We start from the raw sequence: 41221 nt of genomic DNA, 5'->3' as shown, positions 1-41221 counted from the left end.
GATACGGCTGGGATCGGTCAAACGGGATGAAGCGGCTCATCGCGACACTCTACAGCCTTACCCCTTCACAGGGTACCCCAACCCGACAGGCTGCTAGGAAAAATCATCATTTATCTGTGATGATACGGATCGCCGCCTGCCTGCGTTGAAGACGGACACCCTGACACGACACCGAAAGGAGAAGTCTCATGGCAAACGATACCACAACGCGGATGGGCAATGCGGCAGGCAAGGTCGCGGACGTCCTGACGGGCGCGAAAACCGATACGTCGGGCCTGATGAGCGCGATGATCGAATATATGGGCGCCCCGCGCAGCCCCGGCCGCCGCACCGTGCATGAACGCGCCCGCGACGCGGGGCTGGAGCCGATGGTGCGGAAGTGGGAGGACGCGACATCCCCCGCCACCCCGGTCGGCGGGGACGTGGTGACGCGGCTGCTGCCGGCGGATGTCATCGACCATTTCTCCCGCCAGACGGGGCTGTCGCGCACGGCGACCATCGCCGGGCTTGGCGATCTGCTGCCGCACATGTCGCGCCTTGATGGCTGAACGCCGCCCGGCGAACGCCACGGGGAACGCCATGGGGGAAGGTGGGATGCGCGCCGCCCCCTTGCGCGGGCGATGGATTGACGCGACCGTATGCGTCATCCGAAACCCCGACGCACGAAGGACGCGATCATGACCCCCGAGGAGACCCCCGCCAACGCCACAGGCAGCGTCATCGTCACGGGCGGCAGCCGTGGCATCGGCCACGCCATATGCCAGCTTCTGGCGCGCGAGGGGTACCGCGTGGCGATCAATTACAGCCACAGCGCCGCCCCGGCGGAGGACCTGGCCCGCCAGATCCGCGCGCGCGGCGGCCATGCGGTGGCCATCGCGGCAAACGTCGCCGACCCCGCGCAGATCGCCCCCCTGTTCGACCGCGCGGTGGCGGAACTCGGCCCCATAACGGGGGTGGTCAACAACGCGGGCGTCACCGGCACCAAGGTCCGGGTGGATGAACAGACGGCCGAAACCCTTGACGCGCTGTTCGACATCAACGTGCGTGGCAGCATGCTGGTGGCGGGCGAGGCCGTGCGCCGCATGTCCACCCGTCATGGCGGGCGCGGCGGCAGCATCGTCAACCTGTCCTCCGTCGCGGCGCGTCTGGGCGGGCTGCCGGGACTGGTACCCTATGCCGCGACCAAGGCGGCGATCGAGACATTTACCCGTGGCCTCGCCAACGAGGTCGCGCGCGAGGGCGTGCGCGTCAACGCCGTCGCCCCCGGCCTGACGGCCACCGACATGGTCCCCCCCGAAACCGAGGCGCTGGTGGACAGGGTCGTGCCGATGGGCCGCACGGGCCGCCCCGACGAAATCGCGCAGGCGGTGCTGTTCCTGCTTTCGCCCGCGTCATCCTACATGACCGGCAGCGTCATGACGGTTTCGGGCGGGCGCTGACAGCGCTGCCTGAAGGCAATTCCTTGATAAAAAACCATAAAATTTCCAAGGATCGCCTTTTTTCACAAAGGTGACGTTCCCTGAAGCTTTTTGCAAAAAGCTTCAGAAAAAACTTTTATGATTTCAGTATGTTATTTGGCATACCCATAACAGGAGATCAGCACCGCATGTATATCGCCATGAACCGTTTCCGCATTCCCCCCGAAAACGAGGACGCATTCCGCGAACGCTGGCTGGGGCGCGAGGTGCACCTGCATACGGTGCCCGGCTTCATCAGTTTCCAGCTGCTGGCCGGTCCGCGGCACGACGATCACATTCTTTATGCCTCCCACACGGTATGGCAGTCCCGCGCCGCGTTCGAAAACTGGACCCGGTCGGACGAATTCCGCGCAGCCCATGCCAGCGCCGGCACGAAAAAGCCGCTGATGCTTGGCCCGCCCGTCTTTGAAGGGTTCGACGTGGTGCAGAACATCGTCGCCCGCATGCCCGACGGCGAGGTCTGATCCCAACCGTCCGGCCCGTCACGTTTGCGCAGGCTGGACGGATTGTTACGTTTCCATGCCGGATGACATATTTTATGATCGCCCCGTTCGCGGGGCCACGGGCTCCACCTTTCATATGATGCCGGAGTCCGTTGCCATGCCCCCAGCCCCCCTTTCCCGTCGCGAAATCATCATGGGCGGCGTCATGGCGGGGGTCGGCATCGCAGCAACTGGCACACGCGCCCACGCCGCCGCCCCGCTGGCGCAGCCACCCAGCGTCGTCAGCATCCCGGCGCGCCAGTGGGGACCGGATGCGCCGCCCCCCTACCTGCCGGATCCGGACATCATCGCGATCGACCCGTCCTTCAGCAACCTTGTCTATGGCAACGCCAACCTGCGGCTTGCATGGCGCGGCGGCGACTGGCTGGAGGGGCCGGCATGGAGCACGGAGGGACGCTTTTTACTGCTGAGCGACACGATCCGCGCGCGGCAGTACCGCTATCTGTGGGAAACGGGCACGGTTTCGGTCTTCCGTCCCTATTCCTATAACAGCAACGGCAATACCTTCGACGCCGAAGGCCGCCTTATCAGTTGCGAACATGGCATGCGCCGGGTCGTGCGGTGGGAACATGACGGGTCGTGTTCCGTGCTGGCCGACCGGTACCATGACGCCCCGCTCAATTCCCCCAACGACGTGGTGGTCCATCCCGATGGCAGCATCTGGTTCACCGATCCCGGCTATGGCGACACCATTGTGGAGGGACATCCCGACGCGCCGGGTGGCCGGGCCAACCGCATGGGCCGCGAACGCTGGACTCAGGACGGGGAAATCGTGGCCCAGTACGCAGGCCACGCACGTCAGGACGACCATGTTTTCCGCATTGACCCACACAGCGGCGAACTGCGCGCCGTCCTGACGCAACAGCAGCTGGCGGGCCCGAACGGGCTGTGCTTTTCGCCCGACGGGACAATCCTTTACGTCATCTCCAGCGGGCCGGGACCGGGACAGGACGGTCCCGGCGGCGACCAGCGCATCCATGCCTTTGACCTGCATGACGGGGAACTGCGCAACGGACGGATATTCGCGGACATGATGCTGGACGGGCACCAGCTGGGGCCGGACGGCATGCGCGCCGATATCTTTGGCAACCTGTGGTGTGGGGCGGGCGGGCCGCTGGGCCTGTGCGGGGTTGTGACCTACAGCCCCGCGGGACGCATGATCGGGCGGCTGCGCCTGCCGCGCGGCGTGTCGAACCTGACCTTTGGCGGGCCAAAGCGCGACACGCTGTTCATGTGCGCCGCGGACGCACTGTTCACGCTGGTGGTCAATACGCAGGGCGCGGGCCTGTCCTGACCCCGCGCCCTGAAACCGTAAGGAAATCTTTGGTGAAGCTTTTTTAAAAGCTTTGGAAGAACGCCGCCTTTTTGAAAAAAGGCGGCACCCAAAAACTTTTGTTATTTTCAGAAAACGGTTTGCAAAGGGCAATGCCCTTTGCCGGGTTTCAGGACAGCGCCCTGACCTTCTGCCTATGCGCCCCCGACGCCATGTCCCACCATCGCCATCGGGTTGACCAGTCGGTCAAATGTCGGCCCGTCCACCAGTCCCGACGCCAGCGCGGCCTCGCGCAGGGTGATGTCCTGTTCCATCGCCCGATGCGCGATGGCGGAAGCATTGTCATAGCCGATTTCGGGGCTGAGCGCGGTGACCAGCATGACGGAGCCTTCGACATACTGGCGAATGCGCTTGAGGTTCAGGCGCGTCCCTTCCACCGAGAAGACGCGGAAATTGTGGCAGCCATCGGCAAGAATGCGGATCGCGTGGATCACGTTGGCAACGATCACCGGGCGCATCACGTTGAGGTCAAGCTGCCCCTGGCTACCGGCAAAGGCGACGGTGGCGTCATTGCCCATCACCTGCGTGCAGATCATGACCATTGCCTCGCACTGGGTCGGGTTGACCTTGCCCGGCATGATGGAGGAACCGGGTTCATTTTCCGGCAGATGAAGCTCACCCAGCCCGCAGCGCGGGCCGGAGCCGAGCCAGCGCATGTCATTGGCGATCTTCATCAGCGCGACCGCCACCCCGCGCAGGGCGGCGGACACGTGCACCATGGCGTCCAGGCCGCCAAGGGCGGCGAACTTGTTGGGCGCGGTGACGAATTTCCGTCCCGTCAGGGCGGCGATGCGTTCGGCGATGGCGCGGCTGAATCCCGGCGGCGCGTTCAGGCCCGTGCCGACTGCCGTCCCGCCCGCCGCCAGCTGCAGCACGCCGCCACGCGCGGCCTTGACCGCATCCAGCGCATCCTCCAGCTGACAGGCCCAGCCGGACCATTCCTGCCCCACCGTCAGCGGCACCGCGTCCTGCAGGTGGGTGCGCCCGATCTTGACCACGTCATGCCATTCCTCTGCCTTGGCACGCAGGGCGGCGATCAGTTCCTCCACGCGCGGCATCAGCCGGTCGTCGATTTCCAGCAGGGTCGCGACATGCATCGCGGTGGGAAAGGAATCGTTGCTCGACTGTCCCATGTTCACGTCATCATTGGGATGGACCGGCGTCTTGGACCCCAGCACACCCCCCAGAAGCTGGATCGCGCGGTTGGCGATCACCTCGTTGACGTTCATGTTGGTCTGCGTGCCCGAACCCGTCTGCCATACGAACAGGGGAAATTCGGAATCCAGCGCGCCGCTGGCGACCTCGTCCGCCGCGCGGCAGATGGCGTCGGCCTTCCATTGCGGCAGGCGTCCATCGGCGGCGTTCACCTGGGCCGCCGCCTTCTTGACGATGCCATAGGCATGGCAGACCTCGATGGGCATGTGGTCGCGGCCGATGGAAAAATGCACCAGGCTGCGCTGCGTCTGCGCGCCCCAGTAATGATCGGCGGGGACGTCGATGTCGCCCATCGAATCGCGTTCGCGACGCAGGCCGGTGGCCTTGATGCCGATGGGACAGTCGGTCAGTTTCGGCGGCTGGGTCATGGGTGGCGTTCCTTCCTGTGGTTTTCAGGAAATATGGGAACGCCCCATGCCGTATGCGCCCCCGCGCGCCATCACAAGCCGGTGCGCGGGGAAAAACAGCGGATCAGAAATCCGCTTCCAGCGTGAAGTGATAGGCACGCGGCATGCCGGCATAGGCGGCGCTGGTGCCCGCCGCCGTCACGGCCGTGCCTTCGGCCGTGCCGTTATAGACCGACGACCAGTACCGTTCATTCGCCACGTTGGTCACGCCGAAACGGGCCATCCACGGATGTTTCGCGGCACGGAACGGATAACGCACGCCCATGTCCAGCGTCACATAGGACCCGGCATAGGTGGAGTTGTAGACGTCCGCCGCGCGGCGGCCCGTGTAATGGACGTTCGCGTTGACCGCCAGCCCGTTCAGCGCGAAGCCCTGCGCGAAGGGGATGCGGTAATCCATCAGCATGTTGGCCTGCAGCGGGGCGACGCCCACGGCTTCCTTGTTGGAGGTCGCGGCCGTCCCGGTATTCAGCACCTCCGCATCGATCCACGTCATGCCGCCGATGACGGACAGGCGGGGCGTGATATGGCCCATCACCTGGAATTCGACACCATAGTTACGCTGGGTGCCATAGTTGCCATAGATATCCGTCTTGGGATCGATGAAGGAATAGCTGCGCGTCGCGCGGAAGCCCGCCACGTTGAACTGGACGTTGCGATACATGTATTTATAGCCGACCTCGAACTCCTCGCTGCGGACGGGGGAGGTGAACTGGTTGTCGTTCAGCGCGCCCGCCGACACCGACGTGCCCGCCTGCAGCGAACGGCCATAGGTGAAATAGGCCGTCTGGTTTTCCGTCGGCTTGTACACAAGGCTGGCGGTCGGGCTGAACGCCGCGTCCACGTCGGGCGCATGCTTGGTCGCGCCCTTGGTCAGGTGCGTGGTCGTGACGGTATAGCCATCGATGTCCGAAGTGGTCGGCTTGCCCGCGATCGTCCCCGTCGTATCCTCGTCCAGCCAGCTCCACGCCAGCGTGCCGCTTGCCGACCAGTGTCTGTTGAAATGCACCGTATCGCCCAGGATCATCGACTGGTAACGCACGTACTGCGACTCATACTTGCCGTGGTAATAGGGCTGCGGCACGTTGCGGCCCACCGGATTGTAGAGCGAGGCTGACGTGATGTCCGTATAGCTCTGCCCGCTCAGCGGGTTGTAGCCGCCTTCCATGTAGCCGTTGGTGCCGATCACGAGGTCATGCGCGATGAAGCCGGTATGCACATGCCCGTTGATATAGGCCATGTTACTGCCGACCTTGAAATCGTTGACCGTGGTGGCGGCCGACATGGCCTGCTTGTAATCGCCCTTGTTGTCGATCAGGGTATCCGCCGCCTCGAACACCTGACGGCCGGAATCCTGGTACAGCCCGCCGATGACGAAGCTCCAGTTATCGTTGATCCGGTGCTTCAGCTTGGCAAGGAACACGTTGTTTTCGGAATTGAAGCCCGCATTGTCCTGCCCCATGTGCGGCTTGCCCAGGTCGGGGGCCGTCGGCAGTGCGTGGCCGGCAAGGTTGATGCCCGCGGGCATGCCGCGTTCGTCGAACGTGTAATGGCTGGCGTCGATTTCCAGAACCGTGTCACGGTCGATATGGATGTCGAAATCCGCGCTGACGAGGTTACGGCGGATCCAGCTGTCCTGCACATATGACGTGCCGTCGCCATGCAGCAGGTTGATGCGGTAGCCGAACCAGCCATGCTTGCCGATGCGTCCCGACGAATCGACATTTTCCATCAGCGTGCCGATGGAATCCACGCCCACCGCCAGGCGGTTGATCCGTTCGTCGGTCGGGCGCTTCAGCCCGTATTCGAACGTGCCCGCCGGGTTCTGCGGTCCATACAGCGCGCCCGCCAGCCCGTTGAGGACCTGCACGTTGTCGAACTGTTCCGCGGCATAGGGGGTGACGGTAAAGGCGTTCAGCCCGTCGATGCGGCTGTTGGAGATGACGTCCGCCTCGAACCCGCGCGACTGCGGGCGGCTGGTGCCGGGATCGGCGCGGGTTTCAAGCTGGACCGACGGCATGTACTGCATCAGGTCGTTGACGTTGCGCGCCTGCTGGTTGACGATCACGTCGTGCGGGACGGTCATGATCGACATCGGCGTGTCAAGCGTGCGCCGCGTGCCCAGCGGGCCGAGGTTCGCCATCTTCTTGTTGTAATTGGCCGCGGCACCCGACGCCATGCGCCGGTGGCCGATCACCGTCATGTCCTCCGCATTGGTGGAGGCGACGGCGTTCTGCGTCGCGGCGGGCTGCGCGGGGGCATTGTCGTGTGCCGCCTTTGTCGTGGTGGCGGACGTATTTCCCTTGGACGACACGTCTGAAGTCCCCGACGCGGGGGTGGCTGCCATGGCGGTCACGCCCAGCGGCGACAGGCCCAGCCCTGCCGAAACAACATAAATCGCCGTCCTTTTAACCGGGCACATGCCGCTACCTTAAATTATGATTGAAAGATATTCATCCGTATATAATCGCGATTGCGAGATGTCTATGTCCGTTTGTATATACATGTCACTTTTCCGCACGGGGTGGATGATCGATCCTGCGGTGGGAAAATGAATTTCACCAGTTGTATCAAACGTTTCTTTCTATTGTTCGGTATTACCTTCCACCGGGCCCAGAACCACAAACCGTTGCAGTAAAGACACACGGTTTTCCGATCGGCCATCCGATCACAACTTCGCGCACAGGCGTGATTTTGCTTCCACATAATACAAAGCCGCCTTCATGGTTGACGAACACCCCGCCAAACAGTCAAAAGTGCCCGCAGGCGGCCCATTCATGTCGTTATAAGCCCCAAAAGGCGTTCTGTTTTACACCTGCAGTTCCATTTCCATTTGCCCGGTCATCATGACGCATGACCGTTCGATGATACCGGGGGTCATCATTTCATATGCATGCCACGCCAAAGCCTTTTCCATTTTTCCGTGACATGTTTCGCCACATATCCGCCCCCATCGCAAAGGGGACGGGTTCCAGACGCGATGTCGCCGCGCTGGGCCTGATATGCGCGGGCGCGATCGCCATGCCGTGGCCATCGGCAAAGGCGCGGGCCGGCACGGCGGGCAGCGTATGGGACGTGCCCCCCGCGGCCCAGATGCGGACGCCCGCCACCATCGCGCCCACCACCATGACGGCCGCCACGCCAGATGCCGCCACGTCCGACAGTCCGCCGCCACCCGGTGCGTCTGGCGGCGCGTCGGGCGGATATGATCCCGACGCATGGTGGGGACTGCGCCGGTATTTCCCCACCAGCTACCAGTCATGGATCCATCAGGACACCATGACGGGCGACTGGGGCGGGATCCGCAGCCGGCTTGCGGCCAAGGGTGTCGATATCTCGGGCCATTACCTTGAGGATTCGTCAGGAAACCCGGTTGGCGGCAAGGCGCAGGGCGTCCGGTACGCGCATGAATTCGGCATCGGCGTCGACATCAATTTCAAGAAGCTGACGGGCCACGACATCGGCACCCTGCACGGGCTGATTACCGAGCGCGCGGGCCTTGGCCTCAGTTCCTCCATCCTGCCGGCGCTGGATTCGGTGCAGCAGATTTTCGGTTCGGGCGAGACGGTGCGCCTGACGCGCCTGTCGCTGGAGCGGCATTTCACCCGGTATGTCGATATGGAAGCGGGCTGGGTGAACACCGAAAACGACTTTGCCCAGTCCACCAAGCACTGGGGCATGTCCATCTACTGCCAGTTCCAGACCAACGCCATCTGCGGCATGCCGCAGTCGCTGGCGATGAACTCCGGCTATGGCTGGTATCCCACGGCGCATCCGGGCGCGTACCTCAAGCTGTATCCGCTGGGGGATGAACGGCTGCTGGTATCGGCGGGGGTGTATAACGTCGACAACACCATTTCCAACACCCATAACGGGTTCAAGCTGGGCCTGGACGACAGCACCGGCACCTATCTGCCATGGCAGCTGGGCTGGCATAACGGCGGCACCGACGAACACGGCATCCTGCCGGGCAACATACAGATCGGCGGATACTGGGACACGTCGGAGGTCAAGAACGTCGTCGCCTCGCACATCGCCACGTTCGAACCCGCGAACGTCGTCCTGACGGACCTGCCGCAGGATTCCATCCGCGGCCGTTACGGCGGCTGGGTCGAGGCCGACCAGATGGTCCAGCGCGACGCGCCCGGCAGTTCATGCGGCACCGTCATCTTCGGCAGCTTCATCTGGGGCGACCCGCGCACGGCGTTCGCGCCGTATTTCGCGACCTGGGGCATCATCCGCAAGGGCACGTTCGCCAACCGCCCCAACGATACCGTCAGCGTCGGCGGCAAGTTCCTGGTGGTCAACCCCAAGCTGACGGACTATGCCCGCGAGCTTCAGTCGCAGGGGCAGGACGCCTACAAGCCGTCGCAGGAAAATGCCTTCGAACTCAACTATGGCTGGCGGGCGACGCCGTGGGCCACCATCCGTCCGGGCCTGCAGTACCTGTGGCATCCGGGGGGCACCAACCGTTACCGCAACGCCTTCATCCTCGATTTCGAAACCGCGCTCGTCTTCTGATAAAGCAGCCCTGTCCCGATGGCCCGTGGCCCGAGGGCGTCAGGGCAGGATGAAGCGGCCCCGCAACCCCGCGCATGTCCACACGTTCGGACGACAGGACCCTGCCGGAACAGGCCCCGCAACCGCCCCACGCCAGACGCGCCCCATGCGCAAGGAAGGAGGCCGGAAGGCCGCCATCCGCCCGTCTCGGGGCGCGGACATCGCGGCCACGCAACCAAGGAACAGCCATGCCTGCCCGTCGCCTCATGCTCTGCCTGCCATGCCTCGCCGTGCTGGCCGCATGCACGCAGCCTGACCCGCGCATTCCGCCCGACAGGGCGAATCCGTCCGCATCCCCCCTGTCGAACACGGGCCAGCAATCCACCCGGCAGGGCGGCCTGAGCGACGGCGGATATGATCAGGGCATGCCGAACTGACGCCATGTTCCGCCTGCCGGTCCGTGAGGAAGTGGTTGGGAACCAGATACTGGCGAGAAGTAACAGAAGTGTCCGGTGGCGACTTTTTCAGGAATGCTGCGTCTTTCGAAGCTTTTTGCAAAAAGCTTCACCAAAAACTTTTTCATGATTGCCAGATATTCCGGGGCGGCTTTTCAAACGGGTTTCCGGGGCGGGATGGCGGGTCGTGTGCGGGGAAGGCAGACCTGCATCCAGACGGGGGCTCCCATTCTAAAAAATGTCACGGGGTCTTGAGGTTATACAGTAGTGTTACAACATTGCATCCATTGGATGTCCGTATGCAATGACAAGGAAAAAACCTTTATGTCCGACCTGATTGTCATAGGCTTTGACGCGATTGACGAAGCCACCGCCGCCCTGACGGAATGCAAGGCGCTGGAAAAGGAATACCTGCTCGACCTCGAGGACGCCGTGGTGGTGATCCGTGACGCCGCAGGCAAGATCCACCTGCAGCAGAGCGTGAACCTGGAAAAGGTTGGCGCGTCCTATGGCCTGTTTTCCGGCGGGTTCTGGGGTGCGCTGGTGGGGCTTCTGTTCCTCAACCCGCTGGCGGGATTCGTCGCGGGCAGCGTCGTCGGCGCGGGCGCGGGTGCGCTGGCGGGATCGATGACGGATTACGGCATTGATGACAAGTTCATCAAGTCGCTGGGCGCCACGATCCCGGTCAATACCTCCGCCCTGTTCGTTCTGGTGCGCAAGTCGCAGCCCGAAAAGGTGCTGGCCGACCTGAAGCAGTTCAAGGGCCATGCCCGCGTGCTGCAGACCTCCCTGTCGCCCGAGGACGAGGCAAAGCTGCGCGCCGCCCTTGGCGATGCGGCCAAGACGGCCACGGCCTGATATCACGACCATCATGATGGCGGCCCCGGCGGGGTCGCCTGATGCCGCCGGGGCGCGCCTGTCACGCCCCGGCACCAATATCGGGCCCGTATCACCGTGACGTGATGGCCCTGCATGCGTCCGGCGGCCTTTCCCCGCACATCGTTGATGAAGACGTGGCGCACGGGATGATAGGATGTCTTGTGGTCCAGAACCCTTTGCATCCCGCCCGAGGAAACCGCATGCGCCTGTTCAGATCCCCGTTCCGATTTCCCCCCTTCGGTGGCCGTGCCCTTCTTCCCGCGCTTGCGGGCGCGTCGCTGTTCATCTCCGGCCTGGCGACGGCCGGGGCCGCGACGCCCCCGCTCCAGACCGCCTATACGTCGCAGCGCGTGATGAACGCGGTCAGCGTATCGGATGACGGACGCGTCTTTGTCTCGTTCCCCTACTGGGGCGGGGGCGACACGCCGGGTCCCACGGTGGCCGAACTGGACCATGATGGCTCCCCCCGCCCCTACCCGGATGAAAAGTGGAACGACTGGGCCCGCACGCATGACAGCGACCATGCCTTCGTCCGCGTCAACGCCATCAGGTTCGGCCCGGATGGCAGGCTGTGGGTCGTGGATTCAGGCGAGGCCAACGTGGGCGGCAGTCCCAACCCGCCAGAAGGCGCGAAGGCCAAGCTGGTGGTCATCAACATCGCAACGGGACAGGTGGAGCGCACCATCAGCCTTGCCGCCGCCAGCACGCCCCACACCTATATCGATGACCTGCGCTTTCACGGCTCTACCCTGTTCCTGACGGATGCGGGCGATCCGGGGCTGGTGGTGGTGGACATGAAGACCGGGCAGCAGCGTCGCGTGCTGGAACATGCGCGCTCCACCACCGATGAACGCCCGATGTACGCGGAAGGTCACCTGCTGATCAGCAACGGCAGGCCCGCGCGCGTCCATGCCGATCAGCTGGAGGTCTCCCCCGACGGCACGAAGCTGTATTTCCAGCCCAGTTCCGGGCCGATGTGGGTCGCCCCCACCGCGGCACTGGAGGATGCCAGCCTGTCGCCCGACGCGCTGGAAAAACAGGTCAGCTTCTTTTACGACACGCCGACTACCGGCGGCACGGCCATCGACGGGGATGGCAACCTGTATGTGTCCGATACCAACCGCCTGCGCATCCTGCGCATCACGCCCGCCGGACAGGCCACGACGCTGGTGGCGGACCGGCGGCTGGTCTGGGCCGACGCCATGTGGATCGCCCATGACGGGTCATTGTGGATCCCGGCGGTACAGCTGAACCGGACGGCAACATTCGAACGCGACGGAAAATCTCACCTGCACCTGCCGGTCGCAATCTATCGCATGGACCTGCACCTCAGACCCGTGCGCTAGGGGCGGGATTCCCCGTCGGGAGAGAAGATGAAGCCCGATCCCATTTTTATTTGATAACGTCAGATGAAATCCCTGGCGACTGTTTGAAAACAGGATTCCGGCAAAACACAGCAGGAGTTTGCGGGGGCAGACTTTTTTCTCAAGAAGGCAGCGTTCTTCGAAGCTTTTTGAAAAAAGCTTCACCAAAAACTTTCTTACGGTCCATGCCGTTCAGACTGCCTTATGGAGATGCGCGATGAATGCATAAGAAACATTGCTTCGTTCAGGTCATTGGATGACGCGAATATAAATATCCCTGTCATGTTCATATTTTCTTCTTTTGGGGCGCCCATCATGACCAGTCACCCCGACCGGACCTTCGGCCAGGAAAACGGCCACCCATAAAAGGCGGGCCAACAATATCCTGAAATCATAAAAGTTTTTGGTAAAGCTTTTTTCAAAAAGCTTTGAATAATGCAGCATTTCCAAAAAAAGGCCGCACCCTAAAAAAACTCCTGCTATTTTTTCAGAAGCCTGTTTTCAAACAGTCCCCACAACCCCGGACAGCACGAAACCGGACTGGCGGCCCGTTATGTGGGCATCATCGCCCCGATGCCGGGCGTCCCGTAAGACACCGCGCCGCCATTGGCGTTTCCTGCGGCGGCCCCGGCGATATCGGACAGGGAGTAATCGTTCAGCGCCGCCATGAAGGCAGCATGGGCAAGGTCGAACATTTCCGTAAATGCCGGCTGCTGGGCGGGCATGGGGCGCATGCGCACGGCCTCGATACTGCGGATGACGTCGCCCACCCTGACCCATGCGGGATCATGACGCAGCCGCAGCCCGTCACTTCCGTCGGGGGAACGCTCGATCAGGCCGCAACGGTCGAGGTCATGCACGATGTCCGCGACCTGGTCCGGGTTCAGGCCGCACATGTCCGATATGTCCCGCGCGGAGGCACAGCCACTGGAATGCTGCGTCATGCAGATAAGGAATTTCACGGCCTGATCGGTGTGTAGGGAAAGCTGCATCTACTTTTGCATCTCGCACGCAATGACTGAGCCCATGACGCATAACGTCTGAGGTTTCATTTTTACATAAAACCTGCAACCCGACAACACATTAGACCAGTCTCTTATGGCCCGTGCCGCCCCGTCGCGCCCAAGAATTAACAATGGTTAACGCCAGAACAGGGCAGGATTTGGGCAGGCGGAACCGGCCCGCGTGACGGCCACGCCGCATGGCGGCCGGATGATAAAATGCGCGTGACATGCCCCTGTCACGCCGGACCTGCCATGCCGTAGCGATAACGGCAATCCGGCAACGCCCCACGGGGCATGGGGGCGCATATCCTTTCCGGTCCCGCCCTTCCTGCCGGAAGCCACGGGAAGGGCGTGAAAACAGGACAACCATTGGTCAAAGCCCGCGCGCGATGGTAATGTCGCCGCCCGCATGTCGCCACCTGTCCCGTCAGAGATGGAAAGCCGCCGATGGAAGTCGCCCGATGAAAGTCGCTCTGGGCCAGTTCGCTGTCGTCCCACGATGGGAAGACAACCTGTCGCGCATCGTGGACCTGATGCGCGCGGCCGGGGAGGAGCAGGCAGCCCTGCTGGTCCTGCCCGAGGGCATGCTGGCGCATGACATCGCGGACCCCGACATCATCGCCCGCACGGCGCAGCCCCTGTCGGGGCCGTTCGTCTCCGCCCTGCTGGAGGCCAGCCGCACGTGGCCGGGGCTGGCCATCGCGGGGTGCCTGCATGTCCCCGACGGGGCGGGGCGCCACCACAACACGCTGCTGGTCATCAGCAATGGCGCGATCATCGCCCGATATCGCAAGCTGCACCTGTATGACGCATTTTCCATACAGGAATCGCGCAACGTCACGCCGGGGGCCGAAGTACCCCCCGTGATTGACATCGGCGGGTTCAGGGTGGGGCTGATGACCTGTTACGACGTGCGCTTTCCCGAACTGGCGCGCAGGCTGGTCCTTGACGGGGCGGAGGTCCTGGTCATGCCCGCCGCATGGGTGCGCGGACCGGCCAAGGAAGATCACTGGCGGGTGCTGGTCACGGCGCGGGCGCTGGAAAACACCTGCTACATGGTTGCGGTCAGCGAGTGCGGGCCACGCAACATCGGGTGCAGCATGGTGGTCGATCCCCTTGGCGTGCCGATCGTGCAGGCGGGGGAGGCACCGAACCTTGTCTTTGCCACCGTGTCGCGCGCGCGCCTCGAACATGCACGCAGGGTGCTGCCGGTCCTTGCCAACCGCCGCTTCGCCCGGCCGGAGCTTCAGGCCGACTGAGCGTCCGCGCCATTCCCGCACCAGTCCCGCCATGCCTTCCCCGCCCCTGGCGGGACAGGGACGCCATCACCCTACCTCCTGCTGACGGAAGACCAGCCTTTCATGAACGCCCCCCTCCAGTCCCTGAGCATTGAACCCATCACCGCGCCGCTGAAGGGGAAGGTGCTCCTGCCGGGCTCCAAATCCGTGACCAACCGCGTGCTGCTGCTTGCGGGGCTGGCGCGGGGGACGTCGCGGCTGACGGGCGCGCTGAAAAGCGACGATACGCTCTACATGGCGCAGGCCCTGCGGCAGATGGGCGTCAGCGTGGAACAGCCCGACGCAACCAGCTTCATCGTGCGTTCCACCGGGGCGCTGCTGGCCCCCGACGCGCCGCTGTTCCTGGGCAACGCGGGCACGGCGGTCCGTTTCCTGACCGCCGCCAGCGCGCTGGTGCGCGGCACCGTGGTGGTGGGTGGCGACGCCAACATGGCGCGGCGCCCCATCGCCCCGCTGGTGGCCGCCCTGCAACGGCTGGGGATCGACGCCACCGCGCCAAGCGGCTGCCCGCCCGTCACCATCCACGGCACCGGCCTGCTGGATGGCGGGGAAGTGGAAATCGACGCCAGCCTGTCGAGCCAGTACGTCTCCGCCCTGCTGATGATGGCGGCGTGCAGCCGCAGGCCCGTGCGCATCAGCCTGTCGGGTCCCCATATCGGGGCGCAGGGCTATATCGGCCTGACGATCGCGGCAATGAAGGCCTTTGGCGCCAGTGTCACCAGCACGGACGACACGTCATGGACCGTCGCGCCCGGCGGGTACACGGCCACCGATTTCCGGATCGAACCCGATGCCTCCGCCGCGACCTACCTGTGGGCGGCGCAGGTCCTGTCGGGCGGCGATATCGACATCGGCTTTCCCATCGCGGGCTTCACCCAGCCCGATGCCGCCGCATGGCGCGTGATCCGGTCCTTTCCCCACATGCCCGCCGTCATCGATGGCTCGCAGATGCAGGACGCCATTCCCACGCTGGCGGTCATGGCGATGTTCAACGCAACGCCCGTGCGCTTTGTCGGGATCGCCAACCTGCGGGTCAAGGAATGCGACCGCACGCACGCGCTGGCGACCCAGATGCAGCGCATCAACCCCGGATACGCGCGCGAAGAGGGCGATGACCTCCTTGTCTTTCCTGATCCAGATCCCTCCGCCACCGCGAAAAACGTGCGGATCGAAACCTATGACGATCACCGCATCGCCATGTCCTTCGCCCTTGCCGCGCTGAAAATCCCGGGCCTGTCGATCCTCAACCCCGGATGCGTGGCCAAGACCTTCCCGGCGTACTGGGACACGCTGCGGGCGCTGGGGGTGCGGATCCACCCCGGCGACTGAGGGGGAAAGGCGCGCTTCCTGAATATTTTTGAAAACTAACCCCGCACATTACCCTGAGAAATCATAAAAGTTTTTGGGTGCCGCCTTTTTTCAAAAAGGCGGCGTTCTTCGAAGCTTTTTGCAAAAAGCTTCACCAAAAACTTTCATTTGTCAGCAGGCCGTTTTCAAACAGCCTGTTGATGTGCCGCATCCGGCGGGGGCAGGAACGCCCGCGCCGCCGCGATGGCGGTATGAAGCTGCGCATGGATGTTGGCGGCCCCGACCACCGGGGTAATGCGATGACGGTCCATGTCGGCCCGCAGATAGGGGCTGACGCGGCCAAATATCACGGTGACATTGCGCGTCCGCAGCGCGCGGAACAGGTCGCGCAGGTCACTGGCAGCGGAAAAGTCGATGTCGGTAATGGCGCTGGCGTCGATGACGATGCAGGCCACCGGCACCGGCGCGCTGTCGACCATCAGGCGGACATCCGCCCCGAACCGCGCGGAATTGGCATAGAACAGGTCCGCGCAGAAGCGGTAGACGACCAGCCCCGGCAGGGTCTGCCGCCCGGCGGCGACATCATGCGGTTCCAGCAGGCCGGAATGGCCGTCGTACTGCAGGATCATCGTATGCGGTTCGTAACTGTGACGCACATGGCGAAACAGCGACAGCGCGATGGCAAGGAAGATCCCCTGTTCCACCCCGATGCCGACCACCGCGGCGGCCGTCACCAGCGCCAGCCCGCATTCGCCGGGGCTTTCGCGCCGGATGGCCCGGATGGCCCGCAGGTCGATCATCCCCACCGCCACCGTAAAGACGATGGAGGCCAGAACGCAGCGCGGCAGGTAGCGCAGCGGCCCCGTCAGGAACACCAGCACCACCATCGTCACCGCCGCGAATGTCAGCTGCGCCAGCTGGGTCCGCGCGCCCGCGCGCGCGGCCATCGCGGTCTGGGTCGGGCTGCCATTGACGGTAAAGGTCCCGCTGAGCCCCGCCACCGCATTGGCAGCGCACAGGCCCAGTATGTCCGCATTGTCATCGACAGGGTCATGGAACCGCACGGCAAAGGCGCGGGAGGTCGCGGCACTCTGCGCGATGATGACGAACACGCATGACGTGGCGACCGGCAGCAGCGCCAGCATGTCGTTCCATGACACATCCGGCAGGCGCAGGCGTGGCAGGCCGCTTTCGATCGGGCCGATCGTCGCGATCCCGAAACGCGAAAACCCCAGCGCCATGCTGGCGATGATCGATCCCACCACCGTCACCAGCCCCAGCGGCAGGCGCGGCGCCAGCCGGTCCCCCGTCAGGATCAGCCCGACGACGCAGACCGACAGCACGATGGTCGGCACGCTGGCCTGCGGCAGGCGCGACAGCATCTGCGCCAGTTGCAGCACGGAATTATGCGCGGTGGTGGCAATGCCCAGCATGTCGCGCATCATGGCCAGCGCCACCTGTATCCCCACCCCGGCCATGAACCCCACCAGCACGGTGCGCGACAGGAAATCCGCAAGGAAGCCAAGGCGGAACAGACGCGCGACCAGCAGGAAGCCGGCGCTGAGCAACGCGACCATGCTGACCAGCGCCATGTAATGCGCGCTTCCCGGCGGGGCCATCTTTTCCAGCGCGCTGGAAAAGATGGCGGCGGTCGCGGAATCCGCCGCCACGACCAGGTGCCGCGACGCCCCGAAACACGCGAACGCCACCAGCGGCAGCAGCACGGTGTACAGCCCCGTCACGGCAGGCATGGCGGCAATGCGGGTATAGCCAAGCACCTGCGGGATGTTCATCGACGCAAGCGACAGCCCGGCAAGGATATCGCGCATCCGCCCGCGCCATCCCGCCCCCCCACCACCCGGCCGCGCGCCGCCGGACGATCGTGCCCCGCCTGTCTGTGTCGCCATGATCCCGATACTGCCCATCATCCAGCCTGCCGGACCAGAAATCCGGGCCGCACCACCCGAAGGTGTCAGATGGCGCCGATCATATCGTAAAATATGAAGAAGATGACAATAGCACCGGCCCGCACCATCACGGCGTCGGAACATGGGCATGCGGGCACGCGACGCCACAGGCCCCGCCGCGTATCGCCGCCATCATGCACGCGGCCGCATATTCACCATTGCAATATCAGGCATACAATTTTGTAGCATAGGACACGAAACCACAAATATTGTTTTGAACATATAACCAAAAATAAAACAGATAACGTTTCAAATTTGTTTTATGCCCATAATTATTTTTGGTGTTTTTATATTAATGGAAATACATAAATATTTATAAATATTCCAATATATTGTTTTTATATTTAATATTTATATATAAACGCATATTTTCGAAGATCCGGTATGCGCTATGCGTATACTATGTGTATTGAACCATGATGCGGATATATAACATATAGATATATTCAGTATGGACAGCACGGAAGGGCTGCCTATCCTGTCTGACAATAGGATTACCACGAAAAAAACGTTCCCCCATCAGCCATAGATTCCGGTTATGTCTCTCAGCCACCCGAAACTTCTTATTATCCAGCCCTCCCATTACCGATCGAAAACGGATCGGACGATTTTCAAGACCCGACGACGACAGATGGTGCCCCTCGCGCTGCCGTACCTGGCGGCGCTGACCCCGCGGGAGTGGTCGGTCACCCTGCTGGACGAGCAGCTTGAAGACATCAATTTCGACACGCCGGTCGACGTGGTCGCGCTGACGGCGTGGACGCTGCATTCGCCGCGCGCCTATGACATCGCGACCGAATTCCGCCGTCGCGGCGTGACCGTCATCATGGGCGGGCCGCATGTCTTCTTCTATGCCGACGAAGCCGCCGAATACTGCGACGCCGTCGGCGTGGGCGAGGCGGAGCCCATCTGGAAAACCATGCTGGAGGACGCGGCCGCCGGCAGGCTGAAGAAGATCTACCGCGCAACGCCGCTCAAGGATCTCGACCATCTTCCGCCGCCACGCTACGACCTGCTGGACCTGAAGAAATTCGGGCCGTTCCGGACATTCGCGGTGCAGTCGTCGCGCGGATGCCCGTTCGTGTGCGATTTCTGTTCCGAACGCTTCTACCTTGGCGGGCGGTACCGCTGGCGGCCGGTCAATGAAATGGTCGACGAAATCAGGCGGATCCAGGACAAGGGGTCGCACTTCTTCTTTGGCGAAAGCAATTTCGGCGGCAAGAAAAGCCGCGCCATGGAACTGATGGAAGGGCTGGTCCCGCTCAAGATCCGCTGGTCCACGCTGTGGTCGTCCAACCTGTGCCTTGACACCGACTTCCTCGACCTTGCGCAGAAAAGCGGCGTCATGCACGTCAATATCGGCATCGAAAGCATCGATGCCGAGACGCTGGCCGACATGAAAAAGGGCTGGAACAAGACCACCCGCTATGGCGAAATGTTCGAGAACATGCGCCGCCGCGACATCAGCTACTCCCTCAACTTCATCTTCGGCTATGATGACGAGGACCCGGACGTCTATCGCAATACCCTGCGTTTCCTTGAGGAACACAAGGTGCCGGCGGCGTATTTCAACATCCTGACCCCGACCAAGGGGACGGCCCTGTTCAACAAGATGCTCAAGGCCGGGCGGATCATCGATCCGGAGGATATCGACCGCTGGCCGGGGCAGGTCTGCCACATCTGGCCGCGCGACTGCACCCCCGGACAGATGGAACAGCGCATCCAGCGGATGTACAAATCATTCTACAGCATGCGCTCGATCGTCCACCGCCTGCCTTTCCCCAAGTCGCGTTCCGACATGGCGTCGTGGATCCTGAACATGACCGAACGCCGGATGGCGTTTTCCTCCACCGGGAACAACGACTTCGATATCTACTGACGAAGGCGGCGCCGGGTCCCTGCCTGCCCGGACGCCACCACCGCGCGGCCGGGCAGACAGGGACCATGCCACGGCAGGCGCGTCCATCCCGGCCGTCCGCGATTTCCGGACAGGTCGTGATGGCACGCGTTTTCACGGTTTCGGGAAAACGCGTCGTCCACGCGTCGCGGGGTCGCATGGCGGACGGGCAGGCGATATGCTTGCCCCCGTCATCCGAAATCCAACCAGACCCGAAGGGCAATCATGTTTTCATGCGTAGGATACGCGGCCACGGCCGCCGATGCACGTCTTGGCCCCGTCAAGCTGGATCGTCGCGATCCCGGGCCTGACGATGTCCAGATCGACATCCTGTATTGCGGCGTCTGCCATTCCGACCTTCACCAGGCGCGCAACGAATGGCAGAACACCATCTTCCCCTGCGTCCCCGGCCATGAAATCGTGGGACGGGTGGCCAAGGTGGGCGCTTCCGTCACGCGCTTTCACGCAGGCGACCTGGTGGGGGTCGGCTGCATGGTCGATTCCTGCCGCGAATGTCCCAGCTGCCGCGAAGGGTTCGAACAGTATTGCGAGGTCGGCTTCGTCCCCACCTATAATGGCGAGGAACGCCAGGGCGGCGGCATCACCTTTGGCGGGTATTCGCGCGCCGTCGTCGTCGATCAGGCATTCGTGCTGAAGGTCCCTGAAAAGCTCGACCCCGCCGCCGTCGCCCCGCTGCTGTGCGCGGGCATCACCACCTATTCCCCGCTGCGCCACTGGAAGGTAGGACCGGGGCAGCGGGTCGGGATCGTGGGGCTGGGCGGTCTGGGCCACATGGGCGTGAAATTCGCCCGCGCCTTCGGGGCGGAGGTCGTGCTGTTCACCACATCCGCCAGCAAGGTCGCCGACGGGCTGCGCCTTGGCGCGCATGAGGTCGTCCTGTCGAAGGATGCCGGGGCCATGGCAAAGGAACGCGGGCGCTTTGACTTCATCCTCGACGCGGTCGCCGCCAATCATGACATCAATGCCTATCTCGACCTGCTGAAGCGCGATGGCACGCTGGTGCAGGTCGGCGCGCCGGAGACGCCGCTGCCGGTTTCGGTCTTCAGCCTGCTGATGAAGCGCCGCAATTTCAGCGGCTCGCTGATCGGGGGGATCCCCGAAACGCAGGAAATGCTGGATTTCTGCGGCGAACATGACATCACCGCCGATATCGAGATGATCCGCATGGACCAGATCGAGGACGCCTATGCCCGGATGCTGCGTTCGGACGTGAAATACCGCTTCGTCATCGACATGGCGACGATGCCGGAATCCGTCTGAAAACAGCCTGCTGATAAAAAACAAAAGTTTTTGGGTGCCGCCTTTTTTCAAAAAGGCGACGTTCTTTTGAAGCTTTTTGCAAAAAGCTTCACCAAAAAACCTTTATGATTTCAGGAAATCGCCGGGGATGTTTCGCGCACCGGCGGGACTGACACGATAAAAAATCATCCCGCGTCGAACCTTTCCCGGGCCGGCATGTTGGATAGGGGCACGCCATATCCGGGAACGAGCGTCGCGAGGTCCCGTCGGCCCATCAATGGCACGTACCCGGCCTCACGCGCATGGACGCTCGCTCCCCTTTTCAAGGGAGGCACCCATGGCTTACAAGACCGTAAATCCCTATACCAACGAACTGGTCGCGACATTCCCCGACCTGCGCGCGGACGAGCTGGAACAGGCCATCGCAACGGCGCAGGCGACCTATGCCACATGGTCGCAGACCGACTTTGCCCACCGTCGCGCCATCCTCCGCAAGGCTGCGGCGCAACTGCGTGATCGCACGGACCATTACGCGGAACTGCTGACGCTGGAAATGGGCAAGCTGTTTCGCGAAAGCCAGCAGGAAGTTACGCTGTGCGCCGACATCCTCGATTACTACGCCGACCGGGCGGAGGAATTCCTTGCCCCGCAACCCGTCCCGGACGAGGCGGGACGCGGCGACCGCGCCATGGTCATCAGCCAGCCCATGGGGGTGATCCTGGCGATCGAGCCGTGGAATTTCCCCTATTACCAGCTTGCCCGGGTCGTGGGGCCGCAGTTCATGGCGGGCAATGTGGTGATGGTCAAGCACGCGTCCAACGTGCCGCAGTCGGCGGCGGCCTTTGCGCGGCTGTTCCAGGATGCTGGCGCGCCGGAAGGGCTGTATACCAACATGTACGCCACGCACAGGCAGCTGGAGGATCTGATCGATGATCCGCGTATCGTCGGCGTCGCCCTGACGGGCAGCGAGGGCGCGGGCGCGCGCATCGCCGCGCGGGCGGGCCAGAACCTGAAGAAAACGACCATGGAGCTGGGCGGCAGCGACGCGTTCATCGTGCTGTCGGACGCGGACATGGAACATGCGGTCAGATGGGCGGTCTGGGGCCGCATGAACAACGGGGGACAGTGCTGCGTGGCCTCCAAGCGCATCATTGTCATGGACGACATCGCCGACGACTTCCTTGCCCGTTTTTCCGCGGCGCTGGGACAGCTCCGGCCGGGGGATCCCATGGACGCGGCGACGGGCCTGCCGCCCATGTCGTCGCAGGCGGCGGCGGACCAGCTGAATGAACAGGTGCGCGTCGCGGTCGAACACGGGGCAAAGGCGATCCGTGTCGGCCCGCCCCCGCCCGAACGCGGCGCGTTCGTCCAGACAACGATCCTGACGGACGTGACGCCGGACAACCCCGTCTATCACCAGGAACTGTTCGGCCCCGTCGCCATGTTCTTTCGCGCGCGTGACGAGGACGAGGCCATCCGCATCGCCAATGACAGCCCGTTCGGCCTTGGCGGTTCGGTCTTCACCCGCGACACCGACCACGGAACCGAGGTGGCGCGGCGGATCGAAACCGGCATGGTGTTCGTCAACCACCCGACATGGACCCGCGCCGACCTGCCGTTTGGCGGGATCAAGCGGTCGGGTTACGGGCGGGAGCTTTCGTCGCTTGGCATACAGGAATTCGTCAACAAGAAGCTGATCGACGTGGTGCCGATCGACGCCGCCGCCTGACGGAAGGCTGGCGGAACGATACGGGCCTGCGGGACCTCCGCAGGCCCGTATCCGTTTGAAGAACGTTTAAAAATTCGATGAAATAATAAAAGTTTTTGGGTGTTGCTTTTTTAAAAATGCAACGTCTTTCGAAGCTTTTTGCAAAAAGCTTCACCAAAAAACTTTTATTATTTTTATCCTCTGCCCATATCCACGCACCGGCGCAGGACCCGGCGGCAGCTTCCCCAAAGGACAGCCTTGCATCCATGCGATGGAACGCCCACTGTCCGAAAGACATGGCGGCACCCCCCGGATGTCACACCACCCAAGAGGCCGTATCATGGCGCGCTGGTCCTATCCCCGTCCTTCCCCCACGGAAATCACGTCCCATCAGGCATGGATGTCGCGACGCCGGTTCCTGGCGGCGTCATCCATCGCGATGGGGGGCATGATGGAACAGGCCGCCCGGCCCGCCATGGCGGAAGGGCTGCGGACCCGGCCCGGTCCCTTTCAGGCGGAAGAAAAGCCGACGCCGCTGGCGGACGTGACGCATTACAACAATTTCTATGAATTCGGGCTGGGGAAAAGCGACCCGTCCACCTCTGCCAGCGCTTTTAGGCCACGCCCGTGGACCCTGTCGGTGGAGGGGCTGGTGGCGCATCCGCGCGTGTGGGACATCGACCGGCTGATGGCCGCGATGACGCTGGAGGAAAGGCTGTATCGCATGCGCTGCGTGGAGGCATGGTCGATGGTCATTCCATGGGACGGTTTCGCGCTGGCGGACCTGCTGAAGCTGGCGGAACCGCTGGGCAATGCGCGTTACGTTGCGTTTGAATCCGTCCTGCGCCCCGAACAGATGCCCGGACAGCAACCGGGCCTTGATTCCCTGCCGTGGCCGTATGTGGAAGGGCTGCGCATTGACGAGGCCATGCACCCGCTGACCTTCCTTGCGGTGGGGCTGTATGGACAGACGCTGCCGAACCAGAATGGCGCGCCGGTGCGGCTGGTGGTGCCGTGGAAATACGGGTTCAAGGGGATCAAGTCGATCACGCGCATACGGCTGGTGGAACAGATGCCGCCGACGACATGGAACCGGATGAACGCGTCGGAATACGGCTTTTTCGCCAACGTCAACCCGGACGTCGATCACCCGCGATGGAGCCAGGCGACGGAACGCGTGATCGGCGGGGGCGGATTTTTTGGCGGCGGACGGAAAAGGACACTGATGTTCAACGGATATGGCGAACAGGTGGCCGGGCTGTACAGCCAGATGGACCTGCGGACCTATTTCTGACATGCCTTACCTGAGCGGGAACGGACGCAACCGGACGGTCGTGCCATGGCGGTTCGAGACATGGATTTTGACCATTGTCGGGCTGGTCCCGGCGGCGCTTTATTTCTGGTACGGCGCGCATGACCAGCTGGGGGCCGACCCGGTCAATGTCTTTGAACGCTGGCTGGGCCTGTGGGCCGTGCGCTTTCTGGTCCTGACATTGTGCATCACGCCCCTGCGCGTCATGACGGGCTACAGCCTGCTGCGCTATCGCCGCACGTTCGGGCTGCTGACATTCTGGTACGCGTGCATGCATGTCGCGGTTTATGTCGGGCTGGACCAGCGTTTTGACATGCCTGTCCTGTGGCGGGACATGACGCGACGTCCCTTCCTGATGATCGGGTTCTGCGCGTTCATCCTGCTGGTGCCGCTGGCGCTGACCTCCGCCACATGGGCGATACGCAGGCTGGGCCGGCGATGGCGGACGCTGCACCGTCTGGTTTATGTGGTGGCCGTGCTGGCGTCCGTCCATTTCCTGATGGCGTTCAAGACCTATACCCCCACCAGCGTCGGATATGCCGCCGCCCTGTGCGGGCTGGTCCTGTGGCGCGGCGGACATGCCCTGCGGCATGTCAGGAAGCGGGTCCGTCAGGATGGGACGCGTCAGGGGACCGTCTTAAAATAACAACAGTTTTTGGGTGTCGCCTTTTTTAAAAAGGTGACATCTTTTGAAGCTTTTTGGGAAAAGCTTCACCAAAAACTTTCCTGTTTTCAGGCATCATCAAAAAAAACGGGACCCGTTTCCGGGCCCCGTCCTTTTGGCGTCATGTCAGCTCATGACTTGTCATGGCTGTGCAGGCCGCCTTTGCGTCCGGCTTCGGCCGCGCGTTCCGGGTCGTTGGCAAAGTTGCCCGAACTGTGCTGCCCGCCCTTGTGGCCCGCCTCGGCCGCGCGTTTGGGATCATTGGCAAAGTTTCCGGAACTGTGCTGTCCGCCCTTGTGCCCTGCTTCGGCCGCGCGCTGCGGGTCGTTGGCAAAGTTGCCCGAACTGTGCTGCCCGCCCTTGTGGCCCGCTTCGGCCGCGCGCTTGGGATCATTGGCAAAATTACCGGGATTGTTCTGCGCGCCGCCACCGCCGTGACTGTCCGCGGGCGCCATGGCAGGAATTCCGGTATTACGGATACTGTAAGAACGATAGACCATAGTCATCTCCTTCAGAGATCGCAGCGGCTATTGGGGATCCTTGTTTTTCCCTGTTCCCGTCATGAAATCCGGGAAAAGGAAGCAATCCCGCCGGGGCCGCTGTGGACCATTCAACGACGCATCCCCATGGTGGTTCCTGATGCGCGAAAAGAATCACAAAAATAAAAATTCCACCACATGATTCCATACTTAAATATATATCGTATGAAAAACAAACTTCATAAGTAATAACACAAAAACATCCGCGCGAATTTCATACCCTGACGCCCGTCATACGCGCCGGGGCCTTCCACTGCATTGCGATTCCGAAACATCATGCTGCCATCAGTAATATTTCACACAATCTTCATGCGCAGGACGCCACATTGAAACCCGCATGGGTGGCGCGGGGGAACAGTCCGTGTATAGACAGGTCCCCATGTCGCACGTCAGATCCATATCCGAACCCTCCCCCCTGCGCCTTTCCCGTCAGGAGATGGCGCTTGTCGGCGTGACCATGATCTGGGGCACCACCTTCCTGATCGTGCATCTTGCGATGCGTTCATGCGGCCCCCTGTTCTTTGTCGCGATGCGGTTCCTCGCGGCCGGTGGCGTCAGCCTTGTGGTGTTCCACAGGACCATGCGCGCCCTTACCCTGCGCGAATGCGGGGCGGGGGCGGCCATCGGGGCCAGCATCTTCCTCGGCTACAGCCTCCAGACCTATGGATTGCAAAGCATCACCAGCAGCCAGTCCGCCTTCATCACCGCGATGTACGTGCCGATGGTGCCGCTGCTGCAATGGATCGTGCTGCGCCGCCTGCCCCATCTGATGAGCTGGCTTGGCATCGGCCTTGCCTTCGTGGGACTGATCCTGCTGGCGGGGCCCGATGCCGGAACGGGGACGTTCAACGGTGGTGAAATCGCGACCCTGCTGGGGACGGTCGCAATCGCAAGCGAGATCATCCTCATCAGCCGCTTTGCCACGCAGGTGGACAGCAGGCGCGTGACCGTGGTTCAGCTTGTGGTGGCGGGCGTGCTGGCCCTGATGGCCATGCCGCTGGATGGGGAAAGCCTGCCGCGCTTTTCATGGATATGGGCGGTGTCAGCCGGGGGCTTGGGCATCGCCAGCGCGCTGATCCAGCTGACGATGAACTGGGCGCAGAAGGCAGTTTCGCCGACGCGCGCCACCGTCATTTACGCGGGTGAGCCGGTATGGGCGGGCATTATCGGGCGCATCGCGGGCGAACGCCTGCCCCCGCTGGCGCTGGTGGGCGCGCTGTTCATCATCGCGGGCGTCATCGTTGGCGAATGGCGGCCCCGGCGCCGGGTGGCGGATACGGCGACCGGGCGGTAAGCCCGCGCCATTTGGGGCTGCTGAAAATGGCAGGAGTTTCCGGGTGCCGCCTTTCATCTGAAAAGGTGGCGTCTTTCGAAGCTTTTTGGGAAAAGCTTCACCAAAAACTTTTGAAATTTCAGTCTTATGATACGCCGGATGTCTCACCCCCGTGATTGCGCCGCGCGTTCAGCAGCGTCAGGGTCAGGACCACGACGGCCCCGCCTCCCACCGTCAGCATGAGCGCGGGCGCCAGCCCGGTTCCCAGAAACGACGCCACGGACGCCTGCAGCAGTGCGTTGCTGGCGGCAATCAGGTTGCCGCACTGGTACGCCAGCCCCGGAAACGTCGCGCGCACCGAAGGCGGCGAAAGTTCGCTTAGATACGCCGGGACGACGCCCCACGCGCCCTGGATGCAGAACTGGATGCACACCGCGCCCACCGTCAGCCACACGGTGGAATGCGGCAACGTCCATAACGGCAGCAGCGGCAGCGTCAGCAACGCCGCCAGCGCGATGCTGTACTGGCGGCCGATCCGTTGCGACAGCATGCCAAAGAACAGCCCCCCCACGATGGCCGCGATATTGTACAGCACGACGATCAGCGTGATCGAGGGATGGGACAGCCTGCGTTCAAGCCCCAGGAACACCTTGGGATACAGATCCTGGGAGCCGTGGCTCATGAAATTGAACGCCGCCATCAGGGTCACGGCGAAAACACACAGCGCCACATTGCCCCGGATGACAGGCCACAGGCCCGCCGTCGCGGGGGCCGTCGCCCCGCCATGGCGTTGCCGCGCCAGCCATTCCGGGCTTTCGGGCACCCGTATCCAGATATACAGCGCGGAAAACAGCGCGCTGCCGCCAAGGATGAACAGGCCGCGCCACCCCAGCACCGGCAGCAGCAGAAAGACCAGCGACGCCAGAAGATATCCCGCCGGGTATCCCGCCTGCAGGATGCCCGACGCCATGCCCCGCCATGATACCGGCACGCTTTCCATGATAAGCGACGTCCCCACCCCCCATTCCCCGCCCAGCGCGATGCCGAACAGCGTCCGCAGGAACAGGAAGGTCGCAAGGGTGGGGGCAAAGGCCGACAGGACCTCGATCACGGAATAGACGATGATCGTGGTGATCATCACCGGCTTTCGGCCATACCGGTCCGCCGCGCGCCCGCAGATGAACGCCCCGATGGGACGCGTCAGCAGCGTCAGCGTCGGCGCCAGAAGCACGCTTTCGAGTGAAACGCCAAAACTGCGCGCGACATCGTCCAGCGTGAACAGCACGATGAAAAAGTCACAGGCATCAAGCATCCATGCCAGCAGCGACGCCACAACCACATGACGCGCGGTGGCCACGTCATGACCCGGCAGCATCTGCGGCGATCGCGCCGCGAAAGCATCCGTCGTATTGTCCATGCCCTGTACCACCCGTTCCTGGCCGTTTTTGGGGAAATGTCGCATGAAGGGGAAATCCCGGCCATGCCGCCCCCCCATCACGAAACGGATATGCCTTAAAATATTGCGTGAGATACCCGGCGGAAATTACAGGTTCGCGATGACCTTCAGCCCCACCAGCATGGCGTTGGGAATGACCGAGTTTTCGCCCGGGCGCATCATGTATTCGAACTCTGGCGTCAGTACCAGGCCGGGTGTCACGGGAATGCCGTAATACGCCTCCAGCACGGCGGAATGGGTCTGCGGCGCCGTGACGAAATCCCCCATCGGCAGGCCCGCCATCTGCCGCAGGGCCTGTCCATAGGTCAGCCGCGGACTCATCTGGTAATAGGAATACATCACGCCGAAACGGTCATAGGGACGGTGCGGGATCAGCCCCAGAAGCGAGGCGCCGAAATAGAATTCGTCCGCAAAGGTGGAGATGCTGGGCGTATTGTGGATGAACCCCGCCAGGAGATAGCCACCCGCCATCTGATGTTCGCCATGCTTGCGATACACCATCTGGTCCGCCTCGATATAGAACGTGTCGCGCGGCTTTTGCCGATGCGCATGCACGATGGCGCGATAGGCCGGCGGAATGTCGCCGATCAGGTCGGGATAGGCCGACGTGTCATGCCCGAAGCCGAGCTTGTAATGACCGGCGAGCTTGCGCGGGCCGAAAAACGGTTCCCACGTCAGTTCGATCGGGGTCTGGATGCCGGTCGTGGTCTCGCTTCCCCATGCCCAGCCCGTATTGTCCTGTGCCTTTGGCCCGATCTTATAGATGCCGGTCCGCAATGTCAGGTCGCGCGTGGGACGGAAGCGCACGGTCCCCCCCCACGAGGTCTTGGGATAGACGCTCCATCCCGGCGGTTCGCGAATGGCCATCGGCGCGGAACACTGCATCATGAACGTACACAGCAGGACCGACGTGCCATAGGTATGCGTCAGCGCGATGCGGCCGATATTGATGTTGACGCGGTGATGGAAAAACGACTTTTCCGCATACAGATCGGCAAGGCGCGCGGCGGCGGGGCCGTGGATGCTCCATACCTCCGTCAGCAGGACATTGCGCTCGCCCACATGGTCCCAGCCCACCTGCCGTCCCTCGCGGTTCATGACGATGCCATGCACGAACCAGCCATCAAGGCCAAACAGCTTTCCCAGATCGAACAGCATGCTGACCCGCAGGTCGTGGACGTAATCGACCCCCTTGGAAAGGCCACCGCCGACATTGGCCATGCTTTCCCCCTTGTAGGTCAGCTCAAAGGTAAAGCCACGGTTGCCCAGCCATTCCCGCCATGGCCTGAGCTGCGGCACCAGATTGCCGAAAGACTGTTCCGCCACGAAATATCCCGCGCTCAGGTCGCTTTTGCGCAGCGCGTCGTCATTGTGGTTCAGCAATGCGGAAATGCTTTCCGTATTGAACAGGGATTCGAGCCGTTCTTCCGCGATGGGGCGCTTGTGCCTTTTCGCCACACCGGCGGCGGGTGCGGGGATCATGTCGGGGGCCGCGACAGGGGCCGCGCGCAGCTTCTGCGCGGCCGCGCGACACGGGGCGGACGCCACGCAGGACAGGAACAGCATCCACCATGTCGCCACGAAAAAACCCAGCGCGACACGCGGGCAGGCGGGACGCGGGCGGCCATCACGGGCGCGATACGGGCCGGGAACGGGAAAACGCGGTGGACTGGCATACAGGATATGCATCGGGACATCGCATGCGCTACAGGGGGCTGCCTCCCCTCCTTGCATGGAGAAGCATTACCTTTGACAGTTCAGAAATACCGGACGCAGGGACGGATCATCACTCCGCCCACGGTCGGTTCATCCAGTGGCGACAGGACTTCGGAAAAGCATGTCTGTTCTGTAAGAAATTATTTCCATGACGTATTCTTCTTTATTATTGCGTCTTTGCCAGCAGCGTATGGGATACGGAAATATTTTTCAATCTCTATATTCCAGCAGGAATGGATGATGAATATTTTATATGTTTTTCGTATATATCAATTTCTTCACCTGAAAGCTGTCCTGCGGGAAAAACACCGGTCCTGTCACCATGGCATTCCTGCGGATGGGGTCATGATGACGTGACGCCACCGGCGGACACGCGCATCATTGAGGCGCCTTGAGAATCAGGATTTTATGGAAATAATTTTCAAAAATTAAGCGCCCGGAAACCTTCGTCAGGAACCATTGGAAAATGGCAGTCCTGGCCACACGCTGAAATCATGAAAAGTTTTTGGTAAAGCTTTTTTCAAAAAGCTTTGAAGGAATGTCACCTTTTTAAAAAAGGCGACACCCAAAAACTTTTATTACTTTTCCATCAATATATTATTTCCAGACAGTCCCTGACCCGTGGATGGCCAGCACAGGTTGTCCAGCTGCTGCCGGAAATCTATTTCCAGCGCCACTTTCCAGACCCGGGCGACAAAATCTGACGGGGGATGTCCGCTCAGCCTGACCAGCCCGATCGAGCCGGGTGAAAATCCGGCAAGCCGCCGCATCTGCAGCCGCCCCATCGGTGGCACCCGCAGGGGAAAGGACGAAATCGGCAATATGGTCGCAAGGGCGCCGCACATGATTTCCGCATGGATCAGTTCCAGCGACGTGGTTTCAAGACGGATGACAGGTTCGACGCCTGCCGTCTGGAACCCGATATCCACCAGCTGCCGGCAGCGCATCCCCTGCCCCAGAAGGGCCAGCGGGAATCGCGCGGCCTCCTCCCAGCTGACTTCACGTGTGTCGGGAAAGTCATAGGCCGGCGACCCCGCCAGCACCTGTTCTTCCTCATAAAGGGAGCGCACCACGAACGCCTGCGCCTGTGGGCACTGATCATAATACATGATCCCGATATCCAGCTGTTTCGTGACCAGCTTTTCAATGATTTCCACGTTGGGAAACACTGAGACATCGGCCGAAAACGCGCCGATCCTGTCCTTTATGGCATGCAGAAGGACAGGCACGATATGAACCGCCGTCGGGATGACGCCGATCCTGATCGTGCCGATCAGTTCCTGCCTGGACAGGGAGACCTCGTTACGCATCTCCGTCACGCTTCGCAGGATGTCATGCGCCCATTTGAGAACCCGCGCCCCTTCCGGCGTCAGGCCAAAGACCTTTTTCTTGCGGTCGACGATCACGATCCCCAGCTCGTCCTCCAGCTGCCGGATCGCACGCGAAAGGGCGGGCTGCGACACGTTGCAGGCCGCCGCCGCCTTTGAAAAACTCCTGAGCCTGTCTATCTCGCGCAGATAATGAAGCTGTTTCAGAAACACATGTCACTCCGGAAATGATTGCCGCGTGTCCGGGGATTGCAAAACCGCCCTTGCGAAAGCCTGTAAATTACAAAGAAGTTTTTGGTGAAGCTTTTTCAAAAAGCTTTGAAGAAATGTCACCTTTTAAAAAAGGCGACACCCAAAAACTTTTATTTTCATCACTGCATCGTTTTCAAACGGTTCCTTATAACATGGTTTCACGTGACAAGCCGCTCCCCACCACAGAACAGCATCTGTCCATCGCGTCGCGCAATGGCGATCAGGGTCTGCTTGCCCATCCGCGCAAGGCGACAGGCGCGATAGGTGGGCGCTGACACCGCCACGACGATCGCGATCCCGGCCCGTAATGTCTTGAGCGCCATTTCGTAGGAATACCGGCTTGTCAGCACGCACAACCCCGCCTGCATCCCGCCATCGCGCACGCGCGCGCCAATCAGCTTGTCCAGCGCGTTATGCCGTCCCATATCCTCGCGGATCATGCGGATACGACCGGTACAATCCGCCCAGGCCGCCGCATGCACCATCCGCGTCACGGCGTTCAGCGCCTGCCATTCCCCCAGTTCGTTGAGCGCGCGCCGCACCGCGTCCGCCGAAATGAACGGCCCCGCGCCCAAGGGGGCAACGCCCACGCCCTCGGGCGATGGCACCTCGTCACTGCCACAGATGCCGCAGCTTGAATGGCCTGTCCGGGCGCGGGGGCTGCGGCGGATCAGCGCGCTCAGCGCCGCGCCCGTAATCGAGATATCGAGCAGCAGTCCGTCATCCTCCCGGCTCACCACGACAGAGCGTATCTGTCCGGCGGAATCCACGATCTGTTCCGTCAGGCAGTATCCGTACGCAAAATCCTCCAGTCCGTCTGGCGTCATCATCATGATGCCATGCGAGAACATGCCGTTGAACACCAGCCTGACGGGCACCTCATCGGCAATGTTCAGCTCGAACACGCGCTCCGGCTGGTCCAGCCGCGTGACGGGAACCTGGTGAAACAGGGGGAACATTTCAAAAAACCTTATGCAATTTCCACGCCGGGGCCGTGGGCAGGGCATGACGTTCCGCCCTGCGTCCGCGCGGGCCGTGTCCCCGCCTGCGATGCCGGGATGGCGGACAGCCGCTGCATCGCGGCCACCTGTTCGGCCGGCAGGTTCACGTTATCCAGCGCCCCTGCCCTGTCGAGCCGCACGAAGCGGCCGCCATGGGTGCGCAGCATCCCGCGCATCCGCACTTTCCCCGTCGCCGCCTGTTGCCGCAGGGCCCGCAGCATCGCGGGTTCCCAGATCGTGCATAACGGTTCGGGATCCCCGTCATGCTCGCTCAGATAGGCTGTCGCACCACGGGCTGCATCGCGCGCGTCAATCAGGGCGGACAGCGTCAGCGCATCAAGCATCGGCAGGTCGCACGCGACCACCAGCCACGCCGCGTCCGGGTACGCCGCATGCGCCGACAGCAGCCCCACCGCCGGACCACCGCCCAGCGCCCCTTTCACATCCGCCCGGTCGGGAATCCGTGGATAGGCCGCGCGCAGGGGATCGGTCAGCTGATCGGGCCGGACGGAGACGAAACATCGCGGCAGGCATGCGGCCAGCAGGTCAAAGGCCCGCGCAAGCTGCGGCCGCCCGGCATAGGACAGCGCCGCCTTGTCCCGCCCCATGCGCCGGCTGGCCCCACCGGCAAGGACCAGGCCGTAAAGTGGCGCGGTCATGGGCCGCCTATCCGGCGATCCGCAGCGGCGGGGCCGAGGCGACGCTTTCGACCACCCGGACCGGAATGGACTTGGCGGCTGGCGTGCCGCTGATTTCGTCAAAATAATCCAGCGGCAGAAGGGGGTTGAGTTCGGGATAATATCCCGCGATGGCGCCGCGCGGCATCGGATAGTCAATGACGCTCAGCCCATCGACATAACGGCGCACCCCGTCGTCGCTACAGGTTTCAAGGGCGATGACGGCGCCGTTTTCCAGCCCGCGTTCCGCCATGTCCTCCCTGTTCATGAAAACCACGAGACGGGTATTGTACACCCCGCGATACCGGTCATTGTTGCTGTAGATGGTGGTATTGTACTGATCGTGCGACCGGATCGTCGCCAGACGCAGCATCGTGTTATCAGCGACCGGCGCATCCACCTCCAGCCCCGGCATGACAAGGAAATTCGCCTTGCCATTGGGCGTCTTCCACACGCGCCGGCGCGGCGGGATGTCGAGGTGGAATCCCCTGGGGTTTTTGATCCTTTCCGAAAAATCGGCATAGATTTCGGGATAGACCTCTGCGATCTTGTCGCGGATCAGGCTGTAATCCACCATGTAGCGCGCCCACGGCGTGCGTGAATGCGGCAGCGTGGCCATGGCCATGCGGCAGACGATTTCCGTTTCCGGCAGGACATGTTCGCTGACCGGTGCGAAAACCCCGCGTGAGGCGGTCACGTTCGCCATCGCGTCCTCGATGGTCACGAACTGCTCCCCCGCATCGGTGCGGATGATTTCCGAACGCGCGACCACCGGCAGGATCAGCGCGTCGCGGCCATGGACCAGATGCCCCCGGTTCAGTTTCGTCGCGATGCCAACCGTCAGGTCAAGGTTGCGCATCGCGGCATAGGAACGTTCGGTATCGGGCACCGCGCGGATGAAGTTCCCGCCCATCCCGATGAAGACGCGCGCGCTTCCCGCCTCCATCGCCGCGATGGCGTCAAGGACATGGTGGCCATGTTCGCGCGGCGGTTCGAACCCGAAGGCATCGCGCACGCGGTCCAGATAGGCCTGCGTGGGCTTTTCATCTATGCCGACCGTGCGGTCCCCCTGCACGTTCGAATGCCCCCGGATCGGCGCGATGCCCGCGCCGGGCCTGCCGAAGTTCCCACGCAGCAGAAGCACGTTCGCGACCTGCTGCAGCAGGCGGGATCCTTCCTGATGCTGCGTCAGGCCCATTCCGTAACAGATGATCGTCGCCCGCGACTTCTTGTAAATCTCGGCCACGCGACGGATCTGCGCCTCGGACACGCCGGATATGCGGGTGATGTCCTCCCACCCGCAGCCCATGATGTCGGCGCGCAACGCGTCAATGCCCGCCGTATGCTGCGCGATGAAATCGCGGTCCAGCACGTCCTCGCCCTGTTCCTCCGCCTCGAACAGGACCTTCATCATGCCCTTGAATATCGCAAGGTCGCCGCCGATGCGGACATGGACGAATTCGGAAGAAATCGGCGTGGACCCGAACGTCGCCATCTGCAGCACGTCCTGCGGTTCGGTAAAGCGGATCAGCGCGCGTTCGGGCATGGGATTGATCAGGACGATCGGCACGCCGCGCTTCCTTGCCTCCACAAGGTTGGTCATCATGCGCGGCGAATTGGTGCCCGTATTCTGGCCCACCACGAAGATCGCCTCGGCATGTTCGAAATCGGACATGACGATCGTGCCCTTGCCGATCCCGATGGAAGGCGGCAGCCCACGGCTGGTCGGTTCATGGCACATGTTGGAACAGTCGGGGAAATTGTTGGTCCCGAATTCGCGCACGAAAATCGAATAGAGGAAGGCCGTTTCGTTCGCGGTACGCCCCGATGTATAGAACTCCGCCTGATGCGGGCTGTCGAGGGCCTGAAGGTGACGGCCGATCATCGCGAACGCGTCGTCCCACGTCACCGGCACGTACCGGTCCGTCGCGGGGTCATAGCGCATCGGCTCCGTCAGGCGGCCCTGCATCTCCAGCCAGTAATCGCTTCTGAGCATCAGTTCCGTGACGGTATGTTTTTCAAAAAACTCCCGCGTGATACGCGCCTTTGTCGCCTCATGCGCCAGTGCCTTCGCGCCGTTTTCACAGAACTCCAGCGTCTTGCGCTGGTCGGGATCGGGAAAGGCGCAGCTGGGGCATTTGAATCCCCCCGGCTGGTTCATCGACAGAAGGCCGCGCGAACCCTTTACAAGGACGCTCTGCTCCATCAGCACCTTCGCGGTCGCGCCCGCGGCCCCCCATCCCCCGGCGGGATGGTGATATGGCTTGTATTCGGATTCTTTTTCGTTGCTCATGACAGGGACCTTACAGGCTTGGGCCGGGCTTTAGAAATCAATCGTTTCCGATGTGTTCGGCAGGTTTTACAAGGCAGCCATGTTTTCGCGCTGCCTGTCATCGTGGCGCAGGATCCCGAATTCCTTCATCGCGGGCACGAAATTTTCATTTTCATGCCGTGAACGCGCAAGCTTGATCAGGGCGAACCGCTGCAACGGGGTCAATGCCGCCCATTCCCGCGCCGTCGGCGGCGCAATGCCGTCCGCATGCGCCTGCGCGCGCACGGCCTGCGGCATGTGCCCCGGATCGCGCCAGTCCTCCACCCCGCGTTCCGCCAGGGGGCGCAGGGGCTCGTCACTGCGGGTTGCGATCAGGTGGGCGACAAGATCGCGATAGGCGGCCTGTTCTCCGTCACTTACGCAGGGCAGATCCGCAAGCTGTGCCCGCTCCTCACGCGAAAACCGGCTCCATTGCCGCAGGCTGAGCTTTATGCCGACGATATCGAGCTTCTGTCGCGCAATCATCGGAATGCACCGCAGGGAACCGGCAAAATCACGTTCAAATTCAAAAAGCATCGAACCTTGTCCTGAACTGGTGATATGGACGTCCGCGTGACGGGGCCGCCGCCCGCTCATCTCGGGACAATCAGGTGGATCAGGCCTGCCACCCCGAAAAACACCGCCGTGCTGCATGACCAGATGGCGACAAACCACCCGATCCGCACGCCCGCATGCCTTGGCGCGTCATTCCCGTTTCCCCTGACAATATCAGTGATAGCCATCGGCTTTTGTAACCTTTCCGCGAAACACGTGATAGGAATACAGGGTGTAGGTCAGGATGATCGGCAACAGGATCGCCGTGCCGACCAGCTGGAAAAACTGGCTCGACGGGGGGGAGGACACATCCCACAGCGTCAGGGACGGCGGCACGGCATAGGGCCAGATCGTGATCCCGAGGCCGGACAGGCACAAAAAGAACCAGCCAAGGGCGCACAGGAAGGGACCGCGCGCATGGCTTTTGCGCAATCCGCGCGCAAGGGCCAGCCCCAGCACGACCACCAGGATGGGCACCGGCGCGACAAACAGGATATTGGGCCAGTCCGTCCAGCGGCGCAGGTACGGCGCATGCAGCAGCGGCGTCCAGATACTGACGATCACGATGGCCGCGAACAGCCCGATGGCAAGCCGCTGCGCCCACCTGCGGCACGAGGCCTCCAGCGCGTCGGTTGTCCGCCATATGAGCCACGTCGCCCCCAGCAGGGCGTACCCGCACATGACCGACAGCCCGCACATGACGCTGAAGGGCGTCAGCCAGTCGAACGACCCGCCGTCAAAGGAACCGTCAACCACGCGGATCCCCTGCACCACGCCGCCAAGGATCGCGCCCTGACAGAACGCGGCGATGCCCGATCCCGCCATGAACCCGATATCCCACATTCCGCCGCGCGCGGTGCCTTTCGTCATGACGCGGAATTCGAACGCCACGCCACGAAAGATCAGCGCCAGCAGCATGAGGATGACCGGCAGGTAGAAGGCGGGCAGCAACGTGGCGTAGGCGCCGGGAAAGACGCCGTAAAGCACCGCGCCCCCCAGCACCATCCACGTCTCGTTCCCGTCCCAGACCGGCGCGATGGTATTGATCATCACGTCACGGTGGTCGGGGTCGCGTTCCAGCGTGAACAGCATGCCGATGCCAAGGTCAAACCCGTCAAGGATGACATAGATCGTGATGGCGGCGACAAGGATCACGGCCCACACGATCGGCAGCCAGTATGAAAAGTCCATCATGCCTCAGGCTCCTTCGCCAGAAGATGGGTCGATAACGGCCGGATGCATACGCGCGCCCAGGATGTCGGATGCATGGGCGGCGCTGGCGTCATGCTCGCCCTCGTGCGGTGGATGGGCCAGCAGACGCACGAGAATCCCCAGGCCCGAGCCGAACACGATCACGTACACGACCACGAAGGCCGTCATCGAGAACGCCATGCTCGACAGGGCGACGGGGGAAATGCTGTCGGATGTGCGCAAGAGGCCATAGACGGTCCAGGGCTGGCGCCCCACCTCTGTCGTGACCCAGCCACACAGCAGCGCAAGGAAGCCCGCCGGCGCCATGCACAGCGCCACGCGATGAAAGGCGGGCGTGGTGAACAGGGCGCTGGTGCGCCGCAGCCACAGCGACCACAGCCCGACCAGCACCATCAGCATCCCCATCGCCACCATGATCCGGAACGAGAAGAAGATGACAGGCGATGGCGGCCGCTGGTCGCGGGGGAAATCCTTCATGCCCGGCACCTTGCCATCAAGGCTGTGGGTCAGGATCAGCGAACCCAGCAGCGGCACGCGCACGGCGTAATCGGTATGTTCCGTCTTCATGTTGGGAATGCCGAACAGCAGTTCCGGCGCGCGTCCTTCGCTTTCCCAGTCCCCTTCCATCGCGGCGATCTTCACCGGCTGATGCTTCAGGGTGTTCAGGCCGTGCGCATCGCCAGCAAGGATCTGGATGGGGGCCACGATCGCGGCCATCCACATGGCCATGGAAAACATCACGCGCACCGGCTCGCTGGCGATGTCGCCCCTGCGCCGCGCGCCCAGCAGATGCCATGCGCCGGTCGCGCCCACCACGAACGCCACCGACAGGAATGCCGCCAGCCCCATATGCACAAGCCGGAAGGGAAAGGACGGATTGAAGATGATGGCAAGCCAGTCGGCAGGCATGAAACGCCCCGTGGCGGGATCGATCGTGTAGCCGCGCGGCGTCTGCATCCATGAGTTGGAGGCAAGGATCCACGTCATCGAAATCAGCGTGCCCACCGAAACGCAGCATGTCGCGGCGAAATGCAGCCCACGCCCGACCTTGTTCATCCCGAACAGCATGACGCCAAGGAAGCCTGCCTCCAGGAAAAAGGCGGTCATGACTTCGTAAGACAGGAGCACGCCGGTAATCGGGCCGGCCTTTTTGGAAAAGACGGACCAGTTGGTGCCGAATTCATACGACATGACCAGTCCCGAGACGACGCCCATGCCAAAGACGATCGAAAAGACCTTGATCCAGTATCGGTACAGGTCAAGGAAGACCGCGCGCCCCGTCTTCAGCCAGAGTCCTTCCAGCACGGCCAGATAGGCCGCAAGCCCGATCGAAAAGGCCGGAAAGATGATATGGACGCCTACGGTAAAGGCGAACTGGAAGCGCGCCAGAAGGAGCGCGAAATCATGTGCATTGTACATCGATACTTTCCAACAATCGTGGCCGTGACATCTCCACCTGAAAACAGGCCCACGGATCGGTCGCGATCGATATTCCCGTCAGGATGTCCCCTGCGCATGTGCTAGATCAGGCCGATCGCGGGCGTCCAAGACCTTTTAGTCATATCATTATGCGTACTGGTTATAATGATGAGGCGTTTGTGATTATTATGGTTATTTTGTTGCGACCCCTCCCTTGTCACAAATCACCACCTGCCTATGCTGGGTGCCCGTTCTCGCAACGCGAGCCTCAGCAGCAGGGAGATCCAGAGCGTTGGCCACACCTCAACCCGTTGATACAGAACTGACCCAGGCGGCCGTTTTCCTGGTCATGACGTTGAACAGCGACACATCGGTCAACGCTCAGGTCCGGGAACTTCTGGGTGATCTCTCCTCCCTTGTCCGTGCCGTCGGATTCCGAATTCCTGACGGCAGGCTGAGTTGCATCACAGGAATCGGGTCCGGGGCATGGGACCGCATTTTTGGCATGCCACGTCCGCGCGAACTGCATCCGTTTCGTGAAATCCATGGCGTGCATCACGCCCCGTCGACGCCGGGGGACCTGCTGTTCCATATCCGCGCGACGCGCATGGACCTGTGCTTCGAACTCGCCACGGCTATCGTCTCCCGCCTCGAAGGAGCGGGCAAGGTCGTCGATGAGGTACACGGCTTCAAGTATTTCGACGCGCGCGACCTGCTCGGCTTCGTGGACGGAACCGAGAACCCGTCGGGACAGGCGGCGCGGGATTCCACAGTCATCGGGGACGAGGACCCGGACTTTACGGGCGGCAGCTATGTCATCATCCAGAAATACCTGCATGACCTGAAAAAATGGGACGCCATCCCGACCGAGGTCCAGGAACACATCATCGGGCGCAGGAAAGTCTCGGACATCGAGCTCCCCGACGCGGACAAGCCCAGCTATGCCCACAATGTGCTGACCACGCTTGAGGAAAACGGCAAGCAGCTGCAGATCGTGCGCGACAACATGCCCTTTGGCGAAGTCGGCAAGGGGGAGTTCGGCACCTATTTCATCGGCTATGCCCGCACCCCGTCCCGGGTTGAACAGATGCTGGAAAACATGTTCGTGGGAAAACCGCCGGGCAATTACGACAGGCTCCTCGATGTCAGCACGGCCGTCACGGGCGCGCTGTTCTTCATCCCCAGCAGCGATTTCCTCGACAGCGCGCCGGACCTGCAGACGGATGCACCGGCCGCCGCCCCCGAAACCCCGGCCGGGCAACAGGGCACGCAGCCACGTGACGGCACCCTTGGCATCGGATCATTGAAATAAGGAAACGTGACATGAACAACCTGCACAGACACCTTGCCCCCGTTTCCAGCGCGGCATGGGCACAGATCGAAGAAGAAGCGGCCCGCACCATCCGGCGGCATCTGGCGGGACGTCGCGTTGTCGATACGTCCGAGCCCAGGGGAACGGCCTTTGCCGGCGTCGGGACCGGGCGCGGTCAGCAGATCGCGCCACTGGCCGAAGGTGTCCGCGCGATACGGCGCGAAGTCCTGTCGCCGGTCGAACTGCGCGTGCCCTTTACCCTGTCGCGCGAGGAAATCGACGCGGTGGAGCGCGGTTCCCTCGATTCCGACTGGCAGTCGGTCAAGGACGCGGCCCTGAAAATCGCCTTTGCCGAGGACCGCGCCATCTTTGACGGATATGCCGCCGCCGGCATTCCGGGCATCCGCAAGGCCACGTCGAATGAGCACCTGAAACTTCCCGCGCTGGCGAAGGATTATCCCCACGCCATTGCCGCGGCCCTCAGCACGCTGCGCCTGGCGGGCGTGAATGGTCCCTATTCCATCGTTCTGGGCGCCAGGGCCTATCAGGCGCTCAGCGGCGGGGATGATGACGGCTATCCCGTGCGCAAGCATATCGAAAGCATGATCGACGGAAAGCTGATCTGGGCGCCCGCCATCGAAGGCGCCTTCGTCGTGTCCATGCGCGGCGGTGATCTCGTGCTGGATATCGGGCAGGATTTTTCGATCGGCTATCTGGCGCATACGGCAGAGACGGTCGAACTCTACCTGCAGGAAAGCTTTGTATTCCGTGTTCTGACAAGCGAGGCCACGGTCGCCCTTGACCCCGCGTCCGACGGGACGGATAGCAGCAAAAAAACTGCCTGATCCCTTACCTCACATGATACAGCCCTGTCAGTTACCCATGCCCTGACAGGGCCATAATGGATTACGAGGACGAAAATGGACAATCCGCTGCAAGATACCCCCCAGAAGGAAGCGCGTATCCTTGCGAAAGCAAAGGAACTGTGGACCGCCGATGGCAAGCCCGGATGCGGGCCGGAAGCCTATAAGGAAGCGGCATCCGAACTGATCGGGATGGAAAGCAACCCCGACGCCGGCCAGATTCCGGTCGAATCGCCCGTTCCCCTTGATGCGAACGGACAGCCGATCGAGCAGGCATGGCTGGAAGAAAACCTCGGCAACGAGGGCGGCAGCATGAACGAACTTGATGACAAACAGGAAGTGCCTTTCGCCACGCGCAAGGAAGAGGCGGAAGCGTTGAAGGACCAAGACTGAAAAGTCGGGTTTTCCGGGAAACTGGGCCTTGGCGCGAACTGTCTTTCGATGAAGATAAACGGGGCGTCGCCTTTTTTCATAAAGGGCGGCGTTTCCTGAAGCTTTTTGAAAAAAGCTTCACCAAAAACTTTTGATAATTACAGGACATTATTGGGGCTGCCTTTTCAGGCAGCCTTCTGACGTTGGCGTTCATGATCGACAGGAACCCCCAACGTAAAAAGCCCCCTTCTGCGAGTTACGCAAAAGGGGGCTTTTTCAAAGAACTGTCTGGAAGATCTGGCGGCGACCGACTTTCCCGTGCCTTGAGGCACAGTATCATGGGCGCTGGGGTTTTTCACGTCCGAGTTCGGGATGGGATCGGG

The 41221-nt window shown here is 62.2% G+C and carries 35 protein-coding genes and 1 rRNA gene; 19 read left to right on the top strand and 17 right to left on the bottom strand.

All coding sequences use genetic code 11. The features are described 5' to 3' along the window. The first annotated feature begins 188 nt into the window (after window positions 1-188). The 4 genes from CFR71_RS12460 (at window position 189) to CFR71_RS12445 (ending at window position 3275) form a co-directional block, all read left to right on the top strand. On the top strand, window positions 189-548 hold the full coding sequence (locus CFR71_RS12460; RefSeq protein WP_110531600.1) for a YidB family protein: 360 nt from the start codon (window positions 189-191) through the stop codon (window positions 546-548). A 129-nt stretch (window positions 549-677) separates the two neighbouring features. Continuing rightward, entirely contained in the window at window positions 678-1439 is a 762-nt protein-coding gene (locus CFR71_RS12455; protein ID WP_110531598.1) for an SDR family NAD(P)-dependent oxidoreductase, read from the top strand. A gap of 167 nt (window positions 1440-1606) precedes the next feature. Beyond that, on the top strand, window positions 1607-1942 hold the full coding sequence (locus CFR71_RS12450; protein WP_110531596.1) for an antibiotic biosynthesis monooxygenase family protein: 336 nt from the start codon (window positions 1607-1609) through the stop codon (window positions 1940-1942). A 115-nt stretch (window positions 1943-2057) separates the two neighbouring features. After that, window positions 2058-3275, top strand: a complete 1218-nt coding sequence (locus tag CFR71_RS12445; protein WP_110531618.1) for an SMP-30/gluconolactonase/LRE family protein — start codon at window positions 2058-2060, stop codon at window positions 3273-3275. Window positions 3276-3448: 173 nt separating this feature from the next. On the opposite strand, the gene fumC is transcribed toward CFR71_RS12445, so the two are convergent. Further along, on the bottom strand, window positions 3449-4897 hold the full coding sequence (gene fumC / locus CFR71_RS12440) for a class II fumarate hydratase (protein WP_110531594.1): 1449 nt from the start codon (window positions 4895-4897) through the stop codon (window positions 3449-3451). 103 nt (window positions 4898-5000) lie between these two features. Further along, window positions 5001-7358: a TonB-dependent receptor gene (locus tag CFR71_RS12435; protein WP_110531592.1), complete on the bottom strand. Its 2358-nt coding sequence runs from the start codon at window positions 7356-7358 to the stop codon at window positions 5001-5003. A gap of 506 nt (window positions 7359-7864) precedes the next feature. Here CFR71_RS12435 and CFR71_RS12430 point away from each other — a divergent pair. From CFR71_RS12430 to CFR71_RS12420, 4 genes are all read left to right on the top strand, one after another. Beyond that, window positions 7865-9457 (top strand): carbohydrate porin, encoded by a 1593-nt coding sequence (locus CFR71_RS12430; protein WP_239020405.1) that lies wholly within the window; start codon window positions 7865-7867, stop codon window positions 9455-9457. A gap of 227 nt (window positions 9458-9684) precedes the next feature. After that, complete coding sequence (locus CFR71_RS16220; protein WP_133250220.1) at window positions 9685-9873, top strand: hypothetical protein; 189 nt, start codon at window positions 9685-9687, stop codon at window positions 9871-9873. A gap of 342 nt (window positions 9874-10215) precedes the next feature. Continuing rightward, window positions 10216-10749, top strand: a complete 534-nt coding sequence (locus CFR71_RS12425; RefSeq protein WP_110531614.1) for a DUF1269 domain-containing protein — start codon at window positions 10216-10218, stop codon at window positions 10747-10749. Between the two features lie 221 nt (window positions 10750-10970). Further along, window positions 10971-12116 carry an SMP-30/gluconolactonase/LRE family protein gene (locus tag CFR71_RS12420; protein WP_110531612.1) on the top strand — a complete coding sequence of 382 codons (1146 nt, stop codon included), beginning with the start codon at window positions 10971-10973 and terminating at the stop codon, window positions 12114-12116. Window positions 12117-12383: 267 nt separating this feature from the next. On the opposite strand, the gene CFR71_RS12415 is transcribed toward CFR71_RS12420, so the two are convergent. Then, the gene (locus CFR71_RS12415; RefSeq protein ID WP_133251152.1) at window positions 12384-12584 is read right to left on the bottom strand and encodes a hypothetical protein; all 201 of its coding nucleotides are present in this window, start codon (window positions 12582-12584) and stop codon (window positions 12384-12386) included. A gap of 101 nt (window positions 12585-12685) precedes the next feature. Beyond that, the gene (locus CFR71_RS12410; RefSeq protein WP_110531588.1) at window positions 12686-13126 is read right to left on the bottom strand and encodes an RrF2 family transcriptional regulator; all 441 of its coding nucleotides are present in this window, start codon (window positions 13124-13126) and stop codon (window positions 12686-12688) included. A 473-nt stretch (window positions 13127-13599) separates the two neighbouring features. Here CFR71_RS12410 and CFR71_RS12405 point away from each other — a divergent pair, with 473 nt between their 5' ends. Both CFR71_RS12405 and CFR71_RS12400 read left to right on the top strand, forming a co-directional pair. Next, the gene (locus CFR71_RS12405; protein WP_110531610.1) at window positions 13600-14397 is read left to right on the top strand and encodes a deaminated glutathione amidase; all 798 of its coding nucleotides are present in this window, start codon (window positions 13600-13602) and stop codon (window positions 14395-14397) included. 102 nt (window positions 14398-14499) lie between these two features. Next, window positions 14500-15765: a 3-phosphoshikimate 1-carboxyvinyltransferase gene (locus CFR71_RS12400; protein ID WP_110531586.1), complete on the top strand. Its 1266-nt coding sequence runs from the start codon at window positions 14500-14502 to the stop codon at window positions 15763-15765. A 164-nt stretch (window positions 15766-15929) separates the two neighbouring features. Here the strand turns inward: CFR71_RS12400 and CFR71_RS12395 are convergent, their stop codons facing one another. Continuing rightward, on the bottom strand, window positions 15930-17672 hold the full coding sequence (locus tag CFR71_RS12395) for a SulP family inorganic anion transporter (RefSeq protein WP_408891852.1): 1743 nt from the start codon (window positions 17670-17672) through the stop codon (window positions 15930-15932). Between the two features lie 577 nt (window positions 17673-18249). On the opposite strand from CFR71_RS12395, the gene CFR71_RS12390 reads away from it, so the two are divergent. The 5 genes from CFR71_RS12390 to msrQ all read left to right on the top strand — a co-directional run bounded on the left by CFR71_RS12390 (window position 18250) and on the right by msrQ (window position 24534). Then, window positions 18250-19590, top strand: coding sequence for a B12-binding domain-containing radical SAM protein (locus CFR71_RS12390; protein WP_110531583.1), 1341 nt, complete (start codon window positions 18250-18252; stop codon window positions 19588-19590). Between the two features lie 243 nt (window positions 19591-19833). Further along, window positions 19834-20889, top strand: a complete 1056-nt coding sequence (locus CFR71_RS12385) for an NAD(P)-dependent alcohol dehydrogenase (RefSeq protein WP_110531581.1) — start codon at window positions 19834-19836, stop codon at window positions 20887-20889. A 316-nt stretch (window positions 20890-21205) separates the two neighbouring features. After that, a complete protein-coding gene (locus CFR71_RS12380) occupies window positions 21206-22597 on the top strand; it encodes an NAD-dependent succinate-semialdehyde dehydrogenase (protein ID WP_110531578.1) in 1392 nt (463 codons plus the stop codon). Between the two features lie 319 nt (window positions 22598-22916). Next, window positions 22917-23870, top strand: coding sequence for a protein-methionine-sulfoxide reductase catalytic subunit MsrP (gene msrP, locus CFR71_RS12375; RefSeq protein ID WP_110531576.1), 954 nt, complete (start codon window positions 22917-22919; stop codon window positions 23868-23870). A gap of 1 nt (window position 23871) precedes the next feature. Continuing rightward, on the top strand, window positions 23872-24534 hold the full coding sequence (msrQ, locus tag CFR71_RS12370) for a protein-methionine-sulfoxide reductase heme-binding subunit MsrQ (protein WP_110531574.1): 663 nt from the start codon (window positions 23872-23874) through the stop codon (window positions 24532-24534). Between the two features lie 149 nt (window positions 24535-24683). Here the strand turns inward: msrQ and CFR71_RS17255 are convergent, their stop codons facing one another. Next, window positions 24684-25007 (bottom strand): con-10 family general stress protein, encoded by a 324-nt coding sequence (locus tag CFR71_RS17255; protein WP_408889391.1) that lies wholly within the window; start codon window positions 25005-25007, stop codon window positions 24684-24686. A 463-nt stretch (window positions 25008-25470) separates the two neighbouring features. Between CFR71_RS17255 and CFR71_RS12360 the strand changes: the two genes are divergently transcribed. Then, window positions 25471-26385, top strand: a complete 915-nt coding sequence (locus tag CFR71_RS12360; RefSeq protein ID WP_110531606.1) for a DMT family transporter — start codon at window positions 25471-25473, stop codon at window positions 26383-26385. A gap of 124 nt (window positions 26386-26509) precedes the next feature. Here the strand turns inward: CFR71_RS12360 and CFR71_RS12355 are convergent, their stop codons facing one another. The 10 genes from CFR71_RS12355 to CFR71_RS12310 form a co-directional block, all read right to left on the bottom strand. Next, entirely contained in the window at window positions 26510-27739 is a 1230-nt protein-coding gene (locus CFR71_RS12355) for an MFS transporter (RefSeq protein WP_239020406.1), read from the bottom strand. Window positions 27740-27907: 168 nt separating this feature from the next. Continuing rightward, a complete protein-coding gene (locus CFR71_RS12350) occupies window positions 27908-29302 on the bottom strand; it encodes a carbohydrate porin (RefSeq protein WP_110531602.1) in 1395 nt (464 codons plus the stop codon). Window positions 29303-30114: 812 nt separating this feature from the next. Then, a complete protein-coding gene (locus CFR71_RS12345) occupies window positions 30115-31077 on the bottom strand; it encodes a LysR family transcriptional regulator (RefSeq protein ID WP_110531570.1) in 963 nt (320 codons plus the stop codon). Between the two features lie 197 nt (window positions 31078-31274). Continuing rightward, window positions 31275-32075 carry a formate dehydrogenase accessory sulfurtransferase FdhD gene (fdhD, locus tag CFR71_RS12340; RefSeq protein ID WP_110531568.1) on the bottom strand — a complete coding sequence of 267 codons (801 nt, stop codon included), beginning with the start codon at window positions 32073-32075 and terminating at the stop codon, window positions 31275-31277. 11 nt (window positions 32076-32086) lie between these two features. Further along, entirely contained in the window at window positions 32087-32776 is a 690-nt protein-coding gene (locus tag CFR71_RS12335; RefSeq protein ID WP_110531566.1) for an NTP transferase domain-containing protein, read from the bottom strand. A 7-nt stretch (window positions 32777-32783) separates the two neighbouring features. Beyond that, window positions 32784-35087: an FdhF/YdeP family oxidoreductase gene (locus tag CFR71_RS12330; protein ID WP_110531564.1), complete on the bottom strand. Its 2304-nt coding sequence runs from the start codon at window positions 35085-35087 to the stop codon at window positions 32784-32786. Between the two features lie 66 nt (window positions 35088-35153). After that, window positions 35154-35642 (bottom strand): nitrate reductase associated protein, encoded by a 489-nt coding sequence (locus CFR71_RS12325; protein WP_110531562.1) that lies wholly within the window; start codon window positions 35640-35642, stop codon window positions 35154-35156. A gap of 56 nt (window positions 35643-35698) precedes the next feature. Beyond that, the gene (locus CFR71_RS12320; protein ID WP_110531560.1) at window positions 35699-35848 is read right to left on the bottom strand and encodes a DUF2474 domain-containing protein; all 150 of its coding nucleotides are present in this window, start codon (window positions 35846-35848) and stop codon (window positions 35699-35701) included. Continuing rightward, complete coding sequence (gene cydB, locus CFR71_RS12315; protein WP_110531558.1) at window positions 35835-36854, bottom strand: cytochrome d ubiquinol oxidase subunit II; 1020 nt, start codon at window positions 36852-36854, stop codon at window positions 35835-35837. The genes CFR71_RS12320 and cydB overlap by 14 nt, the downstream gene beginning before the upstream one ends. Before the next feature lie 3 nt (window positions 36855-36857). After that, the gene (locus tag CFR71_RS12310; RefSeq protein ID WP_110531556.1) at window positions 36858-38291 is read right to left on the bottom strand and encodes a cytochrome ubiquinol oxidase subunit I; all 1434 of its coding nucleotides are present in this window, start codon (window positions 38289-38291) and stop codon (window positions 36858-36860) included. A 292-nt stretch (window positions 38292-38583) separates the two neighbouring features. Here CFR71_RS12310 and CFR71_RS12305 point away from each other — a divergent pair, with 292 nt between their 5' ends. From CFR71_RS12305 to CFR71_RS12295, 3 genes are all read left to right on the top strand, one after another. Continuing rightward, window positions 38584-39603 carry a Dyp-type peroxidase gene (locus CFR71_RS12305; RefSeq protein WP_110531555.1) on the top strand — a complete coding sequence of 340 codons (1020 nt, stop codon included), beginning with the start codon at window positions 38584-38586 and terminating at the stop codon, window positions 39601-39603. 11 nt (window positions 39604-39614) lie between these two features. Continuing rightward, window positions 39615-40448: a family 1 encapsulin nanocompartment shell protein gene (locus tag CFR71_RS12300; protein WP_110531553.1), complete on the top strand. Its 834-nt coding sequence runs from the start codon at window positions 39615-39617 to the stop codon at window positions 40446-40448. A 75-nt stretch (window positions 40449-40523) separates the two neighbouring features. Next, entirely contained in the window at window positions 40524-40859 is a 336-nt protein-coding gene (locus CFR71_RS12295) for a hypothetical protein (RefSeq protein ID WP_110531551.1), read from the top strand. Window positions 40860-41133: 274 nt separating this feature from the next. On the opposite strand, the gene rrf is transcribed toward CFR71_RS12295, so the two are convergent. Beyond that, window positions 41134-41221 (bottom strand): 5S ribosomal RNA (rrf, locus tag CFR71_RS12290); the annotation flags it as partial.

Source organism: Novacetimonas pomaceti, from assembly GCF_003207955.1.
In the GTDB taxonomy this organism is placed as follows: domain Bacteria; phylum Pseudomonadota; class Alphaproteobacteria; order Acetobacterales; family Acetobacteraceae; genus Novacetimonas; species Novacetimonas pomaceti.
This window is presented reverse-complemented; position numbering and strand designations above follow the sequence as displayed.

Coding starts and splice junctions, on each gene's coding strand:
- CFR71_RS12460 (WP_110531600.1), top strand. CDS start 189: ATGGCAAACGATACCACAACGCGGATGGGCAATGCGGCAGGCAAGGTC.
- CFR71_RS12455 (WP_110531598.1), top strand. CDS start 678: ATGACCCCCGAGGAGACCCCCGCCAACGCCACAGGCAGCGTCATCGTC.
- CFR71_RS12450 (WP_110531596.1), top strand. CDS start 1,607: ATGTATATCGCCATGAACCGTTTCCGCATTCCCCCCGAAAACGAGGAC.
- CFR71_RS12445 (WP_110531618.1), top strand. CDS start 2,058: ATGATGCCGGAGTCCGTTGCCATGCCCCCAGCCCCCCTTTCCCGTCGC.
- fumC (WP_110531594.1), bottom strand. CDS start 4,897: ATGACCCAGCCGCCGAAACTGACCGACTGTCCCATCGGCATCAAGGCC.
- CFR71_RS12435 (WP_110531592.1), bottom strand. CDS start 7,358: ATGTGCCCGGTTAAAAGGACGGCGATTTATGTTGTTTCGGCAGGGCTG.
- CFR71_RS12430 (WP_239020405.1), top strand. CDS start 7,865: ATGTTTCGCCACATATCCGCCCCCATCGCAAAGGGGACGGGTTCCAGA.
- CFR71_RS16220 (WP_133250220.1), top strand. CDS start 9,685: ATGCCTGCCCGTCGCCTCATGCTCTGCCTGCCATGCCTCGCCGTGCTG.
- CFR71_RS12425 (WP_110531614.1), top strand. CDS start 10,216: ATGTCCGACCTGATTGTCATAGGCTTTGACGCGATTGACGAAGCCACC.
- CFR71_RS12420 (WP_110531612.1), top strand. CDS start 10,971: ATGCGCCTGTTCAGATCCCCGTTCCGATTTCCCCCCTTCGGTGGCCGT.
- CFR71_RS12410 (WP_110531588.1), bottom strand. CDS start 13,126: ATGCAGCTTTCCCTACACACCGATCAGGCCGTGAAATTCCTTATCTGC.
- CFR71_RS12405 (WP_110531610.1), top strand. CDS start 13,600: ATGAAAGTCGCTCTGGGCCAGTTCGCTGTCGTCCCACGATGGGAAGAC.
- CFR71_RS12400 (WP_110531586.1), top strand. CDS start 14,500: ATGAACGCCCCCCTCCAGTCCCTGAGCATTGAACCCATCACCGCGCCG.
- CFR71_RS12395 (WP_408891852.1), bottom strand. CDS start 17,672: ATGATGGGCAGTATCGGGATCATGGCGACACAGACAGGCGGGGCACGA.
- CFR71_RS12390 (WP_110531583.1), top strand. CDS start 18,250: ATGTCTCTCAGCCACCCGAAACTTCTTATTATCCAGCCCTCCCATTAC.
- CFR71_RS12385 (WP_110531581.1), top strand. CDS start 19,834: ATGTTTTCATGCGTAGGATACGCGGCCACGGCCGCCGATGCACGTCTT.
- CFR71_RS12380 (WP_110531578.1), top strand. CDS start 21,206: ATGGCTTACAAGACCGTAAATCCCTATACCAACGAACTGGTCGCGACA.
- msrP (WP_110531576.1), top strand. CDS start 22,917: ATGGCGCGCTGGTCCTATCCCCGTCCTTCCCCCACGGAAATCACGTCC.
- msrQ (WP_110531574.1), top strand. CDS start 23,872: ATGCCTTACCTGAGCGGGAACGGACGCAACCGGACGGTCGTGCCATGG.
- CFR71_RS17255 (WP_408889391.1), bottom strand. CDS start 25,007: ATGGCGCCCGCGGACAGTCACGGCGGTGGCGGCGCGCAGAACAATCCC.
- CFR71_RS12360 (WP_110531606.1), top strand. CDS start 25,471: ATGTCGCACGTCAGATCCATATCCGAACCCTCCCCCCTGCGCCTTTCC.
- CFR71_RS12355 (WP_239020406.1), bottom strand. CDS start 27,739: ATGCTGCCGGGTCATGACGTGGCCACCGCGCGTCATGTGGTTGTGGCG.
- CFR71_RS12350 (WP_110531602.1), bottom strand. CDS start 29,302: ATGATCCCCGCACCCGCCGCCGGTGTGGCGAAAAGGCACAAGCGCCCC.
- fdhD (WP_110531568.1), bottom strand. CDS start 32,075: ATGTTCCCCCTGTTTCACCAGGTTCCCGTCACGCGGCTGGACCAGCCG.
- CFR71_RS12335 (WP_110531566.1), bottom strand. CDS start 32,776: ATGACCGCGCCACTTTACGGCCTGGTCCTTGCCGGTGGGGCCAGCCGG.
- CFR71_RS12330 (WP_110531564.1), bottom strand. CDS start 35,087: ATGAGCAACGAAAAAGAATCCGAATACAAGCCATATCACCATCCCGCC.
- CFR71_RS12325 (WP_110531562.1), bottom strand. CDS start 35,642: ATGCTTTTTGAATTTGAACGTGATTTTGCCGGTTCCCTGCGGTGCATT.
- CFR71_RS12320 (WP_110531560.1), bottom strand. CDS start 35,848: ATGGCTATCACTGATATTGTCAGGGGAAACGGGAATGACGCGCCAAGG.
- cydB (WP_110531558.1), bottom strand. CDS start 36,854: ATGATGGACTTTTCATACTGGCTGCCGATCGTGTGGGCCGTGATCCTT.
- CFR71_RS12310 (WP_110531556.1), bottom strand. CDS start 38,291: ATGTACAATGCACATGATTTCGCGCTCCTTCTGGCGCGCTTCCAGTTC.
- CFR71_RS12300 (WP_110531553.1), top strand. CDS start 39,615: ATGAACAACCTGCACAGACACCTTGCCCCCGTTTCCAGCGCGGCATGG.
- CFR71_RS12295 (WP_110531551.1), top strand. CDS start 40,524: ATGGACAATCCGCTGCAAGATACCCCCCAGAAGGAAGCGCGTATCCTT.